This window comes from Serratia sp. JKS000199 (assembly GCF_900215455.1).
Taxonomy (GTDB): Bacteria; Pseudomonadota; Gammaproteobacteria; order Enterobacterales; family Enterobacteriaceae; genus Serratia; species Serratia ureilytica.
The window spans coordinates 1,246,001-1,300,554 of sequence record NZ_LT907843.1; the positions used below are offsets into that span (position 1 = coordinate 1,246,001).

The 54,554-nt window shown below is 59.2% G+C and carries 62 protein-coding genes, 2 tRNA genes and 2 other RNA genes (2 of these 66 running past the window's edge); 46 read left to right on the forward strand and 20 right to left on the reverse strand.

The window, feature by feature from the left end; genetic code table 11:
* From rpmF to ptsG, 13 genes are all read left to right on the forward strand, one after another.
* On the forward strand, positions 1 to 96 hold the 3' portion of the coding sequence (gene rpmF, locus CPH57_RS06000) for a 50S ribosomal protein L32 (protein WP_004927778.1). The gene continues 72 nt to the left of window position 1, outside the view; 96 of the gene's 168 nt are visible here — the last part of the coding sequence; its start codon lies off the left edge, out of view; the stop codon is at positions 94 to 96.
* A gap of 11 nt (positions 97 to 107) precedes the next feature.
* Positions 108 to 1,142, forward strand: coding sequence for a phosphate acyltransferase PlsX (gene plsX / locus CPH57_RS06005; RefSeq protein WP_071841648.1), 1,035 nt, complete (start codon positions 108 to 110; stop codon positions 1,140 to 1,142).
* Positions 1,143 to 1,148: 6 nt separating this feature from the next.
* Positions 1,149 to 2,102: a beta-ketoacyl-ACP synthase III gene (locus CPH57_RS06010; RefSeq protein WP_033642683.1), complete on the forward strand. Its 954-nt coding sequence runs from the start codon at positions 1,149 to 1,151 to the stop codon at positions 2,100 to 2,102.
* 18 nt (positions 2,103 to 2,120) lie between these two features.
* Positions 2,121 to 3,050, forward strand: coding sequence for an ACP S-malonyltransferase (gene fabD, locus CPH57_RS06015; protein WP_033642684.1), 930 nt, complete (start codon positions 2,121 to 2,123; stop codon positions 3,048 to 3,050).
* A gap of 11 nt (positions 3,051 to 3,061) precedes the next feature.
* Positions 3,062 to 3,796, forward strand: a complete 735-nt coding sequence (gene fabG, locus CPH57_RS06020; RefSeq protein WP_004928729.1) for a 3-oxoacyl-ACP reductase FabG — start codon at positions 3,062 to 3,064, stop codon at positions 3,794 to 3,796.
* Positions 3,797 to 3,950: 154 nt separating this feature from the next.
* Positions 3,951 to 4,187 (forward strand): acyl carrier protein, encoded by a 237-nt coding sequence (acpP, locus tag CPH57_RS06025; RefSeq protein WP_004719003.1) that lies wholly within the window; start codon positions 3,951 to 3,953, stop codon positions 4,185 to 4,187.
* A gap of 82 nt (positions 4,188 to 4,269) precedes the next feature.
* Positions 4,270 to 5,511, forward strand: coding sequence for a beta-ketoacyl-ACP synthase II (gene fabF / locus CPH57_RS06030; RefSeq protein WP_033642685.1), 1,242 nt, complete (start codon positions 4,270 to 4,272; stop codon positions 5,509 to 5,511).
* A gap of 144 nt (positions 5,512 to 5,655) precedes the next feature.
* Positions 5,656 to 6,453, forward strand: coding sequence for an aminodeoxychorismate lyase (pabC, locus tag CPH57_RS06035; RefSeq protein ID WP_033642686.1), 798 nt, complete (start codon positions 5,656 to 5,658; stop codon positions 6,451 to 6,453).
* Between the two features lie 13 nt (positions 6,454 to 6,466).
* Positions 6,467 to 7,492 (forward strand): endolytic transglycosylase MltG, encoded by a 1,026-nt coding sequence (gene mltG, locus CPH57_RS06040; protein WP_033642687.1) that lies wholly within the window; start codon positions 6,467 to 6,469, stop codon positions 7,490 to 7,492.
* On the forward strand, positions 7,482 to 8,120 hold the full coding sequence (tmk, locus tag CPH57_RS06045) for a dTMP kinase (protein WP_069100839.1): 639 nt from the start codon (positions 7,482 to 7,484) through the stop codon (positions 8,118 to 8,120). Before mltG ends, tmk begins: the two co-directional genes overlap by 11 nt.
* On the forward strand, positions 8,120 to 9,127 hold the full coding sequence (gene holB / locus CPH57_RS06050; RefSeq protein ID WP_033642689.1) for a DNA polymerase III subunit delta': 1,008 nt from the start codon (positions 8,120 to 8,122) through the stop codon (positions 9,125 to 9,127). The genes tmk and holB overlap by 1 nt, the downstream gene beginning before the upstream one ends.
* Before the next feature lie 19 nt (positions 9,128 to 9,146).
* A complete protein-coding gene (locus CPH57_RS06055) occupies positions 9,147 to 9,923 on the forward strand; it encodes a metal-dependent hydrolase (protein WP_033642690.1) in 777 nt (258 codons plus the stop codon).
* Between the two features lie 343 nt (positions 9,924 to 10,266).
* Positions 10,267 to 11,700 carry a PTS glucose transporter subunit IIBC gene (ptsG, locus tag CPH57_RS06060; RefSeq protein WP_019455831.1) on the forward strand — a complete coding sequence of 478 codons (1,434 nt, stop codon included), beginning with the start codon at positions 10,267 to 10,269 and terminating at the stop codon, positions 11,698 to 11,700.
* A gap of 56 nt (positions 11,701 to 11,756) precedes the next feature.
* On the opposite strand, the gene CPH57_RS06065 is transcribed toward ptsG, so the two are convergent.
* Together CPH57_RS06065 and mntR are read right to left on the reverse strand one after the other, a co-directional pair.
* Positions 11,757 to 12,122: a DUF4180 domain-containing protein gene (locus CPH57_RS06065; protein WP_046686859.1), complete on the reverse strand. Its 366-nt coding sequence runs from the start codon at positions 12,120 to 12,122 to the stop codon at positions 11,757 to 11,759.
* Between the two features lie 14 nt (positions 12,123 to 12,136).
* Entirely contained in the window at positions 12,137 to 12,607 is a 471-nt protein-coding gene (gene mntR, locus CPH57_RS06070) for a manganese-binding transcriptional regulator MntR (protein WP_089196924.1), read from the reverse strand.
* A 230-nt stretch (positions 12,608 to 12,837) separates the two neighbouring features.
* On the opposite strand from mntR, the gene CPH57_RS06075 reads away from it, so the two are divergent.
* Positions 12,838 to 14,142, forward strand: coding sequence for an Nramp family divalent metal transporter (locus CPH57_RS06075; RefSeq protein ID WP_033642695.1), 1,305 nt, complete (start codon positions 12,838 to 12,840; stop codon positions 14,140 to 14,142).
* 9 nt (positions 14,143 to 14,151) lie between these two features.
* Here the strand turns inward: CPH57_RS06075 and CPH57_RS06080 are convergent, their stop codons facing one another.
* Positions 14,152 to 15,057: a LysR family transcriptional regulator gene (locus CPH57_RS06080; protein WP_096242138.1), complete on the reverse strand. Its 906-nt coding sequence runs from the start codon at positions 15,055 to 15,057 to the stop codon at positions 14,152 to 14,154.
* A 158-nt stretch (positions 15,058 to 15,215) separates the two neighbouring features.
* On the opposite strand from CPH57_RS06080, the gene CPH57_RS06085 reads away from it, so the two are divergent.
* Positions 15,216 to 15,734, forward strand: a complete 519-nt coding sequence (locus CPH57_RS06085) for a DUF4440 domain-containing protein (protein WP_042784212.1) — start codon at positions 15,216 to 15,218, stop codon at positions 15,732 to 15,734.
* A gap of 49 nt (positions 15,735 to 15,783) precedes the next feature.
* Here CPH57_RS06085 and CPH57_RS06090 read toward each other — a convergent pair whose 3' ends face one another.
* Positions 15,784 to 16,533, reverse strand: a complete 750-nt coding sequence (locus tag CPH57_RS06090) for an SDR family oxidoreductase (RefSeq protein WP_096242139.1) — start codon at positions 16,531 to 16,533, stop codon at positions 15,784 to 15,786.
* Between the two features lie 99 nt (positions 16,534 to 16,632).
* On the opposite strand from CPH57_RS06090, the gene CPH57_RS06095 reads away from it, so the two are divergent.
* Entirely contained in the window at positions 16,633 to 17,010 is a 378-nt protein-coding gene (locus tag CPH57_RS06095) for a helix-turn-helix domain-containing protein (RefSeq protein WP_080273385.1), read from the forward strand.
* Here the strand turns inward: CPH57_RS06095 and CPH57_RS06100 are convergent.
* Positions 17,007 to 17,912 (reverse strand): transporter substrate-binding domain-containing protein, encoded by a 906-nt coding sequence (locus CPH57_RS06100; RefSeq protein ID WP_060659655.1) that lies wholly within the window; start codon positions 17,910 to 17,912, stop codon positions 17,007 to 17,009. The genes CPH57_RS06095 and CPH57_RS06100 overlap by 4 nt on opposite strands.
* 221 nt (positions 17,913 to 18,133) lie before the next feature.
* Here CPH57_RS06100 and hinT point away from each other — a divergent pair, with 221 nt between their 5' ends.
* From hinT to CPH57_RS06145, 9 genes are all read left to right on the forward strand, one after another.
* Positions 18,134 to 18,484 (forward strand): purine nucleoside phosphoramidase, encoded by a 351-nt coding sequence (hinT, locus tag CPH57_RS06105; RefSeq protein ID WP_004928776.1) that lies wholly within the window; start codon positions 18,134 to 18,136, stop codon positions 18,482 to 18,484.
* An 11-nt stretch (positions 18,485 to 18,495) separates the two neighbouring features.
* Positions 18,496 to 18,885: a YcfL family protein gene (locus CPH57_RS06110; protein WP_025302428.1), complete on the forward strand. Its 390-nt coding sequence runs from the start codon at positions 18,496 to 18,498 to the stop codon at positions 18,883 to 18,885.
* A gap of 26 nt (positions 18,886 to 18,911) precedes the next feature.
* Positions 18,912 to 19,502, forward strand: a complete 591-nt coding sequence (gene lpoB / locus CPH57_RS06115; protein WP_025302429.1) for a penicillin-binding protein activator LpoB — start codon at positions 18,912 to 18,914, stop codon at positions 19,500 to 19,502.
* Positions 19,483 to 20,349, forward strand: coding sequence for a thiamine kinase (gene thiK / locus CPH57_RS06120; protein WP_096242140.1), 867 nt, complete (start codon positions 19,483 to 19,485; stop codon positions 20,347 to 20,349). The genes lpoB and thiK overlap by 20 nt, the downstream gene beginning before the upstream one ends.
* Positions 20,350 to 20,386: 37 nt before the next feature.
* On the forward strand, positions 20,387 to 21,406 hold the full coding sequence (gene nagZ / locus CPH57_RS06125) for a beta-N-acetylhexosaminidase (RefSeq protein WP_046686865.1): 1,020 nt from the start codon (positions 20,387 to 20,389) through the stop codon (positions 21,404 to 21,406).
* Positions 21,407 to 21,485: 79 nt separating this feature from the next.
* Positions 21,486 to 22,028, forward strand: coding sequence for an alpha/beta hydrolase YcfP (gene ycfP / locus CPH57_RS06130; protein WP_015377468.1), 543 nt, complete (start codon positions 21,486 to 21,488; stop codon positions 22,026 to 22,028).
* 332 nt (positions 22,029 to 22,360) lie between these two features.
* Positions 22,361 to 23,665 (forward strand): NAD(P)/FAD-dependent oxidoreductase, encoded by a 1,305-nt coding sequence (locus CPH57_RS06135; protein WP_004928794.1) that lies wholly within the window; start codon positions 22,361 to 22,363, stop codon positions 23,663 to 23,665.
* Positions 23,666 to 24,021: 356 nt separating this feature from the next.
* Complete coding sequence (locus CPH57_RS06140; protein WP_004928798.1) at positions 24,022 to 24,558, forward strand: glycine zipper 2TM domain-containing protein; 537 nt, start codon at positions 24,022 to 24,024, stop codon at positions 24,556 to 24,558.
* A gap of 265 nt (positions 24,559 to 24,823) precedes the next feature.
* Positions 24,824 to 25,303: an Rrf2 family transcriptional regulator gene (locus tag CPH57_RS06145; RefSeq protein WP_033642703.1), complete on the forward strand. Its 480-nt coding sequence runs from the start codon at positions 24,824 to 24,826 to the stop codon at positions 25,301 to 25,303.
* 65 nt (positions 25,304 to 25,368) lie between these two features.
* Here the strand turns inward: CPH57_RS06145 and sdeB are convergent, their stop codons facing one another.
* Positions 25,369 to 28,512 (reverse strand): multidrug efflux RND transporter permease subunit SdeB, encoded by a 3,144-nt coding sequence (sdeB, locus tag CPH57_RS06150; RefSeq protein WP_046686866.1) that lies wholly within the window; start codon positions 28,510 to 28,512, stop codon positions 25,369 to 25,371.
* A gap of 24 nt (positions 28,513 to 28,536) precedes the next feature.
* The gene (gene sdeA / locus CPH57_RS06155) at positions 28,537 to 29,724 is read right to left on the reverse strand and encodes a multidrug efflux RND transporter periplasmic adaptor subunit SdeA (RefSeq protein WP_096242141.1); all 1,188 of its coding nucleotides are present in this window, start codon (positions 29,722 to 29,724) and stop codon (positions 28,537 to 28,539) included.
* A gap of 297 nt (positions 29,725 to 30,021) precedes the next feature.
* On the opposite strand from sdeA, the gene CPH57_RS06160 reads away from it, so the two are divergent.
* Complete coding sequence (locus tag CPH57_RS06160) at positions 30,022 to 30,378, forward strand: helix-turn-helix domain-containing protein (RefSeq protein WP_033642706.1); 357 nt, start codon at positions 30,022 to 30,024, stop codon at positions 30,376 to 30,378.
* A 54-nt stretch (positions 30,379 to 30,432) separates the two neighbouring features.
* Here the strand turns inward: CPH57_RS06160 and CPH57_RS06165 are convergent.
* The 4 genes from CPH57_RS06165 to CPH57_RS06180 form a co-directional block, all read right to left on the reverse strand.
* Positions 30,433 to 30,552: non-coding RNA, RtT sRNA (locus CPH57_RS06165), on the reverse strand.
* A gap of 46 nt (positions 30,553 to 30,598) precedes the next feature.
* Positions 30,599 to 30,718: non-coding RNA, RtT sRNA (locus tag CPH57_RS06170), on the reverse strand.
* 47 nt (positions 30,719 to 30,765) lie between these two features.
* A tRNA-Ser gene (locus CPH57_RS06175) sits at positions 30,766 to 30,855 on the reverse strand.
* 452 nt (positions 30,856 to 31,307) lie between these two features.
* Positions 31,308 to 31,397 (reverse strand) — tRNA-Ser (locus tag CPH57_RS06180).
* Positions 31,398 to 31,843: 446 nt separating this feature from the next.
* Between CPH57_RS06180 and CPH57_RS06185 the strand changes: the two genes are divergently transcribed.
* The 6 genes from CPH57_RS06185 (at position 31,844) to CPH57_RS06210 (ending at position 38,733) form a co-directional block, all read left to right on the forward strand.
* A complete protein-coding gene (locus CPH57_RS06185) occupies positions 31,844 to 33,310 on the forward strand; it encodes a peptide MFS transporter (protein ID WP_096242142.1) in 1,467 nt (488 codons plus the stop codon).
* 127 nt (positions 33,311 to 33,437) lie between these two features.
* Positions 33,438 to 34,379 carry a glyoxylate/hydroxypyruvate reductase GhrA gene (gene ghrA / locus CPH57_RS06190; RefSeq protein WP_046686868.1) on the forward strand — a complete coding sequence of 314 codons (942 nt, stop codon included), beginning with the start codon at positions 33,438 to 33,440 and terminating at the stop codon, positions 34,377 to 34,379.
* 90 nt (positions 34,380 to 34,469) lie between these two features.
* Positions 34,470 to 35,207 (forward strand): phosphatase, encoded by a 738-nt coding sequence (locus CPH57_RS06195; protein ID WP_033642709.1) that lies wholly within the window; start codon positions 34,470 to 34,472, stop codon positions 35,205 to 35,207.
* Between the two features lie 42 nt (positions 35,208 to 35,249).
* Positions 35,250 to 35,828 (forward strand): molecular chaperone, encoded by a 579-nt coding sequence (locus CPH57_RS06200; protein ID WP_033642710.1) that lies wholly within the window; start codon positions 35,250 to 35,252, stop codon positions 35,826 to 35,828.
* Positions 35,829 to 35,977: 149 nt separating this feature from the next.
* Positions 35,978 to 36,631, forward strand: coding sequence for a tellurite resistance TerB family protein (locus tag CPH57_RS06205; protein ID WP_033642711.1), 654 nt, complete (start codon positions 35,978 to 35,980; stop codon positions 36,629 to 36,631).
* A 68-nt stretch (positions 36,632 to 36,699) separates the two neighbouring features.
* Positions 36,700 to 38,733, forward strand: a complete 2,034-nt coding sequence (locus CPH57_RS06210) for a S9 family peptidase (protein WP_089191551.1) — start codon at positions 36,700 to 36,702, stop codon at positions 38,731 to 38,733.
* A 35-nt stretch (positions 38,734 to 38,768) separates the two neighbouring features.
* Here the strand turns inward: CPH57_RS06210 and exoX are convergent, their stop codons facing one another.
* Entirely contained in the window at positions 38,769 to 39,437 is a 669-nt protein-coding gene (exoX, locus tag CPH57_RS06215; protein ID WP_004928833.1) for an exodeoxyribonuclease X, read from the reverse strand.
* A 26-nt stretch (positions 39,438 to 39,463) separates the two neighbouring features.
* On the reverse strand, positions 39,464 to 40,210 hold the full coding sequence (locus tag CPH57_RS06220) for a carbon-nitrogen hydrolase family protein (RefSeq protein WP_096242143.1): 747 nt from the start codon (positions 40,208 to 40,210) through the stop codon (positions 39,464 to 39,466).
* 369 nt (positions 40,211 to 40,579) lie between these two features.
* Here CPH57_RS06220 and dksA point away from each other — a divergent pair, with 369 nt between their 5' ends.
* Positions 40,580 to 41,005: an RNA polymerase-binding protein DksA gene (gene dksA / locus CPH57_RS06225; protein WP_033642714.1), complete on the forward strand. Its 426-nt coding sequence runs from the start codon at positions 40,580 to 40,582 to the stop codon at positions 41,003 to 41,005.
* Between the two features lie 177 nt (positions 41,006 to 41,182).
* On the forward strand, positions 41,183 to 42,136 hold the full coding sequence (pip, locus tag CPH57_RS06230) for a prolyl aminopeptidase (RefSeq protein WP_033644252.1): 954 nt from the start codon (positions 41,183 to 41,185) through the stop codon (positions 42,134 to 42,136).
* A gap of 31 nt (positions 42,137 to 42,167) precedes the next feature.
* On the opposite strand, the gene CPH57_RS06235 is transcribed toward pip, so the two are convergent.
* Entirely contained in the window at positions 42,168 to 42,398 is a 231-nt protein-coding gene (locus CPH57_RS06235; RefSeq protein ID WP_033642715.1) for a DNA polymerase III subunit theta, read from the reverse strand.
* 340 nt (positions 42,399 to 42,738) lie between these two features.
* On the opposite strand from CPH57_RS06235, the gene ftnA reads away from it, so the two are divergent.
* From ftnA to CPH57_RS06260, 5 genes are all read left to right on the forward strand, one after another.
* Positions 42,739 to 43,257: a non-heme ferritin gene (gene ftnA, locus CPH57_RS06240; RefSeq protein WP_033642716.1), complete on the forward strand. Its 519-nt coding sequence runs from the start codon at positions 42,739 to 42,741 to the stop codon at positions 43,255 to 43,257.
* A 292-nt stretch (positions 43,258 to 43,549) separates the two neighbouring features.
* Positions 43,550 to 43,966, forward strand: coding sequence for a CopC domain-containing protein YobA (yobA, locus tag CPH57_RS06245; RefSeq protein ID WP_046686875.1), 417 nt, complete (start codon positions 43,550 to 43,552; stop codon positions 43,964 to 43,966).
* Between the two features lie 2 nt (positions 43,967 to 43,968).
* On the forward strand, positions 43,969 to 44,850 hold the full coding sequence (copD, locus tag CPH57_RS06250) for a copper homeostasis membrane protein CopD (RefSeq protein WP_072627805.1): 882 nt from the start codon (positions 43,969 to 43,971) through the stop codon (positions 44,848 to 44,850).
* A gap of 69 nt (positions 44,851 to 44,919) precedes the next feature.
* Positions 44,920 to 45,261 carry a YebY family protein gene (locus CPH57_RS06255; protein ID WP_096242144.1) on the forward strand — a complete coding sequence of 114 codons (342 nt, stop codon included), beginning with the start codon at positions 44,920 to 44,922 and terminating at the stop codon, positions 45,259 to 45,261.
* A 489-nt stretch (positions 45,262 to 45,750) separates the two neighbouring features.
* Positions 45,751 to 46,155 (forward strand): hypothetical protein, encoded by a 405-nt coding sequence (locus tag CPH57_RS06260; RefSeq protein WP_072627801.1) that lies wholly within the window; start codon positions 45,751 to 45,753, stop codon positions 46,153 to 46,155.
* On the opposite strand, the gene CPH57_RS06265 is transcribed toward CPH57_RS06260, so the two are convergent.
* Together CPH57_RS06265 and CPH57_RS06270 are read right to left on the reverse strand one after the other, a co-directional pair.
* Entirely contained in the window at positions 46,152 to 46,370 is a 219-nt protein-coding gene (locus CPH57_RS06265) for a hypothetical protein (protein WP_004940942.1), read from the reverse strand. The two genes, CPH57_RS06260 and CPH57_RS06265, sit on opposite strands and share 4 nt — an antisense overlap.
* Before the next feature lie 74 nt (positions 46,371 to 46,444).
* Positions 46,445 to 46,789 (reverse strand): hypothetical protein, encoded by a 345-nt coding sequence (locus CPH57_RS06270; RefSeq protein WP_033642719.1) that lies wholly within the window; start codon positions 46,787 to 46,789, stop codon positions 46,445 to 46,447.
* Between the two features lie 248 nt (positions 46,790 to 47,037).
* On the opposite strand from CPH57_RS06270, the gene CPH57_RS06275 reads away from it, so the two are divergent.
* Complete coding sequence (locus tag CPH57_RS06275; RefSeq protein ID WP_004940949.1) at positions 47,038 to 47,388, forward strand: DUF4377 domain-containing protein; 351 nt, start codon at positions 47,038 to 47,040, stop codon at positions 47,386 to 47,388.
* 50 nt (positions 47,389 to 47,438) lie between these two features.
* Here CPH57_RS06275 and CPH57_RS06280 read toward each other — a convergent pair whose 3' ends face one another.
* Positions 47,439 to 47,741 (reverse strand): hypothetical protein, encoded by a 303-nt coding sequence (locus tag CPH57_RS06280; RefSeq protein WP_016928136.1) that lies wholly within the window; start codon positions 47,739 to 47,741, stop codon positions 47,439 to 47,441.
* Complete coding sequence (locus CPH57_RS06285) at positions 47,741 to 48,517, reverse strand: DUF4225 domain-containing protein (RefSeq protein WP_157993238.1); 777 nt, start codon at positions 48,515 to 48,517, stop codon at positions 47,741 to 47,743. The genes CPH57_RS06280 and CPH57_RS06285 overlap by 1 nt, the downstream gene beginning before the upstream one ends.
* Before the next feature lie 276 nt (positions 48,518 to 48,793).
* Here CPH57_RS06285 and fabV point away from each other — a divergent pair, with 276 nt between their 5' ends.
* The 6 genes from fabV to CPH57_RS06320 all read left to right on the forward strand — a co-directional run bounded on the left by fabV (position 48,794) and on the right by CPH57_RS06320 (position 52,730).
* Positions 48,794 to 49,993 (forward strand): enoyl-ACP reductase FabV, encoded by a 1,200-nt coding sequence (fabV, locus tag CPH57_RS06290; protein ID WP_033642722.1) that lies wholly within the window; start codon positions 48,794 to 48,796, stop codon positions 49,991 to 49,993.
* 157 nt (positions 49,994 to 50,150) lie between these two features.
* The gene (locus tag CPH57_RS06295; RefSeq protein WP_033642723.1) at positions 50,151 to 50,714 is read left to right on the forward strand and encodes a DUF2975 domain-containing protein; all 564 of its coding nucleotides are present in this window, start codon (positions 50,151 to 50,153) and stop codon (positions 50,712 to 50,714) included.
* Between the two features lie 7 nt (positions 50,715 to 50,721).
* Positions 50,722 to 50,937: a helix-turn-helix transcriptional regulator gene (locus CPH57_RS06300; RefSeq protein WP_025302459.1), complete on the forward strand. Its 216-nt coding sequence runs from the start codon at positions 50,722 to 50,724 to the stop codon at positions 50,935 to 50,937.
* Positions 50,938 to 51,574: 637 nt separating this feature from the next.
* A complete protein-coding gene (locus CPH57_RS06310) occupies positions 51,575 to 51,874 on the forward strand; it encodes a hypothetical protein (protein ID WP_033642724.1) in 300 nt (99 codons plus the stop codon).
* Between the two features lie 61 nt (positions 51,875 to 51,935).
* On the forward strand, positions 51,936 to 52,361 hold the full coding sequence (locus CPH57_RS06315; protein ID WP_050440156.1) for a hypothetical protein: 426 nt from the start codon (positions 51,936 to 51,938) through the stop codon (positions 52,359 to 52,361).
* Between the two features lie 33 nt (positions 52,362 to 52,394).
* Positions 52,395 to 52,730: a hypothetical protein gene (locus CPH57_RS06320; protein WP_033642725.1), complete on the forward strand. Its 336-nt coding sequence runs from the start codon at positions 52,395 to 52,397 to the stop codon at positions 52,728 to 52,730.
* 37 nt (positions 52,731 to 52,767) lie between these two features.
* Here CPH57_RS06320 and dcuR read toward each other — a convergent pair whose 3' ends face one another.
* Positions 52,768 to 53,487: a two-component system response regulator DcuR gene (gene dcuR / locus CPH57_RS06325; protein WP_033642727.1), complete on the reverse strand. Its 720-nt coding sequence runs from the start codon at positions 53,485 to 53,487 to the stop codon at positions 52,768 to 52,770.
* Positions 53,480 to 54,554 carry the 3' portion of a sensor histidine kinase gene (locus CPH57_RS06330; RefSeq protein ID WP_033652021.1) on the reverse strand. 539 nt of this gene lie beyond the right edge of the window, so only the last 1,075 of its 1,614 coding nucleotides appear in the window; the start codon falls outside the window, past its right edge — the gene reads right to left on this strand; it ends in the stop codon at positions 53,480 to 53,482. Before CPH57_RS06330 ends, dcuR begins: the two co-directional genes overlap by 8 nt.

Sequence of the window (54,554 nt, forward strand, 5' to 3'; positions counted from 1 at the left end):
ACTACTCTGTCTGTAGACAAAGTATCCGGTGAAACTCACCGTCGTCACCACATCACTGCCGACGGTTTCTACCGCGGTCGCAAGGTTATCGGCTAAGTAGCGATACCTTGACTCGTCTAACCCTGGCGTTAGATGCAATGGGCGGGGACTTCGGTCCCTGCGTCACAGTGCCTGCTTCGTTGCAGGCACTGGCCTCTAATTTACAGCTTCATCTCTTGCTGGTCGGTAATCCCGACGCCATCTCCCCTTTGCTTGCCCACGCCGATCCGGTTCTTCTGGAGCGTCTGCAAGTCGTGCCCGCCGAGTCTGTGATCGCCGGCGACGCCAAACCTTCACAAGCGATACGCGCCAGCCGCGGCACGTCGATGCGCATTGCGCTCGAACAGCTCAGCAGCGGCAACGCGCAGGGCTGCGTCAGCGCCGGCAATACCGGCGCGCTGATGGGATTGGCGAAGCTGTTGGTCAAGCCGTTGGAGGGCATTGAGCGCCCGGCGCTGATGACGGTGATCCCGAACCAGCAGCGCAGCAAAACCGTGGTGCTGGATCTGGGTGCTAACGTCGAGTGCGACAGCACCATGCTGGTGCAGTTTGCCGTGATGGGCGCGGTGATGGCGGAAGAGGTGATCGGCATTGCGCAACCGCGGGTGGCGCTGCTGAATATCGGCGAAGAAGAGACCAAAGGCCTGGATAATATCCGCGAAGCGGCCGCTGTGCTAAAAAATACTCCGGCAATCAACTATATTGGTTACCTGGAAGGAAACGAACTGCTCACCGGCAAGACCGATGTGTTGGTCTGCGACGGCTTCGTGGGCAACGTCACGCTGAAAACCATGGAAGGGGTGGTCAGGGTGTTCTTATCGCTGCTGAAATCGTCCGGCGATGGAAACAAGCGAGCCTGGTGGCTGAAATTGTTGGGCCGTTGGTTGCAAAAACGGGTGGTCAAGCGGTTCGGCCACCTGAACCCCGACCAGTATAATGGCGCATGTCTGTTAGGATTGCGCAGCACCGTAGTCAAGAGCCACGGCGCTGCGAACCCTCACGCGTTTGCAGTCGCAATCGAACAGGCTGTGCAGGCGGTGCAGCGGCAAGTCCCGGAAAGGATTGCTGCGCGCCTTGAGGCTGTATTACCTAAGAGTGACTGATCGTACATGTATACAAAGATTCTCGGTACGGGGAGTTATTTGCCCGTACAAGTGCGCACCAATGCTGATTTGGAAAAAATGGTGGATACCTCTGACGAGTGGATCGTCACGCGTACCGGTATTCGCGAACGTCGCATCGCCGCTGCGGATGAAACCGTCGCGACGATGAGCTTCCAGGCCGCTGAGAAAGCGCTGGAAATGGCAGGTGTGGCTAAAGAAGACATTGGGCTTATCGTCGTGGCGACCACCACGACGACTCACGCGTTCCCGAGTGCGGCGTGCCTGGTGCAGCAAATGTTGGGCATCAAAGACTGCGCGGCGTTCGATCTGGCTGCGGCCTGCGCCGGCTTTACTTATGCGCTCAGCGTGGCCGATCAGTACGTGAAAAACGGCGCGGTCAAACATGCGCTGGTTATCGGCGCGGACGTCTTGTCGCGCACGCTGGATCCTGAAGATCGCGGCACCATCATTCTGTTTGGTGATGGCGCAGGGGCGGTGGTGCTGGGGGCTTCTGAAGAGCAGGGCATTCTGTCTACCCACCTGCATGCCGACGGCAGCTACGGCAGCCTGCTGACGCTGCCTTACAAGGATCGTCAGAATCAAGACAAGCCGGCCTATGTCACCATGGCGGGCAATGAAGTCTTCAAGGTTGCGGTCACCGAACTGGCGCGCATCGTCGATGAGACGTTGCAGGCCAACAACATGGACCGCAGCGAGCTGGATTGGCTGGTGCCGCACCAGGCCAACCTGCGCATCATCAGCGCAACGGCGAAAAAACTGGGCATGGGGATGGACAAAGTGGTGGTGACGCTCGATCGTCACGGCAACACCTCTGCCGCCTCGGTGCCTTCCGCACTGGACGAAGCCGTGCGAGACGGGCGAATTCAGCGTGGCCAGCTGGTGCTGCTGGAAGCCTTCGGCGGCGGCTTTACCTGGGGCTCGGCGCTGGTTCGTTTCTGATTTGAACAGGAATAAAAAATGACGCAATTTGCTTTTGTTTTCCCGGGCCAGGGGTCACAGGCCGTTGGCATGCTGGCCGAATTGGCCGCACAGTTCCCGATCGTCGAAGAGACTTTCGGCGAGGCCTCTTCCGCGCTGGGTTACGATCTGTGGCAGCTGGTGCAGCAAGGCCCGGCGGAAGAGCTGAACAAGACCTGGCAGACCCAACCGGCTCTGCTGGCGGCTTCCGTGGCGATTTTCCGCGTGTGGCAGCAGCAGGGCGGTAAAGCGCCCGCATTGATGGCTGGCCACAGCCTGGGCGAATACTCGGCGCTGGTCTGCGCCGGCGTGCTGGACTTCAAGGCGGCGATCCGCCTGGTCGAGCTGCGCGGCAAGCTGATGCAGGAAGCGGTGCCGGAAGGCACCGGCGCTATGTACGCCATCATCGGCCTGGACAACGACGCGATCGCCAAGGCGTGCGAAGAGTCCGCGCAGGGACAGGTGGTTTCTCCGGTCAACTTCAACTCGCCGGGCCAGGTGGTTATCGCCGGCAATAAAGAAGCGGTTGAACGTGCAGGCGCCGCCTGTAAAGCGGCGGGCGCCAAACGTGCACTGCCGCTGCCGGTGAGCGTGCCTTCGCACTGCGCGCTGATGAAACCGGCCGCCGACAAGTTGGCCGTGGCGCTGAAGGACATCACCTTTAACGCGCCGCAGGTGCCGGTGGTGAACAACGTCGACGTACGCACCGAAAACGATCCTGAAGCGATCCGCAGTGCGCTGGTGCGTCAGCTGTACAGCCCGGTGCGTTGGACCGAGAGCGTAGAATTTATCGCAGCACAGGGAGTGACGTCGCTGCTGGAAGTGGGGCCGGGCAAAGTGCTGACCGGTCTCACTAAACGTATTGTTGACACCCTGACGGCTGCGGCGGTGAACGACACCGCCAGCCTGTCGGCGGCGCTTGAACAATAAAGAGGAAAATGATGAGCTTCGAAGGTAAAATCGTTCTGGTCACCGGCGCGAGCCGCGGTATTGGCCGAGCTATTGCAGAAACGTTTGTGGCCCGCGGCGCCAAAGTGATCGGCACCGCGACCAGCGAGAGCGGCGCTGAAGCGATCAGCGGCTACCTGGGCGCAAACGGCAAAGGGTTTATGTTGAACGTTGTTGATGCGCAATCTATCGACAGCGTGCTGGCATCGATTCGCGCCGAATTTGGCGAAATCGACATTTTAGTGAATAATGCCGGCATTACGCGTGATAACCTGCTGATGCGTATGAAGGATGATGAGTGGGAGGATATCCTCGACACTAACCTGACTTCCGTATTCCGCCTGTCAAAAGCGGTAATGCGCGCTATGATGAAAAAGCGGTTTGGCCGTATCATCACCATCGGTTCCGTTGTCGGCACCATGGGGAACGCAGGGCAGGCGAACTACGCGGCGGCTAAAGCCGGTCTGATTGGTTTTAGCAAATCTTTGGCACGTGAAGTTGCTTCTCGTGGCATTACGGTCAACGTCGTGGCACCTGGCTTTATTGAGACGGACATGACACGGGCGTTGACAGATGATCAACGCGCAGGCATTTTGTCATCAGTTCCAGCCAACCGGCTGGGCGATGCTAAAGAAATCGCCAGCGCTGTTGCATTTTTGGCCTCTGATGAGGCCGGCTATATCACCGGTGAAACGTTACATGTCAATGGCGGCATGTACATGATTTAAAAAATGTGAAAACCATTTGCGTTATTTGAGGCAAAAACCGCAAAATAGCGTAAAATCGTGGTTTGACCAGCCGGGATTTAGTTGCATCTTTTTCAGCATTTTATACACTACGAAAACCATCGCGAAAGCGAGTTTTGATAGGAAATTTAAGAGTATGAGCACTATCGAAGAACGCGTTAAGAAAATCATTGTTGAGCAACTGGGTGTTAAACAGGAAGAAGTTTTGAACAACGCTTCTTTCGTTGAAGATCTGGGCGCTGATTCTCTTGACACCGTTGAGCTGGTAATGGCACTGGAAGAAGAATTCGACACCGAGATTCCAGACGAAGAAGCTGAGAAGATCACTACTGTTCAGGCAGCTATTGATTTCATCAACGCTAGCCAGCAGTAAGAGAACATATCTAGGCGGTCGTTCGACCGCCTAAGTTTTTTCTATCCCTAGTGTCATATTTTTCCCTCCCTGGAGGACAAACGTGTCTAAGCGTCGAGTAGTTGTGACCGGACTGGGCATGTTGTCTCCTGTCGGCAATACGGTAGAGTCCACGTGGAACGCTCTTCTTGCCGGTCAGAGTGGCATCAGCCTGATCGACCATTTCGATACCACTGCCTATGCGACCAAGTTTGCTGGCCTGGTAAAGAATTTTAATTCTGAGGATTTCATCTCTCGCAAAGATGCGCGCAAGATGGACGCCTTTATCCAGTACGGTATCGCTGCCGGCATGCAAGCCATGCAGGATGCAGGTCTGGACATCACCGAGGCTAACGCCAGCCGCATTGGAGCCGCGATCGGTTCCGGCATCGGCGGCCTGGGTTTGATTGAAGAAAACCACAGTTCACTGGTTAACGGTGGCCCACGGAAAATCAGTCCGTTCTTCGTGCCTTCCACCATTGTGAATATGATTGCAGGTCACCTGACAATCATGTACGGCATGCGTGGCCCAAGCATTTCCATCGCCACCGCCTGTACTTCAGGTGTACACAACATCGGCCATGCCGCGCGTATCATTGCTTACAATGATGCGGATGTGATGCTAGCCGGTGGGGCAGAGAAAGCCAGCACCCCATTGGGCGTCGGCGGCTTTGGCGCAGCGCGCGCCCTGTCCACCCGTAATGACAACCCGCAGGCGGCGAGCCGTCCGTGGGATAAAGACCGCGACGGCTTCGTGCTGGGCGACGGCGCCGGCATGATGGTGCTGGAAGAGTACGAACACGCGAAAAAACGCGGCGCGAAAATCTACGCCGAAGTGGTTGGCTTTGGGATGAGCAGCGATGCTTATCACATGACGTCACCACCGGAAAACGGCGCTGGCGCTGCGTTGGCGATGGAAAATGCCCTGCTTGACGCCGGTGTGACCCCGTCACAAATCGGTTACATCAACGCACACGGCACCTCTACGCCGGCGGGCGACCAGGCGGAAGCGCAGGCGGTGAAATCCGTGTTCGGCGCTGATGCCCAGCGCGTGCTGGTGAGCTCGACCAAATCGATGACCGGCCACCTGTTGGGTGCGGCGGGCGCGATCGAGTCCATCTTTACCGTGCTGGCGCTGCGCGATCAGGCGGTACCGCCGACCATCAACCTGGATAACCCGGATGAAGGTTGCGATCTGGACTTCGTGCCTCACGAAGCGCGCCAGGTCAGCGATATGGAGTACACCCTGTGTAACTCCTTCGGCTTCGGCGGCACCAACGGCTCGCTGATCTTCCGCCGAGTGTAACTCGCGAGGTTGTTCGCTGATGAAAAGCCCGGTTTTTAACCGGGCTTTTTTACGCCTGGCGTCCGGCCGTCAGCAGGGCTGCGTATTGCCTCGCCGCCTGCTATTCTGCGAGCCTAATGAAATCACCCGGCAACAGGAGAAAGCATGTACTGGATTAACGGACAACGCCACGATGCGCTGGCGCCGAGCGATCGTGGCCTGCAGTTCGGCGACGGCTGCTTTACTACCGCCCGGGTTATCGACGGTAAAATCGAGCTGCTGCCCTGGCATCTGGAGCGGCTGCAGCAGGCGGCCCAACGGCTGATGCTGCCCGCCACCGATTGGCCGGCTTTCGAGCGCGAGATGGCGCAGGCGGCAGAATCAATTTCGCTCGGCGTGGTCAAAGCGATACTGACGCGCGGCAGCGGTGGACGAGGCTATAGCCCGACGGGGTGCGAAAACCCGACGCGCATCGTCGCCCGCAGCAGCTACCCTGCGCACTATTTGCAGTGGCGCGAGCAGGGTATCACGCTTGCGCTCAGCCCGGTGGCGCTGGCGCGCAATCCGCTGCTGGCGGGGTTGAAGCATTTGAACCGCCTGGAGCAGGTGCTGATCCGCGCGCATCTTGACCAGACGGCCGCCGACGAGGCGCTGGTGCTTGACACTGCCGGTATGCTGGTGGAATGCTGTGCGGCTAATTTGTTCTGGCGTAAGGGAAAAGCGGTGTTTACTCCTGACCTGAGCCAGGCGGGCGTCGCGGGCTTGATGCGGCGACGGGTGATCGCGCTGCTGGCGGGATCGGAATACCGTCTGCACTGCGTCAGCGAGCCGCTGGAGACGCTGGCCGATGCCGACGAAGTCCTGGTGAGCAACGCGCTGATGCCGCTGCTGCCGGTAAACGTTGCTCAATCATGGCGTTATCATTCGCGCCAGCTGTATGATTTTTTGCGTCCACACTGTTAACCATGGCTGATTGATGAAGAAAAGAAAGCTGAAGGTCCTGTCTGTTATTGTTGTTCTGGCATTGGCGCTGCTGTTTTGGGGCTACCAGAAGATCGAACGCTTTGCCGATACGCCGCTGGCTATCCAGCAAGAGACTATCTTCAAACTGCCTGCCGGCACTGGCCGGGTGGCGCTGGAAGGGTTACTGGTGCGCGATAAACTGGTGCGCAGCGGCCACTGGTTCCAGTGGCTGCTGAAACTGGAACCGGAGCTGGCGGAGTTCAAGGCCGGAACCTACCGGTTCACGCCGGGCATGACGGTGCGCCAGATGCTGAAACTGTTGGCCAGCGGCAAAGAGGCGCAGTTCACCGCGCGCTTTATCGAAGGCTCACGCCTGCGTGACTGGCAGCAGGTGCTCCAGCAGTCCAAATACCTGAAACACACCCTGGCGGGCAAAAGTGACGCGGAGATCGCCACCGCGCTCGGCATTGCTGCAGGAGAAACTCCGGAAGGGCGGCTGTATCCGGATACCTACCAGTATACCGCCGGCATGAGCGACATCGCGCTGCTCAAACGCGCCCACGTCCGCATGAACAAAGCGCTGCAGGCCGCCTGGGACGGCCGCGACACCAGTCTGCCGTACAAAACGCCGGAAGAGCTGCTGACCATGGCATCGATCGTCGAGAAAGAGACCGCCGTGCCGGAAGAGCGCAGCAAGGTGGCGTCGGTGTTCGTCAACCGTTTGCGTCTCGGCATGCGTCTGCAGACCGATCCGACGGTGATCTACGGCATGGGCGAGAGCTATAATGGCAACATCACGCGCAAGGATCTGGAGACGCCGACGCCTTACAACACCTATGTGATCGCCGGCCTGCCGCCAACGCCGATCGCCATGCCGGGTGAGGCCTCGCTGCAAGCGGCTGCCAATCCGGCCAAAACGCCTTATCTCTATTTTGTCGCCGACGGCAAGGGTGGGCATACCTTCACCACCAATCTGGCGAGCCATAACCAGGCGGTGCGCGTGTACCGTCAGGCGTTAAAGGAAAAGAATGAAAAGTAAATTCGTTGTAATCGAAGGGCTGGAAGGCGCGGGCAAAACCACCGCGCGCGACACGGTAGTCAATGTGCTGCGTGAACATGGCATCAACGACATCGTCTTCACCCGTGAACCCGGCGGCACGCCGTTGGCGGAGAAGCTGCGCGACCTGTTCAAGCGCGGCATAGACGGCGAATTGCCGACCATCAAGGCCGAAGTCTTGATGCTGTACGCTGCGCGCGTGCAGTTGGTGGAAACCGTGATCAAACCCGCCCTGGCGCGTGGCGCCTGGGTGGTGGGCGATCGCCACGATCTCTCTTCACAAGCCTATCAGGGCGGCGGCCGTGGCGTGGATCCGCAGCTGATGACCTCGCTGCGCGACACCGTGCTGGGGGATTTTCACCCGGATCTGACGGTCTATCTCGATCTGCCTCCGCTGGTCGGCCTGCAACGCGCGCAGGCGCGCGGTCAGCTGGATCGCATCGAGCAGGAGGCGCTGCCGTTCTTCGAACGCACCCGCGCTCGCTATCTCGAACTGGCGGCGCAGGACGAAACGATCGTCACCGTCGACGCCGCCCAGCCGCTGGAGCAGGTGACTGCGGCGATCCGCGGCTGCGTCAGCCACTGGCTGCGGCAGCAGGAAGGCGCATAATGAACTGGTACCCGTGGCTGAATGGCCCTTATCGCCAGCTGATTGGGCAGTACGCCGACGGCCGTGGCCATCATGCGCTGCTGCTGCATGCGGCGGCAGGCAATGGTGACGATGCGTTGGCCTACGGCCTGAGCCGTTGGTTGATCTGCCAACAGCGCAACGGCGAAAAAAGCTGCGGCGAGTGCCACAGCTGCCGGTTGATGCTGGCGGGCAATCACCCGGATTATCACGTGTTGGCGCCGGAAAAGGGCAAGAGCAGCCTGGGCATCGAACCGATCCGCCAGGTGATTGAAACGCTGTACGCCCACGCGCAACAGGGCGGCGCCAAGGTGATTTGGCTGCCGCAGGCCGAACAGCTGACCGAGGCGGCGGCCAACGCGCTGTTGAAAACGCTGGAGGAGCCGCCGGAGAAAACCTATTTTCTGTTGGGTTGCCGTGAGCCGTCGCGGCTGATGGCGACGCTGCGCAGCCGCTGCCTGTACTGGCATTTGGCCAGCCCGGATGAGCAGCTCAGCCTGCAGTGGTTGGGCCGGCAGGCGGCGGGCTCTCAGACAGACCGAGTCACGGCGCTGCGCCTGCACGACGGCGCGCCCCTGGCCGCCGAGCAGTTGTTGCAACCGCAGCAGTGGCAACAGCGCGGCGCCCTGTGCGCCGCATTGAGCGCCGCGCTGCCGCAACGCGATATGCTGTCGCTGTTGCCGGTGCTAAACCATGAAGACGTCGCCGAACGCCTGCATTGGCTGTGCGCGTTATTGGTGGACGCAATGAAGTGGCAACAGGGCGCGCATCACTATGTATTGAATCAGGATCAGCAGCCGCTGGTGCATCAGCTGGCCAGCCTGCTGAGCAGCTCCTCGCTGCAACAGATTGTGCAGCAGTGGCTGAACTGCCGTCATCAGCTGCTCAGCGTAGTGGGCGTCAACCGCGAGCTGCTGCTGACCGAACAGTTACTTCGCTGGGAACAGATGCTTGGCGCCGCCGGCTATTCCCAACCTCATTCGCTGTAAAGTAAAAGAGTTAAAAATTATGTTGTTAGTCGATTCTCATTGCCACCTTGACGGCCTGGATTACCAAACGCTGCACCAGAATGTGGACGACGCGCTGGCCAAGGCCAAGGCGCGCGACGTCGGCTATGTGCTGGCGGTCGCCACCACGTTGCCGGGTTACCGTTCCATGACCGAACTGATCGGCGAGCGCAACGATGTGGCTTTCTCCTGCGGGGTGCATCCGCTTAATCTGGAAGAGGGCTATGATTACGCCGAGCTGCGTCGCCTGGCGGCGGCGGAGCGGGTAGTGGCGCTGGGAGAGACCGGGCTCGATTACTTCTACCAGAAAGACAACCTTGAGCTGCAGCAGGACTCTTTCCGCGAACATATCCGCATTGGCCGTGATCTGAACAAGCCGGTGATCGTCCACACCCGCGAGGCGCGCGCGGACACGCTGGCGATCTTGCGTGAAGAGAACGCGCAAGACTGCGGCGGCGTGCTGCACTGCTTCACCGAAGATCTGGCCACGGCCGAAGCCTTGCTGGATCTGGGCTTCTACATCTCCTTCTCCGGCATCGTCACCTTCCGCAATGCCGAACAGCTGCGCGAAGTGGCACGCTACGTGCCGCTGGATCGCATGCTGGTGGAAACCGACTCGCCTTATCTGGCGCCGGTGCCGCATCGCGGCAAAGAAAACCAACCCGCCTATGTGCGTGATGTGGCTGAATACATGGCGGTATTGAAGGGCGTCAGCCTGGAACAACTGGCCGAAGCGACCACCGCCAACTTTTCACGCTTATTTCACCTCGAACTGTGATCTTTGACCTAGGCTATAGCGGTAGGTCATTGTCTGCGTAATTTTTTTTAAGCTCGTAATTAATCACTGAAACGGGTAAGGTTCGCTCCCGTTTCAGGGTGATTGGTGCGCGTTTTTTGCTCTGTTTTGCCAAAAAAACGCCGGTTTATGCAAAGTTGCCGCGGCTCGATCATCGAAACGTGATTGTCATCAAACATTGCGCAGACTATTTATTTTACTCTGCGTAATAAATTCAAGGGGTGCTCAGACACCCTGAATTGCAGGGGTTTTTCTCCCCCCCTTGCAGCGCGACCAATCGCGACAAGAAGTAGCAAAGCATTATTACTCAGGAGCACACTCAACTATGTTCAAGAACGCATTTGCAAACCTGCAAAAAGTAGGTAAATCGCTAATGCTGCCGGTGTCCGTGTTGCCTATCGCAGGTATCCTGCTGGGCGTCGGTTCCGCCAACTTTAGCTGGCTACCTGCGGTAGTCTCCCACGTGATGGCGGAAGCGGGCGGTTCGGTCTTCGCCAACATGCCGCTGATTTTCGCCATCGGCGTCGCCTTGGGCTTTACCAACAACGACGGCGTTTCCGCGCTGGCGGCGGTGGTGGCTTACGGCATCATGGTGAAAACCATGGCGGTGGTTGCGCCGCTGGTGCTGCACTTGCCGGCTGAAGAAATTGCGGCCAAACACCTGGCGGATACCGGTGTGCTCGGGGGGATTATCTCCGGCGCCATCGCGGCCTATATGTTTAACCGCTTCTTCCGCATTCAACTGCCGGAATACCTGGGCTTCTTTGCCGGTAAGCGTTTCGTGCCGATCATTTCCGGTCTGGCGGCGATCGTTCTGGGCGTAGTGCTGTCCTTCATCTGGCCGCCGATCGGTACGGCTATCCAGACCTTCTCGCAGTGGGCGGCTTATCAGAACCCGGTCGTGGCCTTCGGCATCTACGGCGTGGTTGAGCGTGCACTGGTGCCGTTCGGTCTGCACCACATCTGGAACGTCCCGTTCCAAATGCAAATTGGCGAGTTCACCAACGCGGCGGGCCAGGTATTCCACGGTGATATCCCTCGCTATATGGCGGGCGACCCGACCGCGGGCAAACTGTCCGGCGGCTTCCTGTTCAAAATGTACGGTCTGCCTGCTGCGGCCATCGCCATCTGGCACTCGGCCAAGCCGGAAAACCGCGCGAAAGTCGGCGGCATCATGATCTCCGCCGCGCTGACCTCGTTCCTGACCGGTATCACCGAGCCGATCGAGTTCTCCTTCATGTTCGTCGCGCCGATTCTGTACGTGATCCACGCTATCCTGGCCGGCCTGGCGTTCCCAATCTGCATCCTGTTGGGCATGCGTGACGGCACCAGCTTCTCGCACGGCCTGATCGACTTTATCGTACTGAGCGGCAACAGCAGCAAAATCTGGCTGTTCCCAATCGTCGGCATCATCTACGGTCTGGTGTACTACACCATCTTCCGCGTGCTGATCGCCAAGCTGGATCTGAAAACGCCGGGCCGTGAAGACACCGCTGCCGAGCAGACTGCGCAGGGCGGTTCCGAAATGTCCGCCGCGCTGGTTCAGGCCTTCGGCGGTAAAGAAAACATCACTAACCTGGATGCTTGCATCACCCGTCTGCGCGTCAGCGTGGCCGACGTGTCCAAAGTCGACCAGGCGGGCCTGAAGAAACTGGGCGCAGCCGGCGTAGTCGTCGCTGGCTCCGGTGTGCAGGCCATCTTCGGCACCAAGTCCGACAACCTGAAAACCGATATGGACGAATACATCCGTAATCACTGATTCAGGCAGGGGAGTTATCAAGGGAGGCGAAAGCCTCCCTTTTTTGTTGCCTGTCGTCAGGCGCTAAGGCGCTGTTCGAGTTCGGCGAGAGAAGGAAGGAACCAGACCTGTTCGCCGCGGTTGGCTTCGCGCACGAAATCTTGCAGCGCGTTGCTTTTCGCCAGCCAGGGGGTGATATCGCCTAGCAGCGCCACGCGCAGGCGGTAGTTGATGAATTTCTGCAATACGGCGCCGGCAATGCCGCTTCTGAGCTGGAAAAAGGTGGCGTCCAGGCGGTTGACGGGGAGGGCAATCATCCCTGCCTCATGTTCAAAGGCGGGCGCGATAAACAGGCTGACGTCGTTTTCGTCTTTCAACATCGGCCCGGCTTCGGCGAAAACCACCAGGCACAGATCATGGATTTGCTGCACGGCGTAGCTCATCGGTGCTCCGGGATTCAGGGGTTGGCATGTTTTTGCAGGTAATGCTCGAACACCGCCAGCGTTTCGTCCGAGATATGGTGTTCAATCCCTTCGCTGTCCAGCTCGGCGGTTTCGCTCGGCACCCCGAGGCACATCAGCAGATCGACCACGATGCGGTGACGGCGGCGCACCTTCTGCGCCAGCTGTTCGCCTTCCTCGGTTAAAAACACCCCGCGATAAGGGCGCGACTCCACCAGCCCGGCGCTTTTGAGCCGTGCGATATTTTTGATCGCCGTCGGGTGAGAGACGCCGAAGCGGCGCGCGATATCGGTGGTTCTGGCTTCGCGGGTGCTTTGCAGCAAATCGGCGATCAGCTCAACGTAATCTTCGATCAGCGCATTGGACTGCGCTTCGCGGGCGCGGCTAAAACGCATGGCGTGCTCGGCCTCGTCCGGCATGTCGGTCTGGGCGTGGCGGTCGGCGTTATCTGGCGCGCGGGTAACCATAGCGTAGGGCGTCCTGTAAGAATAAAAAAGGCGTCTCCCGGCAATAGCGGGAGGGTTGCCCTAAGTTAGTCCAAATAGCACACATTATCAATTCGATGCCATGCATTGTGGTAGTTAGAAATATCTCTACACAAAGCCCATTAATTTCGCCTGTTGCATAAAGTGTAGCCGATGCTACATTGTCAGCATGATCGGTGGAAAAATAACCAGTAAAAGATTAAGGGTACTTCATGCGAGACGCGGCAACCCCCTCATCGTTAACCGAACGGACCAACATCGCGATTGGCGCCGCCCTTGCCGGGCGCAAGCGCGGCGCCTTTACGCCGCTGCTGTTCGCCGGCCCGGCGGTGATTGCCTCGATCGCCTATATGGACCCCGGTAACTTCGCCACCAACATCCAGGCCGGGGCGAAATACGGCTATAGCCTGCTGTGGGTGGTGGTGATGGCCAACCTGATCGCCATGCTGTTCCAGGCGCTGTCGGCCAAGCTGGGTATCGTCACCAACCGCAATCTGGCGGAGATGTGCCGCGATCAGTTTTCACGGCCGGTAGTGATCGGCATGTGGCTACTCAGCGAAGTGGCGGCGATGGCCACCGATCTGGCGGAGTTTCTCGGCGGGGCGATCGCGCTGGCGCTGCTGTTCCACATGCCGCTGCTGGCGGGCATGGGGGTGACGGCGGTGATCACCTATGCGCTGCTGATGGTGGAGAAAAAAGGTTTTCGTCCGGTTGAGCTGATGATCGGCGGCCTGGTGGGCATCATCGCGCTGTGCTACCTGGTGGAAATGTTCATCGTGCCGGTGGATTGGCAGGCGGCCGGCATCGGTATGGTGACGCCGCAGTTGCCGGATGCGCAGGCGCTGACCATCGCCGTCGGCATTATCGGCGCCACCGTAATGCCGCACGCCATTTTCCTGCACTCGGGGCTGACCCAGCACCGCAGCCCGGCCAGCGACAACGGCGAGCGGCGCAAGCTGCTGCGTTTTTCCAATATTGAAGTGGTGATCGCGCTGGCGCTGGCCGGGCTGGTGAATATTGCGATGGTGATCATGGCCTCGAGCGCCTTCCACGCCGGTAACAGCGACGTGGCCGAAATTGGCACCGCCTACCATACGCTGACGCCGCTGTTCGGCGCGGCGGCGGCCGGCATCTTCCTGGCTTCGCTGATCGCCTCCGGCATTTCCAGCTCGGTGGTGGGCACCATGGCCGGGCAAATGATCATGCAGGGCTTCGTCGGTTTCCGTATCCCGGTGTGGGTGCGCCGTCTGGTCACCATGGTGCCGGCGTTCATCGTGGTGGCGATGGGCGTCAACGCCACCGACGCGCTGGTCTACAGCCAGGTGGTGCTGAGCCTGGCGCTGCCGGCGCCGATGATTGCGCTGGTAATGTTCACTCGCCGCCGTGACATCATGGGCGAGTTCGCCAACGGCCGCTGGACCAGCCTGGCGGCGGTGGTCGGCACGGTGGTGATTGTGCTGCTCAACGTGGTGTTGCTGCTGCAGACTTTCGGTGTCGATATCCCCGGGTTGGGATGAGCTGCGCGGTCAGTGCCCGGCGGATTTACCGGCGAACAGTTCGCTGATGAAGTCGACGAAAACCCGAATTTTATGGCTGCGATCCCGCAGGCGCGGATAGAGAATATTGATCGGCGCCCCAGGGGGCGCCCACTCCTGCAGTATCGGTTCCAGTTCGCCCGCCTTCAGATAGTTTTCCAGCGTGCAGTCCAGCAAGTAAACCAGGCCGAGATGGTTCCTGGCCACCTCACACAGCGATTGTGAATGGTTGAAGCTCAACAGCGGGCTGGGCGCCAGACGGTAGCGCTCGTCATCACGAATGAACTGCCAGTCGTCCGCCGCCGCCGCGCCTGAACGGATAAATCCCAGCCGCTGATGGCGTTGCAACTGCTCCGGGTGTTCCGGCCGGCCGTGGCGCGCAAAATAATCGGGAGACGCACAGCACAGATAACGGGGTTGCAGCAATGGGCGGCTGACCATCTCGGGGATGTTGCCGGCGCCGATGCGAATAAACACGTCGGCGCGATCTTCCGCCGGATTGACCAAGCGATCGCTGACCGACACGCTGAGCTGCAACTCTGGGTATTGCGCCAAAAAAGCCGGGAGCGCCGGGGCGATATGCATGCTGCTGAGCATCGAGGCTATCTCGACCCGCAGCGGTCCTCGTGGTTGTTCAAAATCGCACGACATGTCGTTTTTCAGCCGGTCAAACTGCTGCAAAATTTCTTGCGCGGTGCGATAGCAACGCTCCCCGGCGCTGGTCAGCGAGAAGCGCCGGGTTGAACGCTTGAACAGGCGTTGCCCGAACTGTTTTTCAAGCTGATTGATGCTGTATGTGACGCTGGCCGGAGAGAGCCCCATTTTGGTTGCCGCTTGGCTGAACCCCTCCATTTCCACCACCTGGCAGAATACGCGCAGCGCGTGCAGTTCATTCATGTTAACGGCTTCCATTATTTAAATTATTAAAAGAGTATTTTTAAATATGTCGGCTGTCAATTTAACGCGGTATTGGATAATTTATTTCCAGCGTTTTTATTTATCTGAAATCGCATCCTGTATTGCCATTATGAAATAACGCCTGAGAGGATATTTATATGAAAAAATTAACTGCCGTATTGTTATTGGCGGGCGTGGGCTTGTGCGGCCAAAGTTATGCCGCAAGCAGCGAGGCCGCATCGCAAAGTTACAGGGTTTCCGCTGAGGCGGGCGTCGCGGCCGAGCAGAAGGCGGTGTATAACCTGATAAGCCGCTACCAGGCAGCGCTTAACGCCGGCGATACGCAAACAATTTTGTCACTTTTTGCCCCGGAAAGTTACTCGCAATGGAACGAAAAACCGACGGCGGACAGCAATGAAAAACGCCGACAACAGTATGACAATTTATTTAAAAACGAGAAATTTGAAACCGAGTTTGCTTATGACAGCATCAGTGTGAACGGGAATATGGCCTATGTGCGCACGCACCATCATCGCGGCGCGACGGTAACCCGAATAAGCGACGGAGCCACCTTGATCGATTTAAACCGTGAAGTATTTGTATTGGAGAAACAGCAGGGCCAGTGGAAGATCGTGGTCTACACCTTTAATACCAACCCGATTCAAGGGGTGAGTTGAGTGACACTGACAAAGGCCGCGCAAGCGGCCTTATTGTGTCGCGCGACGGCTAAAGATTCCCCACGCCGCCGTCCATCTGCAGCTCCGCGCCGACCATAAAGGCCGACTCATCCGCCGCCAGAAACACCGCCGCTTTGGCCAGCTCCAACGCGCAGCCCATGCGGCCGATCGGCACCAGCGCGCGGATATCGTCGCGCAAGGCCCGCTCATCCGCTTCCGCCAGCCCCAGCTTACCCAGCGCCGGGGTTTCGGTCGGGCCGGGGCTGAGGCCGTTGACGCGAATGCCGCGCGCGTGCAGCTCGCCGGAGAGCGTTCTGGCCAAAGACAACAAACCGGCTTTGCTGGCGGCGTAGGCGCTGCTCTGCGGCAGGCCGATATGGGCGCTGACCGAACCGCACAGGATCACTGAAGAAGGGTTGGCCAGCAGCGGCAGCAGCGCCTGGATCAGAAAGAACGGCCCCTTCAGGTTGATGTCCATCAGCCGCTGGTAGCTCTGCTCATCCCACTCCTGCAGCGGGCGATGCGTGACGTCGCCGGCGTTAACGTACAGCACGTCCAGCCGCGGCCACCGTTGCTCCAACTGCTGCGCCAGCGCGCGCTGCTGTGGGATGTCGCCGGCGTCGCTCAGCAGCAGCAGCGCGTTGCCTGCCAATGCCTGGCCCGCCGCGTCCAAGGCGCGTTGGCTGCGGCCGGTGATCGCCACCGTTGCGCCCTCGGCGATGAATTGGCGGGCGGTTTCCAGCCCGATGCCGCTGGTGCCGCCGGTAATCAATGCGTATTTGCCTTGCAGTCGTGACATAACCGATTCCTCTTTAGCGTCTGTTGCGGCATTATTTGCGCTATAGTTCCTTTTGCATAGTAGGCACCTTTTGGATACTAAAGGACGAGGTGGGATGAAATGACGACGCAAGCGCCCTTAACGGCGGAAAATAATTTGTCGGCGCTGCCGACGGCGGGCGAACCCTGCCCGATGGTGGACTTCGTCAATCTGGTGTCGGGCAAATGGGCGATACCCATCCTGTACCGGCTGATCATAATCGATGGCCCGGTGCGATTCAGCGAGCTGCAGCGGGCGGTGGCGCCCATCGCGCAAAAAGAGCTGACGCGCCAGCTGCGGCTGTTCGAACAACGCGGTCTGGTGACGCGGCAGGTGTATCCCGAAGTGCCGCCGCGGGTGGAGTATCAGGTCACCGCGCTGGGCAAATCGCTGCGGCCGACGCTGGACTCGCTGGCCGAGTGGATGCGTCGGCATGCCCCGCAGCTGATCGGCGGTTAGTCGCCGATGCCCGGCGGGTTGATGGTTGAACGCTCGACCTTTTCGTCGCCTTCGCCCCAGCGTTCCAGCACCTGCGCGTATTCGCCGCTGACGATCGCGCCATTGATCGCGGCGTTGACGGCGTTCACCAATCCGTTGCCTTTTTTGGTGGTGACCGCGACGTAGGCCACGTTGGGGCCGATGCCGACCATTTTGGTTTTGCCGGTCAGCGCCGCCTTGTAGGCGCCGGTGGAGTGGGGGCCGAAGAACGCATCGGCGCGCCCGGACTGAATGCTGAGGTTGGTGGCGGCGTCGTCGGTCACGTAGATCGGCTGTACCGGCGGCAGCCCGGCGGCGCGATTCTGCTTATCCCATCCCAGCAGAATGTTTTCCTGATTGGTGCCGGATCCGACGATGATCCGCAGCCCGGCCACGTCCTGCGGGCGGTTGATCGAGGTGATGTGGCTGGTGGATTTGACGTAAAAGCCCAGCGTGTCCACCCGGTAGGTGGCGAAATCGAATTTGGTTTTACGCTGTTTGGTGACGGCGATGTTGAAGATCGCCGCATCGTATTTGCCCGCGCTGATGCCCAGCGGCCAATCTTCCCAGGAGGTGGGCACCAGATTCAGCTCCAGCCCGAGGCTGTCGGCCACCAGGCGGGCGATGTCCGGATCGCTGCCGATCAGCGTTTTATTGTCTTCGGCGAACAGCGCCAGCGGCGGAGAGTTCTCGAATGCTACCGCCACCGTCAGCTTGCCGGGCACCGCGAAGTGAAAGTTCGCCGGGATCAGCGCGATAGCCGCCGGGTTTTTCTCCGCGCGTATCGGCTCTCGGTTAGCCTGCAGGTCGATACCGCCCGTCGTGGCCGCCTGCACGGCGGCGCTCAGCAACAGCGCGCACAGCGCCGCAATCTTCAGTGGCATAGTGCCCTCTATCCTTTGTTAATCATGGGGTTACTATTGGCGGCGGCGCGGGGCAAGTAAAGCAACAATAGTGAATAACCAAAGTGAAAAGATGCACAAGCGGGGCGACGGCCTGCGCGAATCTGCAGCACTCGACGTGGAAAGTGCGCAATCAGGTTGAAAGCAGTAGAATTTGTCACTCATACTGCGTACAGCTAATTGTGTAAAACAAGGAACGCCAGATGGCCGAAGAAACGATTTTCAGTAAAATTATCCGCCGCGAAATCCCTGCTGATGTGGTTTACCAGGATGAACTGGTCACCGCTTTCCGTGACATCTCCCCCCAGGCGCCCACCCATGTGCTGATCGTTCCCAACGTGCTGATCCCAACCGTCAACGACGTGACCGTGGAGCATGAGGCCGCATTGGGCCGGATGATCACCGCCGCGGCAAAAATCGCCGAACAGGAAGGCATCGCCGAAGACGGCTACCGCCTGATCGTCAACTGCAACCGCCACGCCGGTCAGGAGGTCTATCATATTCATATGCACCTGGTCGGTGGCCGCTCGCTGGGGCCGCTGCTGTCACGTTAAGCGAGGAAATCATGCGCGGTAAAAAAACTCTGCGTTGTCTGATGGCGTTGGCGCTGCCCGCCGCGTTGCTGATGGGGTGCAGTTCGCCATCCGGCATTGCGGTTAACCGGGGGCAAACGGTGGTGATGGATCCTTCGGTGCTGACCGCCGGCATTTTTGCCGATACGCCCTCTGTCTCGAACGCTTCCGGGCGGGTGATGGCGACTTCGGTGCTCAATAACAGCCAACCGACGCCGGTCACCGTGCATTATCGTTTCTATTGGTACGACGCGCAGGGGCTGGATATTCGCCCCTTCGAGAAACCGCGTGAGATCGTCGTGGCGCCTAACTCGGACGCCAAAATCTACTCGATTAACGGTAATCTGGAAGCTAAAAGCGCGCGTCTGTATCTGTACCTGTAAGCGCTTGCCAGGTTTGGAGAAAAAGCATGAAAAAGTACGTCTTAGTGGCGCTGGCCGCATTCACCCTGAGCGGCTGTCTGTCGCGCCCGCCTGAGCCGGATCAGCCGTTGCCGCCGGTCACCGTCGAACCGGAACAGCCGACGCCGCCGGTCGAGCAGCCGCAGCCGCCAACCACCGAGCCGGTGCCGCAGCCGCCGAAAATCCAGCAGCTCGACTGGCTGGGCAGCGTTCAGCCGCTGGTGAATCAGATGCTGAAGGCCGATGGCGTTACGGCCGGCAGCGTGCTGCTGCTGGACAGCGTCAAGAACAACACCAACGGCTCGCTGCAGATGGGCAAAGCCACCGCGGCGCTGTATAAGGCGCTGGCGTCGAACTCCACCTTCAGCGTGGTGCCGGAAGCGAAGCTGACGAGCGCCAGACAAACGCTGGGCCTGTCGGCGGATGACAGCTTCGGCTCGCGCAGCAAGGCGATTGGCCTGGCGCGCATCGTCGGCGCGCAGTACGTGTTGTACAGCGACGTCAGCGGCGACGTGAAGTCGCCGGCGTTGGATATGCAGCTGATGCTGGTGCAAACCGGCGAGATCGTCTGGTCGGGCAATGGCGCCGTTAAACGCTGAGGCCGCGCTGCGACAATTGATGGAAACCAGACTGCCGGCGGTGAATACCGCCGGTTGTCATTTCAGCCCGGTGCAGGGGCTGACCGGCGAGAGCTGGCGCATCGACGGATCGGGCATTACGCTGCTGGCGCGGCAAAACAGCGCGGAGAAACGCGCGCTGGGCGTGAGCAGACGGCGGGAAACGCAGGTCTTGCGTCGCTGCGCGTCGGGGCTGGGGCCACGGGTTTTCGCGCAGAATAATCAGTGGCTTGTCCTCGAATGGCTCGAAGGTGACATCGTCACAGAAGCTGAGTTTGACATGCTGAATCAACGCGGCGAGCTGGCGGCGATGGCGACGACGCTGCATCGGCGGCCGCTCAGCGGTTACCGGCTGGATCTGCGGCGGCAGTTCCTCCGCTACTGGCAGCAGCTGGATACGCGGCGTTTAACCCCCGCCTGGCTGCGTTGGCAGCGTCATTTCTTACGCTGCGCGCCGCCGCGGCCATTACGCCTGGCGCCGCTGCACATGGACATCCACCCGGGCAATTTGCTCGCGACCGGCGAGGGGCTGCGGCTTATCGACTGGGAGTATGCCGCCGACGGCGATGTGGCGTTGGATATCGCCGCGCTGTTTCGCGGCAACGGCTGGGCGGCTGAGCCGCAGCAGCGCTTTTTGCAGCACTATGCGCGTCAGGGCTATCACGATGTCGCCCGGCTGCAGGCGCAGGTGCAGCGCTGGCTGCCGTGGGTGGATTATCTGATGCTGCTGTGGTTTGAAGTGCGCTGGCAGCAGAGCGGCGACGTTGAATTTTTGCGCTGGGGCGCGGCGCTGCGCCGGCAATTCTGTTTATCATCATCCGAATTCTGAACGAACAATATGAAGTGAGGTGCCCGTGGGCCCAGTAATGCTAGATGTCGCCGGCTACGAGCTGGATGCAGAAGAACGCGAGATTCTGAAACACCCGCTGGTTGGCGGATTGATCCTGTTTACCCGCAATTTCCACGATGCGGAGCAGCTGCGTGAGCTGGTGCGCCAGATCCGCGCCGCTTCGCACGATCGGCTGGTGGTGGCCGTGGATCAGGAGGGCGGGCGCGTGCAGCGCTTCCGCGAGGGCTTCACCCGCTTGCCGGCGGCGCAATCGTTCGCCGCCTTGAACGATGCGCAAGAAGGTGGCCGCCTGGCGCAGGAGGCCGGCTGGCTGATGGCGGCGGAGATGATCGCGCAGGATATCGACATCAGCTTTGCGCCGGTGCTGGACATCGGCCATGCCAGCGCGGCGATCGGCGAGCGTTCGTTCCACAGCGATCCGCAGCAGGCGTTGGCGATGGCGGAGCGCTTTATCCTCGGCATGCACAGCGCCGGCATGAAAACCACCGGTAAGCACTTCCCGGGGCACGGCGCCGTCAGCGCCGATTCGCACAAGGAAACCCCGCGCGATCCGCGGCCGCTGGCGCAGATCCGCGAGCATGACATGGCGATCTTCCGCGAGCTGATCAATCGTCAATTGCTGGACGCCGTCATGCCGGCTCACGTCATCTATACTGAAGCGGACCCGCGTCCGGCCAGCGGCTCGCCGTACTGGCTGCAGCAGATCCTGCGTCAGGAACTGGGCTTCGACGGCGTGATTTTCTCCGACGATCTGTCGATGGAAGGCGCCGCCATCATGGGCAGCTATGCCGAACGCGGCCAGGCGGCGCTGGATGCCGGTTGCGATATGATCCTGGTGTGCAACCACCGCGCAGGCGCGGTCAGCGTGTTGGATAACCTGTCCCCGGTCAAAGCAGAGAAGGTGAAGCGGTTATATCATCGCGGTCAGTTCACCCGTCAGGAACTGCGCGACTCCGAGCGCTGGCAGCAGGCGCACAAGGCGCTCAGCGCGCTGAGCGAACGCTGGGAGGAGCACAAGCAGCGTTCGCAAGGGTGAATCCAGGCGCCGCATCGCGGCGCAGAGCGGAAATGATGAGGGCCGCGCCCGCGGCCCTTGGCTTGTTGCGAGGATCCACATGATTATCTATTTGCACGGCTTCGATTCCACCAGCCCCGGCAATCATGAAAAGGTGTTACAGCTGCAGTTTATCGATCCGGATGTGCGCTTTATCAGCTACAGCACGCTGCACCCGCGTCACGACATGCAGCATCTGTTGAAAGAGGTGGACAAGGCGGTGCAGCAGGGCGGCGATGCGCACCCGTTGATCTGCGGGGTCGGCCTCGGCGGCTTCTGGGCGGAGCGCATCGGCTTCCTGTGCGGCATTCGCCAGGCGATGTTCAATCCCAACCTGTACCCGGAAGAGCACATGCACGGCAAGATAGACCGGCCGGAAGAGTATCGCGATATCGCCACCAAGTGCGTGGAGGATTTCCGCGAGAAAAACCGCGATCGCTGTCTGGTGGTGCTGTCGCGCCACGACGAGGTGCTGGATAACCGGCGCAGCGCCGAATTGCTGCATCACTACTACGAGATCGTGTGGGATGAACAGCAGACGCACAAGTTCAAAAACATCTCGCCGCATCTGCAGCGGCTCAAGGCGTTCAAGGCGCTGGGTTAACAGTTTCATAACGCTGCCGCGAGCCGCGCTCCCCGTTTTTCACCGACGGAAAGTGCGGCTTTTTTGTGCGCCAAAGCCAGATTTTGCGTGGCAATCGGCAAAATTTAAAACTGTGACTCAGCGCTAACTATTTGAATCGCAATCCCCAAAAAATGCCCTCGTCCAGCCTTTAACCAAAAAAAATTGATGTACGTCAATTTTGGTATGACCAAATAACCTCACATGCTATTCTGGCTGCAGAGAGCCGATTTATTTTACGCGAACCCTATGTATTCTAAGGATATTATTTATTTACCCTGGGATAACAAATGGTTCACATTTAGGGGGTTATTTTGACAACGCCAAAGAAGAAAATCGTTATTGTCGGCGGCGGCGCCGGTGGTCTGGAGCTGGCGACCAGCCTGGGCCATAAACTTGGCCGTAAGAACAAAGCCGAGATCACGCTGGTGGATCGCAACCACAGCCATTTGTGGAAACCGCTGTTGCACGAAGTGGCGACCGGCTCCCTCGATGACGGCGTGGATGCGCTCAGCTACCTGGCGCACGCGCGCAATCACCATTTCAGTTTCCAGCTGGGGTCGTTGACCAACATCAACCGCGAGACGCAAACGCTGCAGCTGGCGCAGATCTGCGACGAGCAGGGCGGCGAGCTGGTGCCGGCGCGTGAACTGCCGTACGACATCCTGGTGATGGCGCTGGGCAGCACCTCAAACGATTTCGGTACGCCGGGCGTGAAAGAGCACTGCATCTTCCTGGATAACCCGCATCAGGCACGTCGTTTCCACAACGAAATGCTTAACCTGTTCCTGAAGTTCTCGGCGCAGCCGGGGCAAAAAGAGCGGGTCAACATCGCCATCGTCGGCGGCGGCGCCACCGGCGTTGAACTGTCCGCCGAACTGCACAACGCGGTGAAACAGCTGCACAGCTACGGTTTTGAAGGCCTGGACAACAGCGCGCTCAACGTGACGCTGGTCGAAGCCGGCGAGCGCATTCTGCCGGCGCTGCCGCCGCGCATTTCCGCTGCGGCGCACCAGGAGCTGATCAAGCTGGGCGTGCGCGTGCTGACCAACACCATGGTGACCAGCGCGGACGCCAAAGGCCTGAATACCAAGGGCGGCGAGTTCATCGACGCCGATCTGATGGTGTGGGCGGCGGGCATCAAAGCGCCGGACTTTATGAAGGACATCGGCGGCCTGGAAACCAACCGCATCAACCAGTTGGTGGTGGAGCCGACGCTGCAGACCACGCGCGATCCGAACATCTTCGCCATCGGCGACTGCGCCTCTTGCCCGAAAGAGGGCGGCGGTTTCGTGCCGCCACGCGCCCAGTCGGCGCACCAGATGGCCTCACGCTGCGCCACCAATATCCTGGCGCTGATGAACGGTCAGACGCTGAAGCCTTACGTGTACAAAGACCACGGTTCGCTGGTGTCGTTGTCGCGCTTCAGCACCGTCGGCAGCCTGATGGGCAACCTGATGCGCGGCTCGATGATGGTGGAAGGGCGCATTGCGCGTTTCGTCTATATCTCGCTGTACCGCATGCACCAGGTGGCGCTGCACGGCTACATCAAAACCGGCCTGATGATGCTGGTGGGCGGCATTAACCGGGTGATCCGCCCGCGCCTGAAGATGCACTGATCCCGCCGTTGTCGATCAACCCGCGCCGGTTCGCCCGCGCGGGTTTTTTTATGGCGGCGCGAGGCTAACGGCGGCGGTTGCTTGATTCTTCAGCATAAGCTGTCGCCGACATGGGTAAAATTCTTAAGATTCCTCCTAAACAACGGCAAAACGGCCGTTTTCCCGCATTTTTGGTCCCCTTGTCTTATTGCGAGCCCTCAAATCATTGTGCAGACTTTACCTCGTTTACAGACGGCGCGTCGCGCACGCCGTAAACCGGGATACCGCAAGCCGCCCATGCGCAAAATAATAAGCGCGGTGCCATGCCGGTAACAGACCCGGAAAAAATGCGTGGTAACACTTTCAGGAGGTTTCCTGTGAACAAGTCAATGTTAGCCGGTGTTGGGATTGGCATCGCTGCCGCTCTGGGGATTGCCGCGGTAGCCAGCCTGGACGTCTTTTCTGCCGGTCCGCAATATGCGCAGGTGCTCGCCGCAACGCCGATTAAAGAAACCATCAAAACGCCGCGTCAGGAATGCCGCAACGTCACCGTCACGCACCGTGCACCGGTGCAGGATGAAAACCGCATCGCCGGTTCTGTGCTGGGCGCAGTGGCGGGCGGCGTGATCGGCCACCAGTTCGGCGGCGGTCGCGGACGCGACGTGGCGACCGTGGTGGGCGCTCTGGGCGGCGGCTACGCCGGTAACCAGGTGCAAGGGGCGATGCAGAATAACGACGTCACCACCAGCGTTCAGCAGCGTTGCAAAACGGTCTACGACAAGTCTCAGAAAATGCTGGGCTATGACGTGACCTACAAGATCGGGAATCAGCAGGGCAAGATCCGCATGGATCACGATCCGGGCACCCAAATCCCGTTGGACAAAAACGGCCAGCTGGTGCTGAACAGAGCCTGATCGACGCATTCTAATTAAACCCGCGGGCAGTGTTAGTTCTGATCGTTTAACTCGGTTAAGCGAGCGGCGTTAACATTGACGCGGGTTTCTGCTTTTTGTCTGCCCGCGAATTCGACGATCGTTCTAATGTCTGCGTGCGATATCACTGGGCAAAACTTCAAAAAAGCCCCCGCGTTTGTTATATTATTGTGCGATTAAGCGGTGTGTTCGGCGCTAATCGCCGCACCGGCCAAACCCGAGTATTTCGTCTCGCAGAGATAACGACATGTTAGATTTTCGCTTTCCGACAGCGTTGCAAATGGTCCTTAGCGTCGCCGTAGCTGAGAAGCAGGGCATGCGTTCGACGAGCGCCACGCTCGCCGCCACTCTGGAAGCTAACCCGAGCTTTATCCGCAAACTGATGGTGCCGCTGACCAAAGACGGCATCATCGTTTCCACCCTGGGCCGAAACGGCTCTATCCACCTTGGCCGCCCGGCGGAAGAGATTACCCTGCGGGATATCTACCTGGCGGTGATCGACGACAAGCGCATCTGGGCCTCACGCCCTGAAGTGCCGGCCCGTTGCCTGGTGAGCGCCAACGCCTGTTGGTATTTCAAATCGGTGGTGAACGAGGCCGAGCAGGCTTCGCTCGCGGTGCTGGCGCGCCACACCGTGGCTGACTCGCTGGCCGAACTGGAGCGGGGTGACAAGCGCGCCTGTGCGGAATATGCCGCTGCGCAAGAGGCTGAAACCGCCGATAAATAATCGCGGTTCGCATGCATAAAAAAAGGTCGGGCAATGCCCGACCTTTTTGCATGTTAAGACGAGGATTACGCCGTCTGCGTCTGCGTTTTGCGTGCCACCAGGCGACGCAGGGTGACGTAGAACACCGGCGTCAGGAACAGCCCGAACAGCGTGACCCCCAGCATGCCGGAGAACACCGTGATGCCGGTGACGCCGCGCACTTCGGCGCCGGCGCCGTGGCCGAGGATCAGCGGGATGGTGCCGGCGATGAAGGCGATGGAGGTCATCACGATCGGTCGCAACCGCAGGCGACAGGCTTCCAGTGCCGCCTCGACGATGCCTTTGCCCTGCATTTCCAGCTCGCGGGCGAACTCGACGATCAGAATAGCGTTCTTGCAGGCCAGCCCCATCAGAACGACCAACCCGACCTGCACGAACACGTTGTTGTCGCCGCCGGTCAACCACACGCCGAACAGCGCCGATAGCATGGTCATCGGCACGATCAGGATCACCGCCAGCGGCAGCGTCCAGCTTTCATACAGCGCCGCCAGCGCGAGGAACGCCAGCAGCACCGCGACCGGGAACACCACCAGCGCGGCGTTGCCCTGGGTCGATTGCTGGTAGCTCAGATCGGTCCACTGGATGTTCATGCCGTTCGGCAACAGCTTGTCGGCCATTTGCGTCAGTGCGCTCATCGCCTGGGTAGAGGAGAGGACGCGCGGATCGGCGTCGCCGATCAGGTCCGCCGCCGGGAAACCGTTGTAGCGGATCACCGGATCCGGGCCGTAGGTCGTGCCGATGCTGACCATACTGCCGATCGGCACCATTTCGCCTTTGTCGTTGCGGGTACGCAGGTTGGCGATGTCTTCCACGCTGTCGCGGAACTGGCCGTCGGCCTGCGCCATCACCTTCCAGGTGCGGCCGTAACGGTTAAAGTCGTTGATGTAAGACGAACCGAGGTAGGTCTGCAGCGTGCTGAACAGCGCATTGAGCGGCACCCCCTGAGCCTTGGCCTTGTCGCGATCGATTTTGGCGTCCAGCTGCGGCACATTGGCCTGATAAGAGGAGATCGGGAACCCCATGCCTGGCGTTTGCATAATGGCGCCGGACATCGTGTTGATCGCGGTCTGCAGTGCGCCGTAACCCAGCCCGCCGCGATCCTGCACGTACAGCGAATAGCCGGAACCCTGGCCGATGCCGAGGATCGGCGGCGGCATGATCGAGAAGGCGAAACCTTCCTGGATCTGCGAAATGCGCGCGTTGATCTCGGCGTTGATCTGCGCTGCGGTGCGGGTACGGGTGCTCAATGACTCCAGCGCGAAGAATACCGTGCCGGTATTCGGCGTATTGGTGAACTGCAGCGCGTTCAGGCCGGGGAAGGCCACCGCATCGGTGACGCCGTCCACGCTCAGGCCGATGGCGCTCATCTTGCGGATCACCGCATCGGTGCGCTCCAGCGAGGCGCCTTCCGGCATCTTAACGCCGCCAATCAGATACAGCTTGTCCTGCGTCGGGATAAAGCCGCCGGGCACGGTCTTGAACATCACCCCGGCGGCGACCAGCAGCAGCAGGTAGACGACGAACACTGCGCCGCGTCGGCCCAGCACGCGGGATACCCCGTGCTGATAACGCTGCGAGCCGCTGGCGAAGAAGCGGTTGAACGGCCGGAACAACCAGCCGAACAGCCGGTCGATCAGGCGCGACGGCAGATCTTTCGGCGCGCCGTGCGGCTTCAGCAAGCGCGCCGCCAACGCCGGCGACAGGGTCAGCGAGTTGATGGCGGAGATCACCGTCGAGATGGCGATGGTGACGGCGAACTGTTTGTAGAACTGGCCGGTGACGCCCGAAAGGAAAGCCATCGGTACGAACACCGCGCACAGCACCACGGCGATGGCGATGATCGGGCCGGAGACCTCGCGCATCGCCTGGTGCGCCGCCGCCAGCGGCGACAACCCCTCTTCGATATTGCGCTCGACGTTCTCCACCACCACGATGGCGTCATCCACCACGATGCCGATCGCCAGCACCAGCCCGAACAGGCTGAGGGTGTTGAGCGAGAAGCCGAGCAGATACAGTGCGGCGAAGGTACCGACCACGGAGATCGGGACCGCCAACAGCGGAATGATCGAAGCGCGCCAGGTCTGCAGGAACAGAATGACCACCAGCACCACCAGGATCACCGCTTCCAGCAGGGTATCCACCACCGCGCGGATCGAATCGCGCACGAACACCGTCGGATCGTACGGCGATTTCCAGCTCATGCCGTCCGGGAAGCGGGTCGCCAGCTCGGCCATCTTGCCGCGCACCGCATCCGACAACTCGATGGCGTTGGCGCCCGGCGACTGGAAGATGCCGATGCCGACCGCATCCTTGTTATTGAGCTGGGCGCGCAGCGCGTAGCTGCCGGAACCCATTTCGATGCGCGCCACGTCGCGCAGCCGCACGATCTCGCCGTTATCGCCGCTCTTGAGAATGATGTTGCCGAACTCTTCTTCGGTTTGCAGGCGGCCCTGGGCGTTGATCGACAGCAGATAGTCGCTGCGCGTCGGCATCGGCTCCGCGCCGAGCTGGCCGGCGGAGACCTGCACGTTCTGCTCCTGCATGGCGCTCACCACGTCGGAGGCGGTCAGCCCGCGCGCGGCGACCTTGTTCGGATCGAGCCAGATGCGCATTGCGTATTCGCCGGCGCCGAAGATCTGCACCTGGCCGACGCCCGGCAGGCGAGCCAGTTCATCCTTGACCTTCAGGGTGGCGTAGTTGCGCAGGTACAGCGAGTCGTACTTGCCGGAAGGCGATACCAGATGCACCACCAGCGTCAGCGCCGGAGACTGTTTCTGGGTAGTGATGCCCTGGCGGCGCACATCTTCCGGCAGGCGCGCTTCGGCCTGCGCCACGCGGTTTTGCACCTGTACCTGCGCCTGATCGGGATCGGTGCCCGGGCGGAAGGTGACGGTGGTCACCAGCACGCCGTCGGAGCCGGCGACCGATTTCATGTACATCATGTTTTCGACGCCGTTGATCGCTTCTTCCAGCGGCGTCGCCACCGTTTCAGCAATCTCTTTCGGGTTGGCGCCCGGGTATTCGGCGCGCACCTGTACGCTGGGCGGCACCACGTCCGGGTACTCGCTGATCGGCAGCAGCGGAATGGCGATCACCCCGGCGACAAAAATCAGTATCGACAGCACCGCGGCGAAGATCGGCCGGTCGATGAAAAAACGGGAAAAGTCCATGGGTCAGAATTCTCTGCTGGGAGCTTAGTTAAGGGCGGAGGCGGTGGTGGTCATGGCGACGCTTTTCGCGTCGACCGGCATGCCCGGCATAAACACTTTCTGCATGCCGTCGACGATCACCCGATCGCCGTTCACCAGGCCTTTTTGCACAATGCGCAATCCTTCGGCCATCCGGCCCACGTCGATGTCGCGGCGCTGCGCCTTACCGTCTTTATCGACGATGTAAACGAACTTGCGGTTTTGGTCGGTCATGACCGCTTTATCGTCGATCAGCATGGCGTTGAACTCGGCGCTGCCGGGCATCTGCACGCGTGCGAACAGCCCCGGCGTGAAGCGGCGATCGCGGTTGTCGAGCAGGGCGCGCATGCGGATGGTGCCGGTACCGGCGTTCAGTTGGTTATCGGTGAAATCCACCAGCCCTTGGTGCGGGGTGCCGTCTTCGCCCACCAGGCCCACCTTCACCGGCAAGCGGGCGTCATGCCGACCCTGCTGCTGATAGCGCAGGAAGGTCGCCTCATCCACGTCGAAATAGACGTAAACCTTATCGAGCGATACCAGCGTCGTCAGCACGCTGGCGCTGTCGCCGGCGGTGACCAGGTTGCCGGCGGTGATCATCGCGCGGCTGGCGCGCCCGTCGATCGGGGCGGTGACGCGGGTAAAGTCGAGATTAAGCTGCGCCATATCGAGCTGGGCCTGCGCCGCCAGCACGTTGCTTTGCGCCTGCGCGGCGGACGAACTGCGCTGTTCCCACACCTCTTGCGAGATGGCCTGAGTGCCGATCAGTTTCTCGGTTCGCGAAGATTCGCTGCGCGCGAGGGCTGCCTGATTGCGCGCCCGCACCAGCTCCGCCTGCGCCTGTTCGCGCGCGGCGCGGTAGGTGCGATCGTCAATGGTGAACAGCACCTGGCCTTTCTTCACCTCGTCGCCTTCGGTGTAGTTGACCCGCTCGATGTAGCCGGAAACCCGCGGGCGCAGCTGTACGCTTTGCACTGCTTCGACCCGGCCATTGAACGCATCCCACTGGCTGATCGGTTTGACCACCACGCTGGCGGCGCTGACCACCGGCGGCGGTGGCGGGGCGTTGTGCGCGACGCTGTTGTCACACCCGGCGAGCAGGGCGGCCAGCAGCGCCACCCCGGAGAGCCGCTGGCCCAGAGCGAAGGCGCGCGTGCGGCTGCCGGCGTTGAACGATGAGTTTGGTTGATTTGGCATTATTTTTATTCCGATAAGTAAGCGCTGTCTGGCCCCATACCCAGCCCTGTTTTCCGGGCTTTTCCCTTCATGCCGGCGTTCGGCGGAAGGGGCGCCGCGCCTTGTCATGGCGCAACGTTAGGTTTTGAAACATATTGGTGTCACATTAATGTATCAATATCGGTTACATTAATTGGGTGGAGTATAGAGGCGGCTTTCTGGTAAATGCAATAATAAAAATTGCATTTAAAGCGAAACTGTTGCAACGTATGCGCACTGGGCAGAGGGGGACCCTGCCGACATGATGGGAGCATCAGCATGAACACGACGGGTTTCATTACCGATTTGAAGACGTGGATCGACAACAATCTGGAAGAAAAACTGGATATCAACACCGTAGCGGACCGCGCGGGCTACTCCAAATGGCATCTGCAGCGCATGTTCAAGCGTCAGACCGGCTATGCGTTGGGGGAGTATATCCGCATGCAAAAACTGAAGGTGTCGGCGGAGCGCCTGGCCAACAGCGGCGAACCGATCGTCAGCGTGGCGATCTCGCTCGGCTTCGACTCACAGCAGTCATTCAACCGCAGCTTCAAACGCCAGTTCGGCCAAACTCCGGGGGACTGGCGCCGCGCACTGGCGCAGCCGACGGCGGTGAGATGCACGCACCACTGAGCGGTTTGGCAGTGGGAATAAAAAAGCCTGAATTTGCGTTCGGGCTTTTTTGTATGGCGGTAAGGGAGGGATTGATTCGCTGCGCTCACCCTACGGGCCGCCGTTGGCGGTCCAAAACGCAGGCGTTTTGTCGAACCCTGTCGAGGATTCTCACCCTCCCGCTCGGTGCACTATGCATACAAAAAAGCCTGAACGCGAGTTCAGGCTTCTTCGTAGAATATGGCGGTGAGGGAGGGATAGATTCGCTGCGCTCACCCTGCGGGCCGCCGTTGGCGGTCCAAAACGCAGGCGTTTTGTCGAACCCTGTCGAGGGTTCTCACCCTCCCTGTCAGTGCGCTATGCATACAAAAAAGCCTGAACTTTCGCTCAGGCTTTCTCGTTAGAATATGGCGGTGAGGGAGGGATTCGAACCCTCGATACACTTTCGCGTATACACACTTTCCAGGCGTGCTCCTTCAGCCACTCGGACACCTCACCATATTTTTTTGTTGCGAAATCATCGCTGCAACGGGGCGCTACTATAGGGAGTGGGGCCGATCCGGTCAAGAATAATTTCTGTGTTTTTGTTCGTCCGCTCAAGCCGTGCGCACTTTGCTGAAAACTGCGGCGAACGGCAAGGCAGATGTCATGAATGGGCGAGAAAATCAGCGGTAAGTTTCGTGGATAACCGGCGGAAATGAGAATCGCGGTCGCAGAGGGGGGAGATGCGCAGTGCACCATGCAAAAAAAAGCCTGGACGCGAATCCAGGCTTTCTTTTTAAATTTGGCGGTGAGAGAGGGCTTGATTCGCTGCGCTCACCCTACGGGCCGCCGTTGGCGGTCCAAAACGCAGGCGTTTTGTCGAACCCTGTCGAGGCTTCTCACCCCTCTCGGCGGTGCACCATGCAAAAAAAAAGCCTGGACGCGAATCCAGGCTTTCTCTTTGAATTTGGCGGTGAGAGAGGGGTTCGAACCCTCGATACACTTTCGCGTATACACACTTTCCAGGCGTGCTCCTTCAGCCACTCAGACACCTCACCGTTTTGTTGCCGATAACGCCTTGCGCTGTCGACGGGCGCTAATGTAGGAGAATCTGATCTCAGCGTCAACCCTCTTATTTCATTCTCATGACTGTTTAGCCAAACTTGCAGCAATTTGCTGATTTACCGAACGATATCCTGACTCTCGGCCGCCGGCAGACAGGGCGACAGCGAGCAAAATACGTGAAAGCCGATTGTTTGACTTTTTTCTGTACAGATAGCTCAATATCTCGCCATTGAGGTTGGGTTGTTTGCTGTTATATGCATTAATACTGGATTATTAGTCAGATGTGTCGCTAAATGGAATCATGTCGGCGCGGCGTTTTTGGCAAGGAACATCACGTCGCCGCGCAGATTGCCGGTTGACAGGCCGGCGATACCGCAGACAGGGACAGACTCATTACATAATAATGCAGTAGAGGTTCGTTTTGACTCCTTCAGATGCCATGCCGGCGCCGCAAGCGCGCCATGCCATTCCCCCCGGCGCGGGGGCGCTGTTCTTGATCCAGATCTTCGCCACGCTGGGTTTCGCCGTGCTCTATTCCACGCTGGTGCTGTACGCCACCAAGCGATTGGGTTTCAACGAAAGCAGCGCCAATGCCATGATGGGCGTGTTCGGCGCCTTCAACTATGGCCTGCACATGTTCGGCGGCTATCTCGGCGGCCGTTTCCTCAGCAACCGCAACCTGTTCGTGCTCGGTATGGTGCTGCAGGTGTTCGGCTGCGCGCTGATTGCCGTCGCGGGCGTGTGGGGGTTGTACTGGGGGCTGGCGATGTTCCTGACCGGCAGCGGTCTCAACGTGACCTGCATCAATATGATGCTCACCCAGCGTTTCAAACCGGACGATGATCGGCGCGAATCGGCGTTCCTGTGGAATTACGCCGGCATGAACCTCGGGTTCTTCGTTGGCTTTACCGTGGCCGGGTATTTCCAACTGACGGAAAATTATCGCGCGCTGTTCCTGTTCGCCACGCTGGGCAACGCGGCGGCGATCATCGTCGCCGTCTGTCGCTGGCGCATTCTGGCCGATCTCAATACGCCGCTCCACGACGCCAGCCGCAGCCAATACCGCTGGCGCATGCTGGTCGGGTTGGCGGTGCTGGTGGCGCTGGTGCCGATTATCCGCGTGATGCTGACCCATGCCGAGTTCAGCGGCCATTTCGTGATCGTGCTCGGCGCGCTGATCTTCCTGATGCTGTGCGTCGTGACACTGCGCCACCATCCGCGCGATGAGCGCCGCAGAATGGCGGCCTATCTGATCCTGGCGCTGGGGTCGCTGGTGTTCTGGGCGCTGTATCAGCTGGCGCCGATGGGGCTGATGCTGTTCTCCGAGCACAACATCAATCTGAACGTTTACGGCATTCAGGTGGCGCCGCAGTGGATCCAGAACATCAACACGCTGGTGATCGTGGTGGGCGGCCCGCTGCTGGCCTGGTGGTTCAACCGCCTGCGCGCTCGCGGCTGCAACATCGACATTCCGCTGCAGTTCTCCGGATCGCTGTTTTGCATCGGGCTCGGCATGCTGGTATTGCCGCTGGGCATCAGCATGGCGGGCGGCGACGGGCTGGTGGCGTTTAAATGGATCGTCATCAGCTATGTGCTGCAAAGCGTCGGTGAATTGATGATCTCGCCGATCGGTTACGCGATGATCGGCAAGCTGGCGCCGCCGCGCTATCAGGGCGTGATGATGGGCTGCTGGATGATGGTGACCGGCGTCGCTTCGGTGTTGGCGGGCTACGTATCCGGCCTGATGCCGGAAAACAGCGGCAGCACGCCGCTGCAAACCAATCCCGGCTACAGCGAAATCTTCAGCGCGCTGGGTTGGGGGGCGACGGGCGTCGGCGTGGCGATGCTGATTTTAATTCCGCTGTTGCGGCGTCTTATCCGGCGCGACGGCGCGTCTGCCGCCTGATTTTGCGCACATGCACAACAGCCCCACTGGTCGGGGCTGTTTTTATTTTGGGCTTTAACGCTTGCATCCGGCGATGAATCGCGGAAGGCTGAAGGAAAACCAATAAAAACAAACGGGAGCCCGCAGTATGAACATCATCTATTACCATCCCTTATTTAACGCCCAGGAATGGCTGACCGGCATCAAGCAACGCCTGCCGCAGGCCGAGATCCGCGAATGGCAGCGCGGCGACGAGCGGCCGGCGGATTACGCGCTAGTATGGCGCCCGCCGCACGAGATGTTAGCCAACCGCCGCGATCTGAAAGCGGTGTTCGCCCTCGGCGCCGGCGTCGACGCCATTCTCGATCAGGAGCGCAAACACCCCGGCACGCTGCCCGCCGGCGTGCCGCTGCTGCGGCTGGAGGATACCGGCATGGCGCAGCAGATGCAGGAATATGCGTTGAGCTATGTGCTGCGCTATTTCCGCCGTTTCGACGAGTATCAGGCGTTGCAGCAGCGGCAGGAATGGCAGCCGCTCGATCCGCACTCGCTGGATGATTTCACCATCGGCATCCTCGGCGCCGGCGTGCTGGGGCAGAGCGTGGCGCGCAAGCTGACCGAGTTTGGCTTTAGCGTGCGCTGCTGGAGCCGCAGCGCCAAACAGATTGACGGCGTGCAAAGCTTCGCCGGGGAGGCTCAGCGCGCGGCCTTCCTCGACGGCGTCAAACTGCTGATCAACCTGCTGCCCAATACGCCGGAGACCGTTGGCATCCTCAACCGCGAGCTGTTCGCACAGTTGAGCGCGGGCGCCTACCTCATCAACATCGCGCGCGGCGCGCACCTGGTGGAAGCCGATCTGCTGGCGGCGTTGGAACAGGGGCAACTGGCCGCCGCCACGCTGGACGTGTTCGCCCGCGAGCCGCTGCCGCAGGATCACCCGTTCTGGCGTCATCCGCGTGTCACCATTACCCCGCATATTGCTGCCATCACGTTGCCGCAGCAGGCGATGGATCAGATCGCCGCCAACATTCGCGCGCTGGAGGCGGGGCATACCCCTGCCGGCGTGGTCGACAGGCAACGGGGGTACTGATCCTTCAGCCGCCGTTCGGTAACTGATAAGCTGACACCGTCATCGCGCCCGCCCGCACCGCTGCGGGCTGGCCCTCTGGAAGGAGAAACAATGTATCCCGTTGATTTGCATATGCACACCGTCGCCAGCACGCACGCTTACAGCACGCTGCACGATTACATCGCCGAAGCCCGGCAGAAGGGCATCCAGCTGTTCGCCATCACCGATCACGGCCCGGACATGGCCGATGCGCCGCACTACTGGCACTTTATGAACATGCACGTTTGGCCGCGCCGGGTGAACGGCGTGGGCATTTTGCGCGGTATCGAAGCCAACATCAAAAACCTGCAGGGCGATATCGACTGCACCGGCCCGATGCTGACGGCCACCGACGTGATCATCGCCGGTTTCCATGAGCCGGTGTTTGCGCCGCAGGATAAAGCGTCCAATACTGAAGCGATGATCGCCGCGATGGCGCAGGGGGACGTGCATATCATCAGCCACCCCGGCAACCCGCGTTATCCGATCGACATTCCCGCCGTCGCGGCGGCGGCGGCCAAATACGAGGTGGCGCTGGAGCTGAATAACTCGTCGTTCACCCACTCCCGCAAGGGCAGCGAGGCCAACTGTCGGGCGATCGCCGCCGCGGTGCGCGACGCCGGCGGCTGGCTGGCGCTGGGCTCGGATTCGCACGTCGCCTTTTCGCTGGGTAACTTTGAGCACTGCGAGCGCATTATCGAAGAGGTGGGCTTCCCGCAGGAGCGCATTCTCAACGTCAGCCCGCGCCGGCTGCTGGATTTTCTCGAGCGGCGCGGCAAGCCGGCGATTGCGGAATTGGCCGATTTGTGACATCGTCCCGGCAAAATTTTCCGTATTGAATAAGGCTTTATCATGAATGAGTTTTCGATTGTCTGCCGCGTGCTGGGTACGCTGTTTTACCGCCAGCCGCAGGATCCGCTGTTGGTGCCGCTGTTCGCGCTGATTAAAGAGGGCAAGCTGCAGCAGCACTGGCCGCTGGAGCAGGATGACCTGCTGAAGCGCCTGCAGCAGGGCGGCGACGTCAACCAACTGGCGACCGACTTCAATGCGATGTTCGTCGGCAGCGAATGCAGCGTGCCGCCGTTCCGCTCCGACTATGTCGAAGGCGCAAGCGAGGCTGAAGTGCGCGCCTTCCTGCAGCAGCGCGGCATGCCGCTGGCTGAGGCGCCGGCCGACCATTTCGGCCAGCTGCTGCTGGCGGCGTCCTGGCTGGAAGATCAGTCGCAGGAAGATGAAGCGCAGGCGCAGATCGCGCTGTTCGACGAGTTCCTGCTGCCGTGGTGCGGCCGCTTCCTCGGCAAAGTGGAAGCGCACGCCACCACCGGTTTCTACCGCACGCTGGCGCTGATGACCCGCGATGCCCTCCAGGCGATGCGCGACGAGCTGGCCGAGTACGAGCAGGACGACGAAGCGGGCGACGAAGACGCGTAACGCCGCAGCCATCCAGGCGGGCCGCCCGGCCCGCTAAACACAGGTTTGCATCCCCCAGACGTAAATTGACAAAAGATCCCCTAATCTGGCGGTTTACCGTCGGTTCGGCCGCGCCTGCGCGCCGCGTTTTCTCACGCAAGGGGTAGATGATGAAAAGTAACTGGATGCAGCAGATTCAAACGTTGATCGGGCAGAAGGCTGGCGCGATGGGCGGGGCAGAAGGCATCGGCAAGCTGCTGGCGCCCACCGCGCTGGGCGGCCTGGTCGGCGTGCTGTTGGCCAACAAATCTTCGCGCAAGCTGGTGGGTAAGTTCGGCAAGAATGCGCTGATTATCGGCGGCAGCGCGGCGGTGGGCGCGGTGCTATGGAACAAGTACAAGCAGCGGGTGAAAGAGACCCATCAGGACGAACCGCAGTTCGGTTTGCAAACCACGCCGGTGGATCTGCGCGCCAAGCGTTTAGTGCAGGCGCTGGTGTTCGCCGCCAAAAGCGACGGCCATATCGATGCCGACGAGCAGCGCGCCATCGATCACAGCCTGGCGCAGCTGCAGGTGGGGGAAGAGGCGCAGGGCTGGGTGCAGGAAGCGCTCGACCAGCCGCTCAACCCGGCGTTAATCGCCCGCAGCGTGCAAAACGAAGACGAGGCGCTGGAGGTTTATTACCTGAGTTGCCTGGTAATCGACGTCGATCACTTTATGGAGCGCGGCTATCTTGATGCGCTGGCGCAGGCGCTGAAGATCCCGGCGGACGTCAAACAGGGCATCGAGAGCGACGTCAACGAGAAAAAGCGCGAGCTGGCATAGCGCCGCTTGGCAAGCCGGGGGGAATCGTGTCACTCTTGCCGCAATCTATGTAAGCGGATGATTTAGCAATGATGACCCCACCGAAAGCGGAAAAACGGCCTTATCCCATCACTATCCACGGCGATACGCGCGTGGATGACTACTACTGGCTGCGCGACGATGAGCGCGCAGATCGTCAGGTGCTGGACTACCTGCAGGCGGAGAATGCCTACACCGATGCGATGTTGAAGCCGCAGCAGGCGCTGCGCGAAGCCCTGTACGAAGAGATGGTGGCGCGCATCCCGCAGCAGGAACATTCGGTGCCTTACGTGCGCCACGGCTATCGCTATCAGACGCGCTACGAGCCGGGCAACGAATACGCGATTTATGTGCGCCAGCCGCAGGCCGAGAGCGAGCAGTGGGATGTGCTTATCGACGGCAACCAACGCGCCGAGAACCACGAGTTTTACACCCTGGGCGGGCTGGACGTCAGCCCCGACAACCAGCGTCTGGGGGTGGCGGAGGATTTCCTGTCGCGCCGCCAGTATGACATTCGTTTCAAGAACCTGGCCGACGGCAGCTGGGCCGACGAAGTGCTGGAAAACACCTCCGGCAGCTTCGAGTGGGCCAACGATTCCTCGACGGTGTACTACGTGCGCAAGCACGCCAAGACGCTGTTGCCGTATCAGGTTTATCGCCACGTGGTGGGCAGCGATCCGCAGCAGGACGAGCTGATTTACGAAGAGCAGGACGATACCTTCTACGTCGGGCTGGAGAAGACCACCTCCGAGCGCTTTATTCTGATCCACCTGAGCAGCACCACCACCTCGGAGATCCTGTTGCTGGATGCCGATCGGGCGGACGCCAAACCGCAGCTGTTCGTGCCGCGCCGCAAGGATCACGAGTACGCCATCGATCACTATCACCAGCATTTCTATATCCGCTCCAATAAGGACGGCAAGAACTTCGGCCTGTACCAAAGCGAGCAGGCGGACGAAGCGCAGTGGCAGACGCTGATCGCCCCGCGCGCCGACGTGATGCTGGAGGGCTTCAGCCTGTTCCGCGATTGGCTGGTGGTGGAAGAGCGCAATGCCGGCCTGACGCTGCTGCGCCAAATCCACTGGCAAAGCGGCGAAGAGAAGCGCATCGCCTTCGACGATCCGACTTACACCACCTGGCTGGCGTATAACCCGGATCCGGAAACCGCGCTGCTGCGCTACGGCTATTCGTCGATGACCACCCCGACCACGCTGTACGAGCTGAACATGGACAGCGGCGAGCGGACGATGCTCAAACAGCAGGAAGTGAAGAATTTCACGCCGGAAAACTACCGCAGCGAGCGGGTGTGGGTGAAGGCGCGCGACGGCGTCGAGGTGCCGGTTTCGCTGGTGTATCGCCAGGACAGCTTCCAGCGCGGCGCCAACCCGCTGATGGTGTATGGCTACGGCTCTTACGGCAGCAGCATGGATCCAGCGTTCAGCGCCAGCCGCCTGAGCCTGCTGGATCGCGGTGTCGTGTTCGCGCTGGCGCACATTCGCGGCGGCGGCGAGCTGGGGCAACTGTGGTATGAAGACGGCAAGTTGTTCAACAAGCAGAACACCTTCAACGACTTTATCGACGTGACCGAAACGCTGGTCGCCCAAGGGTACGGCGACGGCAAGCGAGTGTTCGCGATGGGCGGCAGCGCGGGCGGCCTGCTGATGGGCGCGGTGATCAACCAGGCGCCGCAGCTGTTCCACGGCGTGGTGGCGCAGGTGCCGTTCGTCGACGTGGTGACCACCATGCTGGATGAGTCCATTCCGCTGACCACCGGCGAATACGACGAGTGGGGCAACCCGAACGAGCAGGCCTATTACGACTACATCAAGCAGTACAGCCCGTACGATCAGGTGAAAGCGCAGGAGTACCCGCATCTGCTGGTGACCACAGGCCTGCACGATTCGCAGGTGCAGTATTGGGAGCCGGCCAAGTGGGTGGCCAAGCTGCGCGAGCTGAAAACCGACGATCGGCAGCTGCTGCTGTATACCGACATGGATGCCGGGCACGGCGGCAAGTCCGGCCGCTTCAAGGCCTATGAGGATATTGCGTTGGAGTACGCCTTCATTCTGGCGCTGGCGGAATAACGGCGTGCGGCGGGCGGCCTGCGCCGCCCGCTGTGTTAGCCAATCAGATAGTATTTCAGCGTGTGCTTCATGTCCGGGCTCAGATCGTCGATGGATTTCAGCATCCAGCGCAGATAGCCGGGGTCTTCCTGGGCGATGCGGTCGATCTCCTGCCCGCGATACTTGCCGAACTTGAACTTCTTCAGCAGCACCGGCTGTTCGGTGATCTGCACCATTTGCTCCGGCGTCCAGCCCGAATCCTTGATGATGCGTTGCAGCAGCGCGGCGGTGACGTAGCAGTCATACAGCGCGCGGTGCGGGTACAGCGTGGCGTCTGCCGGCAGCTGCACGTCCAGATTCAGCGCGTAGCGCAGATACTGGTTGCCGTACTTGATGTCCGGATACAGCGTGCGCGCCAGCTTGAGGGTGCAGATCCAGGCGCCGTTCATCTCCGGCAACACCCCGCGATCAAAGGCGGCGTTGTGCGCCACATAGTAGGGGCTGCCCTGATAGCGGCCGATCGCCACCGCAATGCGCGGTTTGCCTTCCACCATCTGTTCGGTGATGTGATGAATCGCCATCGCGTCGAGGCTGATGGGGCGGTCCGGGCTGACCAGATCGCTCATCGGGTTGGTCAATTGGCCGTCGAGCAGATCGAGGGAGGCCACTTCCACCACGCCGCCGTCCAGCCCGCAGGTCTCGGTATCTATTACGCGTAACGTCATGCTTTCCTCCGCGTTGCCGTCAGGCTTCAGCTTAACCGGCACAGGCGGCCGTGCCAACCGTCGCGGGTCCTGTCGGCGATGACAAGGCCAGGGGCGTCATCCGGCGCGGCAACCAAAAGCGCTCCCGTTTCATCCCAGATGGCGCTGCGGCCTGCCGGGATCCAGCCTCCGGTCGGCGCCGCATGGTTGGCCATCAGCGTGACCATGCCATAACGACGGGCATAGCCTGCCAGCGCAGCGCTGTCTTTCGCGTAACCGGCTTCAGATACCAGCACGCCGGCGGCATAAATCTGCGCACCCGCCAGCGCGGCGGCGCTTGCGTGGCCGGGTTGCGAGGTGTCGGCGCAGATAGCCAGCGCGATGCGTTGCCGATGTATTTCCAGCAGCGTGCCGCCATTACCGGGCAAGAACCGTTGTTGTTCCGCGCCGTGCAGATGTTGCTTGGTATAGGCGGCCACCGCGCCGTTGGGGTGAAAGATCAAGGCGGCGATATGCAGCGCCTGGCCGCTGCGCAAGGGCGCGCCGACGATGATCGTCATCTGATGCGATTGCGCCGCCGCAGCGAGCGGTTGCAGACGCGGATCGCCCAGCGTCAGCGCCAGTTCGGTAGCATCGGCCAGCTCATAGCCGCTTAGCGACAGTTCGGGAAAAACCAGCAGTTGCACCTGCTGTTCGGCTGCCTGCGCGACAAATTCAAGGTGACGTTCAAGGTTGCAGGCGATATTGGCCGCAGCGGCGGGGTATTGGGCTGCGGCGAGGGTAAAGCACGGCATTGGCCATCTCTCCAGTGAGGCAATAAAAAACCCGCCTTGGCGGGTTTAATGACGGATGGAAGGACGCTTACTCACCAGACGGATGCGCTTTTTTGGCGCGTTTCTCCGCACGTTTCTCGGCTGGGGTTTTCAACGGCTTCTTCTTCGCATTTTTTTTGCTATCCATTCCCTTACTCATGATGGCCTCTCGTTACCTATGATTGGGTGGCTTGCTCAGCCATTAACCGCCTAAAGCCGACAGGATGCAAGCGACAAAGTGCAAGTAGCATGTAACTGGCTGTTTGCACGTGAAATTTTGTTTTTGGATGACCGGGTGCTTAAAATATTTATTATGTTATAATATTACACCTTTAGGGTTCGGAGAACGCAATGACAGTGATGACATTACCGGATGCGCAGCAACTGCTGGCCATGCCGGATTCTGATTACATGAACTCGGTTCAACGGGCTTTTTTCCGCCAGCTGCTGCAGGATGAGCGGCAAAAACTGCTGCTGCACATCGATGAGCTGAAGAAGGCGATCGACAGCGGCGAAGCGACGGGCGATGAAGCTGACAAGGCGGCGCGCGAAGAAGAGCTGCGCCTGTTGTTCCGCCAGTTGGATCGCGAAAGCCGCCTGCTGCCGAAAATCGATGCGGCGCTGGCGCGGTTGCAGAACGGCGAATACGGCTACTGCCGGGAAACCGGCGAACCCATCGGCTTGGCACGCCTGCTGCTGCGCCCGACGGCGGAACTGAGCATCGAGGCGAAAACCGCACAGGAGATGCGCGAGCCGCATATGCGTAAAGGCGTGTAGGCGTAACAAGGCGTGAACTGATCGGGCCTGTGGGTGTTTTGCAGGCGGGTCGTTGCGATTTTGAGCAAACGCGCGCCGAGTTCCCGGCGCGCGTTCGAGTTTTCAGGTTTTACCGTTGACCTGCCGGGCGGCTTCCGCTTTGATGAAAGCATGACTCACAGAGAGACGGAAAGCGCCATGGAACAATTACGAGGTTTGTACCCGCCGTTAGCGGCATACGACAGCGGTTGGCTGGACACTGGGGATGGCCACCGGATCTACTGGGAGCTGAGCGGCAACCCGAACGGTAAACCGGCGGTCTTCATTCATGGCGGGCCGGGCGGCGGCATCTCTGCGCATCATCGCCAGCTGTTCGATCCCGAGCGCTACAAGGTATTGCTGTTCGATCAGCGCGGCTGTGGCCGCTCCCGTCCGCACGCCAGCCTGGACAACAACACCACCTGGCATTTGGTGGCCGATATCGAGCGGCTGCGCGAAATGGCCGGCGTCGAGCAGTGGCTGGTGTTCGGCGGCTCCTGGGGATCTACGCTGGCGCTCGCCTATGCGCAGACCCACCCGGAGCGCGTCAGTGAAATGGTGCTGCGCGGCATCTTTACCCTGCGCAAGCAGGAGCTGCATTGGTATTACCAGGACGGCGCTTCGCGCTTCTTCCCGGACAAGTGGGAGCGCGTGCTGTCCATTCTGTCGGATGACGAGCGCAAAGACGTGATTGCTGCCTATCGGCAGCGGCTGACTTCAGCCGATCCGCAGGTGCAGCTCGAAGCGGCCAAACTGTGGAGCGTGTGGGAAGGGGAAACGGTGACGCTGTTGCCAAGCCGTGAATCCGCTTCGTTCGGCGAGGATGATTTCGCGCTGGCGTTCGCCCGCATTGAAAACCACTACTTTACGCATTTGGGGTTCCTGGAGAGCGATGACCAACTGCTGCGCAACGTGCCGCTGATCCGCCATATCCCGGCGGTGATCGTCCACGGCCGCTATGACATGGCCTGCCAGGTGCAGAACGCCTGGGATCTGGCCAAGGCCTGGCCGGAGGCGGAGCTGCATATCGTGGAAGGGGCGGGGCATTCGTTTGATGAACCGGGCATTTTGCACCAGCTGATGATCGCCACCGACCGGTTCGCCGGCAAGTGACACGAAAAACCCGCCGTAACGGCGGGTTTTGTTATTTGGCCTTCGGTTCGTAAGGCAGACGCGAAAACTTGTGGGATTCCGCGCGGTAGTGCGCCACGCGCTCGCGAAAATAGTCGCGTAGCGGCTCCGGCTGCTCGCGCTCCACCACTTCCGGGATCACCGGCATGTTGTAACGCTCTTTGTACGCCACGCCTGAGGCGGCGAGATCCACATTCACCCTGTCCATTTCTTCTTTGGACAACTCGGCCAGATTGTAACCCACCTTATGCTCCTTACTTTGCCGCATTGAATCTGCGCAGAAGGTAATCCACCCGGCGGCGCTTGGCAAGCCCGTTGCGCCGCGGCGGTGGGCGATATTTATCCAAGAGTAATGCAATCTATTTATTCTTTTAAATAAGAATGATTCGCTTTATGATTAAAATAAAAGATCTAAATAATTCTCATGTTAATTCTCAATGTATTGGTGGTATTTTAATTTATTGATATTTATGATTTTTGTAATTAATATGATTTGAGTGTAAATAAGGTGTTTTTATTTTTACGGCGACAGGGCATAATGCGCGGAAATTAAATTCATGACCTGCAAAATAAAAGGAATCATTATGCTGACGCAAGAAATGACTCAAAAGCTGAATGAGCAACTGAATCTGGAGTTCTACTCCGCCAACCTGTATCTGCAGATGAGCGCATGGTGCAGCGACAAAGGCTTTGAAGGCGCCGCCGCATTTCTTAAAGAGCACTCTCAGGAAGAGATGCAGCATATGCAACGTCTGTTCGACTACCTGAGCGACACCGGCTCTCTGCCGCTGCTGGGCACCATCGCGGCCCCGCCGGTGGCGTTTGAGTCGCTGGCGGACGTGTTCGAACAGACCTACGAACACGAGAAGCTGATCACCCGTCAGATCAACGAGCTGGCGCACGCGGCAATGTCCTCTCACGATTACTCCACCTTCAACTTCCTGCAATGGTACGTGGCGGAGCAGCACGAAGAAGAGAAACTGTTCAAATCCGTGCTGGATAAGCTGGCGCTGGTGGGCACCAGCGGCAAAGGCCTGTTCTTCATCGACAAAGACCTGAAGAAAATGGGCGCGATGGGCCAGGGCGGCAACGGCCAGGCCTGATCCCTGACTGAACATTGAAAAACCGCGCGCGGGCGAGCCTGACGCGTGGTTTTTTTTACCCTGCGTTTATCGCGGTTATGCGGCGATACGTGCTGCCGGATCGCAAAATGCCAGTGATGCGCTCGACTTGCTGAGGCGTGCTCGTTATGATTTACCGCGATACGCTACAGGGATGGTAGAGTCAAAACAGCGGGTTAGCCGATACAACCCGTTTTTCTGTTTACCCGTGGCGCAATCATTTGCGGTGGGTTGGGGCCGCTGATACATCGCCTTGGCTGTGGCCTTAACCCTTATGACCCTCTTTATATTGTTAAGGGATACCACTGTGATCGGTAAAATTCGTTCCTCCTGTCGCCTGCTTTCCACCGTTTTCGTCCTGTTCGTTGGCTTGTCTTCACAGCAAGCGTTGGCGCACGCTCACCTGAAAGTGGAAACGCCGAAGGCCGACGCCAGCGTCAGCCCGGCGCCGAAGGCGCTGACTCTCAGCTTCTCCGAAGGCATCGAGCCGAACTTCAGCGGCGTGAAAATCACCGGCCCGGATAACGCCGTGGTGAAAACCGGCAAGCTGCAGCTCGATCCGAACAACAACACCCAGGTCAACGTGCCGATCGAAGGCGAGCTGAGCGCGGGCAAATACAACGTCAGCTGGCATGTGGTGTCGGTCGACGGGCATAAAACCAAAGGCCAGTACAGCTTCACCGTAAACTGATCGTGAGTTTGGCGACCCTGTTCGTTCTGTGTCGCTTGGTGCACTTTGCGGCGGTGATGCTGATGTTTGGCATCAGTCTGTTCACCGCCTTATTGGCACCGCAGCGCCTTTCCCCGATCCTCTCCCGCGATGTGCGTCCGCTGCTGCTTGCCGGCACCTGGATTGCCGGGCTTTCCGCCGTGGCGCTGCTGGCCATTCAGGCCGGGCAGATGGGCGACGGTTGGCAAGACGCCTGGCGGCTGGAGGTTTGGTGGGCGGTGCTCGGCACCACCTTCGGCGAAGTGTGGCGCTGGCATCTGGGCCTGTCGCTGCTGGCGATCCTGAGCCTGCTGCTGCCAAAACGGCCGCGCGCGCAGGCGTTGGCGCTGTGCTCAGCGCTGCTGCTGGTGAGCCTGGCGTTCATCGGCCACGCGGCGATGCACGAAGGCGCGCTGGGCGCGCTGCACCGCGCCAACCATGCGGCGCACCTGCTGGCCGCCGGTTACTGGTTCGGCAGTCTGGCGCCGCTGCTGGTTTGCCTGCGCTACCTGCAGCCGCCGCAGTGGCGCAGCGACGCCATCACCACGCTGATCCGTTTCTCGCGCTGGGGGCACCTGGCGGTGGCGGCGGTGATTGTTACCGGCATCGTCAACAGCCTGATCATACTCGGCGGTTGGCCGCTTAATCTCAGCTCGCCTTATCAGCGCCTACTGCTGATCAAAACCGCGCTGGTGGCGCTGATGGTGATGGTGGCGCTGGCCAATCGCTACGCCATCGTGCCGGCGATGAGCCGCGTACCGGCGCTGGCGCAGCGCGGGGTGGTGCTGGCCTGCTGGCTCGAAGTCGGGCTGGGGATGGCGGTGCTGCTGCTGGTCAGTTTATTTGCAACCTATGCGCCGGTTTGACATTTCAGCTTGCCGCAGGCCGGCAAGCTGCGGGAAAATCGACGCGAATAGCAACCTTAAGGCCATCACATGAAATCGGTATTACTCAGCATTACGCTGCTGGCAACCGCGACCGGCGCGCTGGCGGCAGACAAACTGGTTAACATCACCAAACTGGAGTACGGCAAACAGTGGGCGTTCACCAAGGAAGAGGTGACGCTGCAGTGCCGCAGCGGCGGCGCGCTGTTCGTGCTGAATAACAGCACCCTGATGCAATACCCGCTCAACGACGCGGCGGAGCAGCAGGTGAAGAAGGGCCATCAGCGCGCGCAACCGCTGGACGTGATCCTGCTGGACGATCCCGCTGAACCGGGGAAAAAAATGAGCATGGCGCCGTTTATCGAACGCGCCGAGAAGCTGTGCGCTGACTAACCGCTTGTTTGCCAACGCCTTGCCCAGCGCGCGCAGATTGATGCGCATTTGCCGCATAGTTATTTCGTCACGAAACTATCACGCGGCCGCCGGGCGGCTGGCAAAACTGGCGCGGTAGGCTACTCTTAAAGTGCACGGCTGAACAAGCCCTGCATTAAATGCCAACTTTTAGCGCACGGCTCTCTCCCAAGAGCCATTTCCCTAGACCGAATATAGGAATCGTATTCGGTCTTTTTTTGTGTGATTGATTTATAAGTAAATTTCACCTAAGACGCCAGCAACAATCCCCGTTTCTCTTTTCGCGTCACAGCCATCAGCCCGAGCTCCCGTCTCACTCCCCAACCGCACACATCGCTAATTTGGCCGCACCAAAAGTCATTACGTCATCTATGGCGCTGATAAGCTTCGGCCATTGCTCCCATCAACGGTTTAACGAGAGTGTCATTATGGGAAATATCCCGGCATCAGGCGCTATAAAGGTAACCCGCAGTGAACGAGCAACTGAGTCAATTAAAGATGATGTTGCCCGGCTATCTCGAGGCGTGGCGTGAGGGGGTCTTACCCTCTGACTGGGAGCAGGTGGCTAATCCTGAAGTGATCGCCGCCCTGTTGGCGGAGTGGGAGGCGCTCAGCGAGTTGGCCTCTCGGTTCGACACCGCCACTGAAACACGCGCCGATGCCACCGCGTTTTGGCATGCGCGCGCCGAGCTGATGGCGCAGCGCAATCGTGAGCTGATGGCCCAACTGGCGACGCCAATCCGTTTGCCCAGCGCACGGGTGGCCTTTTTTGGCTATGTGAAAACGGCCGTGATGGACGCCAGGCAGGTTAAGGCGGCGATTCGCGATGCCGGTTTTATCGTTGCGGGCGGCGCTCCCAATAAGAACACGGCTTAACGCGGTTTCTTCTCAAATTTCTCGGCAAAAAAGAACCGCAGCAATTTATGGGTCCACAACAGGATGGCGCCGACCACCACCAGGGAGACGACGAAATGCGACAGATTTTTAGGCGCGGCGTAGCCGTGGGTAAAGGAGACCCCCGCGCCGCTGAGCAGCAGGGTGGCGATCCAGAAGCCGAGCAGCAGGCATAAGGTACGAAACAGTTTAAACATGGTTATCACCAAAAATACGGAAAGCACCGACCGAACGGAGAGGCTCAGCCGGGGCTTTGATTAATTAAAACCGCTTAGCGCGAACAGGTATTACCGCCTTTATTGCTATTGCAGTTGCTGCCGCTGTTTTTGTTGCCGCCTTTCCCCATGCCGACGTTGCCGCCGCCTTTGCTGCCTTCCTTGAAGCAGCCGCCGTTGAGCGCGCCCACCGCCAGGCCGCCAAGGCCGCCCAGAGAACCGGTGATCACGCCGTTAACGCAATCCGGCGAGGTGTGCTTGCCGTAGAATCCCTGATTGGATGACCCGCCCCCGTTCTTGTTGCCGCCGTTGTTGTTGACGCGGCCATTGCTGCCGCGGTTGTCGGCAAAGTTACCGGCGCCGGCGATCAGGTGAAAGTGTTTAGCATCGATCTCTTGCATAAAATTCCCTCTTTATCGATTCAGTTAAATTCAGTAAAGCTTGCGCAAGCCAGCTGTTTTTAACAGAAAAAATAGCGGGGGTAATTACCGGTTCGGATAAGAACAGGGGGTTTATTTTGCGATATTTTCCAGACTGATAGAGCACCGAGGAATGATATTTTGGGCGTGTGGATCCGTATCGCTATCCGTTCTCTTGAGCCGGTTAATTTGTTAGCATGGCGCCCCTGGATGACTATTGGTGCAGTACATTGAAAATTAAAGCGTTGTTATTTGTTGCGTTGGCCGCGCTGGCCGGCTGCAGCCAGGAGGGAACCTCGATGAATCAGCCCGCAAACGAGAAAGGCGGCCAAACGGAAGTGTTGTTGGTCAACAGCGCGCTGGTGGACTGCGTGGGCGTCGGCCCGATGAAGTGCATGCAGGTGCGCCGCTCCGCGCAGCAGCCGTGGGAGTTGTTCTATACCGGCATCGAGGGTTTCACCTTCGAACCGGGCTATCAGTATCGGCTGAAAGTGCGCGTCACCCCGGTGGAGAACGTACCGGCCGACGCCTCATCGCTGCGTTACACGCTGATCGAGCAGTTGGAAAAGAACAAGGCGTAATGGATCTACCTTGTCACCACCAAATGGCGTTTCATTTGGTGGTGACGACTTCAGGAAAGTTTGTCTTTTTTCTTTCTTCTGGAGGATTCGAAAGTGGCGAAGGCATGTGCAAGAGCAAACCCCAACGCACAGTAGCGTAGAGGCCAATTTTCTTTGGTCCATGTTTCAGAGTCAGCAATAAACATCGCGTTGCCGTTGGCAAAAAGGGTAAATTGCCAGCAAAGGATTAAAAAACATATCGTAACCAGAACGACATAACCCTTGGAACCCAGAGGCGGTCTGAAGCCGTATTTCACGGCCAGACAGGCCGCGGCAGCGAGAGTAGAAAGAATATAATATAAAGTTGGTTCCATCACTGTTCCTGGCTGCCTTTATAAATGGAATTAAGGGTTGAGACATCTGCGCCACCTTCAAGCATCAAGCTGGTTCTTCCCATGTTTCTCCAACCGCGAATATAGTCTGTATTGATGTAGCGAAATAATCGCCAGGCTTCTGGTTTCAGCGACAGTTTTAGTAAACCATAGCCTGATAACAGTAAGTCTACGCCACCTAACGCCATGTCTGCTGCTGAATGGGAATAGCCTAGCGTTGAAGCCGCAGAACGGTACATCATTCGGCCTGGACCAATAGTATTCTTGCCAAATAACAGCGTATAACCGTTTTCGTAGACATTATTGATGCCATTGATTAAAAGTAACGTTCCTGGAATGGCTCCGACGCCAGTCCAATCCAAGCCCACGCCGAGTAAAATTTGTGCTATTCCCGAGAGGAAGCCAACGCCGGCTAACACGTAGGTCACTACGGCGTCATGACTGACTTTCTTTCTCATTACGGCATAAGGTGTCACGGCGTCAGTTCGCAATAAGCGCTCTTGCTCAGAAAGCGATTGATATTCTTGCTTCATTTCTCTCATTGCAACATTCGCCGCTTCACCTACTTGTTGGCATTTTTGCAATTTATCATTCACAAAGCAGTGCATCTCATGTCTGAAGGCATTACCGACTGTCCGATCTTTTAAAAAGTCCCTATTAACGCGCTCTGAGAGTTCTAAAAGCATACGTCCTTGTTGACGAGCCATCGTTTGCGAGTAGGTATTTAAACGTTCCTTTAGTAACAGTGGATTATCCATTTTTCTTTGTTCCTCCCTGGATTTCGACCGAAAAACAGCCACACCATAACGCAACGCCAGAAGCATGATCAACTTTTGCTGATTTTAAGAGGGAAGGCTTGAACGCGCTGAGGGTGCGAAGCGTGGCGCGTGGAGGCATCACGATGCGGAGTTGGGCAACCCTGATCCCTCGACTAAACTGGTCTGTTCACTGCGCTTGTTTTCGCACTTTCTTAAGTATATCGAGAAAATCAGGTATATTGTCCTTCGGTTTTTAGCTACCAAGAAAAAATTACTATGATTATCAAACCTAAAATTCGTGGTTTTATCTGCACCACCGCTCACCCGGCAGGCTGTGAAGCCAACGTCCGTGAGCAAATCGCCTACGTTAAGTCGCGCGGCGAACTGAAAAACGGGCCTAAAAAGGTGCTGGTCATTGGTGCATCCACCGGTTACGGTCTGGCCTCGCGCATCAATGCCGCTTTCGGCAGCGGTGCGGCCACCATCGGCGTATTTTTCGAGAAGCCTGGCAGCGAAGGCAAAACCGGTTCCGCCGGTTGGTACAACTCCGCCGGTTTCGACAAGGCAGCTAAAGAAGAAGGCCTGTACGCGAAAAGCATCAACGGTGACGCATTTTCCAACGAGTGCCGTCAGACCGTTATCGATCTGATCAAGAAAGACCTGGGTCAGGTTGACCTGGTGGTTTACTCGCTGGCTTCGCCGGTGCGTAAGATGCCGGAAACCGGCGAAGTGGTGCGTTCCGCACTGAAGCCGATCGGCGAGCCGTACAAATCCGTCGCGCTGGACACCAACAAAGACGTGCTGGTTGAGGCCGTGGTCGAGCCGGCCAACGAGCAAGAAATCGCCGACACCGTGAAGGTGATGGGCGGCCAGGACTGGCAGCTGTGGATGGACGCGCTGGACGAAGCGGGCGTGCTGGCGGATAACGCGCAGTCTGTCGCTTACTCCTACATTGGTACCGATCTGACCTGGCCAATCTATTGGCACGGTACGCTGGGCAAGGCGAAAGAAGATCTGGATCGCGCGGCGCACGCCATCAACCAGAAGCTGCAGGCCAAAGGCGGCGCGGCTTACGTTGCGGTGCTCAAGTCGGTGGTGACGCAGGCTTCTTCCGCCATTCCGGTGATGCCGCTGTATATCTCCATCGTGTTCAAGATCATGAAGGAGCAGGGCATTCACGAAGGCTGCATCGAGCAGATCCAGCGTCTGTTCGCTACCAAGCTGTACAGCGGTGCGGCGCCGGATACCGACGAGAAACACCGTCTGCGCCTGGATGACTGGGAACTGCGTGACGAAGTGCAGGAAACCTGCCGTGAAATCTGGAAGCAGCTGAACGACAGCAACATCAACGAACTGACGGATTACCAGGGCTACAAGGCGGAATTCCTGCGCCTGTTCGGCTTCGGTCTGCAGGGCGTTGATTACGATGCCGATCTGAGCGGCGAAGCCAACTTCGATGTGATCGAACTGGTCTAAGCGCGTCGAGCGGTCAAACAAGGTCGGGTTAGCCCGGCCTTTTTTATTGTCCGCGCGTTGGCGACCACCGCCTGACTCATCAGTCCACTTGATCATTGACAGCAATAAATTATCGTTTTACGATAATTTATTGCTGTTGATTAAGGGATAGAAAATTATGGGCGCTGCGCCAAGGATCCATCTGCCGCTGTATGTGCGTTGTCTGTGTTTGCTCATTATGGCGATGCTGATCGTCAGCACCGGCGTTGAGATGTTCATCATCGTGCGGGACTGGCTGCAGGGCGTAGCCTATCGCGATATCGTCGCCTCTTACCGGGAATATTACCCGGAGCTGCTCGCCTACGCGATCCCGCAGCAACGCTGGGCGCTGTTCGCCACGCTGGTTATCGACATGCTCGGTTATTTGCCCTATTACAGCGCGCTGCTGTGCGGCGCCGGGCTGTTTTATCAATTCTTCCGCGGCAACGTATGGCATCGCAACAATATGGTGCTGTTGCAGATCATTGGCATCTTGCTGATCGTCGATGTGTTGTTCCCGTCGTTAGCCGGTCTGCTGCAGGTGATGGTATTGACCGCCGATGAAAAAATGCTGTTTATCCTTTATTATGGCGTCAATAGCGAGTCGGTGCGCTCGCTGATCGTAGGCTGCGCAATCCTGGTATTTAGCCGGGTATTTCTGGAAGCGTTGCGGCTGAATGAAGAACAGCTTTCTTTCGTGTGAGAATAGAGTGGCAATAATCGTAAGTCTTGATGTCATGTTGGCCAAAAGGAAGATGCGTTCAAAGGAGCTGGCGGAGCAGGTGGGGATCACCGAGCAAAACCTGTCTCTGTTGAAAAACGGCAAGGTCAAGGGAGTCAGGCTGGAAACGCTGGACAAGATCTGCCGCATTCTCGACTGCCAGCCTGGCGATCTGCTGGCCTGGCAGCCGGACGGCGAAGAGTAAGATCCCAGCGCACTCGGAAGTGCGCTGAGCCTGCTGGCCCATTTCTGCGATTAGCGTTGTCTTATTGAACGATATTTGTTTGATTCAGGTTAATTAAAATAACGGGTGATTAACACTTGCTTATTCTTTTTGTCGCAGGCGATTGCATGCGGCGAAAGTTATTAAACTAAATAAACTCGTTTTTCATTTACCGTCACTACCAATAGCGTTATTTTAAGGGAAATAGTATGACATGGCGTAATTCTCTTCTGGCATTGTGTCTTGTATTAAACGGATGCAGTGCCATTCACCCCACTGTTTCATCCTCATCCTCCTCCACTCACTGGGGGAATTGGGGGACACCGCAGCCCGCAACGCGAGAACAGAAACAGCGCATTATCGCCGGCGAATCCGCCGCTGCCGTACTGAATGAAGGCCGGGTCGGTATCGGCGGTACGCTGGACTGGTCGAAAATAGGGGGGCGCTAACCGCCGCTCTTTATTCGGCGGGGCGGCAGACGTTATCTCAAAGATATTGTGGAACGGTTTATTATTAATTCGTTACTCTGTTTTTCCGATGCGTTATTTATCTTTAAACGATGAATCTCTGCTTGTTGAATATATATCAACATACCCAGACATCCTTACAGGAGTTTTCAATGGCAAAGCGTATTGTCGCCATGTTGATAATGTCGTTGTTGAGTCTGCAAGCAAATGCGGCCCGTTACGATCGGCAATGCGAGGGAATTTCTCCCGTGCTGTTTCAGAAGAAATTGAAAGAGCTGGCGCATGGCCTGCGACAAGAGATGGCTGAGCCGACCCCGCCCACGGAGAATGAGGCCGAAACCCTGGCGCGTCTGGCGGAATGCGATGCCGAAAACGCGAAAGCGCCGGCGACGGGAGGGCAACATGCGCCCGATCCCGCGGAGCCTCAGGTGTCTTCACTCAACGGCTGTTGAACGGTTCTCTGCGTCGTTTTTCGCGGCGCGCCCCAGTCGGCTTATTCATGGAGCTTGTGTATTGAAACTACCTTCGTTAATCGCTGCGGCGCTGGCGCTGCTGGCCTCATTTTGCAGTCAGGCGTTCATCGATCGCCATTCCTCGCCCGGCGCCTCGACGGAAAGTCCCTCTGCGGCGGGGTGTCCGGCGCGGCTGGATGGCTTGTTGCAGCATATTTGGTTGGCTGAACAGATTCAGGCGGAGCGCATGCAGCTGGCGCTGCTGCGTGCGGAGCGGGAAGCGTTGGAAATCCGGTTGCAAACGCAGGAAGCGGCGAGACCTTCCGCACAGGGGCATCAGAGCGCCCGATCGGCCTGTGAACAGGGTGCCGATATCGTCCGTTGCCTGTCGCTGCGTCTGCGGCGGACGTCTCTGACGGGGCCGCATCGGCCGTTTGTCGGCGTTTATTGCCGCGCCTGGCTGAATGGCCGGCCGCTGAATTGCTAAAGATGAGAACAGGGATTTGTCAGGAGTTTATCGATGAAAAGGCTAGTGTTGGTCGGCGTGGCCCTGTGTTGCGCCTGCTTTGCGCAGGCGCGGGTGGATTTGGAATACCACGCGGCGCCGCCGAAGGACAATAAAGTCCCCGAGGAGTACCAGAAAAAACGCAGCGCGCTGCGCCACAAGGTGTGGAATGTCGACAGCCTGACGCAGGCCAATGAGCAGGCGATTGCACGCGAACAGCAGCGCGAGGCCGCAGAAGCCGCCAAGCGGCAGCAGCGACACCTGGAGCAACAGCAGAAAAAGCAGCGCTGCCTGCGGATACACTCGAAAGATCCTCACCGCGAGGCGAGGTGTTACATGTACAACTTCTAGCTTTCAACGTCCGGGCGCTTGCAGCGCCCGGCGTCGTTTATGCCGGGCGGCAATGCTCTTTCAGCATGGCGATCGCGTCCGGCTTCAGCTGATATAGATAAACCGGGCGGCCCGTCGCGCCGTACAGAATGCGGGTGCCGAGAATGCCGCTTTCCGCCAGATAGATGAGGTACTTGCGGCAGGACACCCGCGAAATGCCGATGGCGTTGGCCAGGTTGTCGGTGGAGAATTCGCTGTCGTGCTGCTGTTCTATCCACTCGCAGACCGTGCTCAGGGTGATGCTGGTCAGGCCCTTCGGCAGCTTTTTGCTCTCCTGGCCGCCGGGCTGGCGGCGCAGCAGACTGTCGACGTCAGCCTGCGAAAACTCGCGCTGCGCCAGCAGCTGCGACTGTTGTCGATAGTGGCTGAGCGCCTCTTTGAAGCGGCTGAACTGGAACGGCTTGATCAGGTAATCCACCACGCCGTAGTGCAGCGCCTTTTGCACTGTGTTTACATCGCTGGCGGAAGAGATGATGATCACATCGGTCTTCTCGCCGAGCTCGCGCAGGCCGGGCAGCAGATCCAGCCCGTTCTCCTGCTGCATGTAGATATCCAGCAGCACCAGATCGATGCTGACGCTGGCGTCGGCCAGCAGGGCGCGCGCCTGGCCCAGGGTGGCGACCGTCGCCTGGCAGTGAAAACCGCCGATCTGGCTCAGGTAATATTTGTTCAGCTCCGCCACCATCGGGTCGTCGTCGACAATCAGTACGTTAATCATGGGTTTCGCTCTTGGCCTGATAGGGAAGGTGCACGAAAAATTGGGTCAGCTCGCCCGGTTCGGACTCGACATCGATGCCGCCGCCCAGTTTCTCCAGATGGCTGCGGATCAGCGCCAGGCCGATGCCGCGTCCCGTTCCCTTGGTGGAAAATCCGTGTTCAAAGATGTGCGCGGCGATCGCCGGATCGATGCCGGGGCCGTCGTCGCTGACGATACAGTGTAATTGATCGTCGTGGTGATGGAAGCTCAGGCCGATCTCGTGGCCTTCAACGCCGTCGATGGCGTCGATGGCGTTTTCGATCAGGTTACCGAGCACGCTGATCAGCACGTGCGTGGTTTCCGCGTCGTCGGTTTCCGGCAGCAGGCTGGTTTCCTCGATGGTCAGTTCGATGCCGGCTTCGTGAGCGCGGCTGATCTTGCCGATGAAGAAGCCCGCCACTTCCGGCGAGTGGATCTTGCGCAGCAGCGCGCCGATCTCTTCCTGGTAGTTGCTGGCGGTATTGATGATGTAGTTTTCCAACTGCTGATAAGCCTTCATGTGCAGCATGCCGAGTATCACGTGCAGCTTGTTCATAAATTCGTGCGACTGCACCCGCAGGGCATCGGCGTAGTGCGCCATGCCGCTCAGGCGCTGCAGCAGCCGGCTGACCTCGGTCTTGTCGCGGAAGGTGGCGATGGCGCCGGTCACCTGGCCGTTGACGATCACCGGCACGGTATTGGTCAGCAGTTCGCTGCCGTTGAAGCTGATCTGTCGATCGCGCAGCGGCTTGCCGCTGGCCAGCACTTCCGCCAGATGCAGCTGCGCCGGCCAATGCTTGCTGGCGGCGTCCAGCAGCAGGTTTTCCACCGGGCCGCTCTGGCGCAGCAGGCGCTTGGCCTCGTCGTTGACGATGGTGATGCGGGAATCATTATCGACCGCGATCACGCCTTCTTTAATCGACTGCAGCATGGCGTTGCGCTGCTCGAACAGGTTGGATATTTCGTAAGGCTCGAAACCCAGCATGATGCGTTTGAGCGCGGAGACCAGGAAAAAAGTGCCCAGGCTGCCGACCAGCGCGGCGAAGGCG

Excerpts from the sequence above, each read along its gene's own strand:
- CPH57_RS06010 (WP_033642683.1), top strand. The coding sequence starts at position 1,149 with ATGTATACAAAGATTCTCGGTACGGGGAGTTATTTGCCCGTACAAGTG.
- fabD (WP_033642684.1), top strand. The coding sequence starts at position 2,121 with ATGACGCAATTTGCTTTTGTTTTCCCGGGCCAGGGGTCACAGGCCGTT.
- fabG (WP_004928729.1), top strand. The coding sequence starts at position 3,062 with ATGAGCTTCGAAGGTAAAATCGTTCTGGTCACCGGCGCGAGCCGCGGT.
- acpP (WP_004719003.1), top strand. The coding sequence starts at position 3,951 with ATGAGCACTATCGAAGAACGCGTTAAGAAAATCATTGTTGAGCAACTG.
- pabC (WP_033642686.1), top strand. The coding sequence starts at position 5,656 with ATGTACTGGATTAACGGACAACGCCACGATGCGCTGGCGCCGAGCGAT.
- mltG (WP_033642687.1), top strand. The coding sequence starts at position 6,467 with ATGAAGAAAAGAAAGCTGAAGGTCCTGTCTGTTATTGTTGTTCTGGCA.
- tmk (WP_069100839.1), top strand. The coding sequence starts at position 7,482 with ATGAAAAGTAAATTCGTTGTAATCGAAGGGCTGGAAGGCGCGGGCAAA.
- holB (WP_033642689.1), top strand. The coding sequence starts at position 8,120 with ATGAACTGGTACCCGTGGCTGAATGGCCCTTATCGCCAGCTGATTGGG.
- CPH57_RS06055 (WP_033642690.1), top strand. The coding sequence starts at position 9,147 with ATGTTGTTAGTCGATTCTCATTGCCACCTTGACGGCCTGGATTACCAA.
- ptsG (WP_019455831.1), top strand. The coding sequence starts at position 10,267 with ATGTTCAAGAACGCATTTGCAAACCTGCAAAAAGTAGGTAAATCGCTA.
- CPH57_RS06065 (WP_046686859.1), bottom strand. The coding sequence starts at position 12,122 with ATGAGCTACGCCGTGCAGCAAATCCATGATCTGTGCCTGGTGGTTTTC.
- mntR (WP_089196924.1), bottom strand. The coding sequence starts at position 12,607 with ATGGTTACCCGCGCGCCAGATAACGCCGACCGCCACGCCCAGACCGAC.
- CPH57_RS06075 (WP_033642695.1), top strand. The coding sequence starts at position 12,838 with ATGCGAGACGCGGCAACCCCCTCATCGTTAACCGAACGGACCAACATC.
- CPH57_RS06080 (WP_096242138.1), bottom strand. The coding sequence starts at position 15,057 with ATGAATGAACTGCACGCGCTGCGCGTATTCTGCCAGGTGGTGGAAATG.
- CPH57_RS06085 (WP_042784212.1), top strand. The coding sequence starts at position 15,216 with ATGAAAAAATTAACTGCCGTATTGTTATTGGCGGGCGTGGGCTTGTGC.
- CPH57_RS06090 (WP_096242139.1), bottom strand. The coding sequence starts at position 16,533 with ATGTCACGACTGCAAGGCAAATACGCATTGATTACCGGCGGCACCAGC.
- CPH57_RS06095 (WP_080273385.1), top strand. The coding sequence starts at position 16,633 with ATGACGACGCAAGCGCCCTTAACGGCGGAAAATAATTTGTCGGCGCTG.
- CPH57_RS06100 (WP_060659655.1), bottom strand. The coding sequence starts at position 17,912 with ATGCCACTGAAGATTGCGGCGCTGTGCGCGCTGTTGCTGAGCGCCGCC.
- hinT (WP_004928776.1), top strand. The coding sequence starts at position 18,134 with ATGGCCGAAGAAACGATTTTCAGTAAAATTATCCGCCGCGAAATCCCT.
- CPH57_RS06110 (WP_025302428.1), top strand. The coding sequence starts at position 18,496 with ATGCGCGGTAAAAAAACTCTGCGTTGTCTGATGGCGTTGGCGCTGCCC.
- lpoB (WP_025302429.1), top strand. The coding sequence starts at position 18,912 with ATGAAAAAGTACGTCTTAGTGGCGCTGGCCGCATTCACCCTGAGCGGC.
- thiK (WP_096242140.1), top strand. The coding sequence starts at position 19,483 with ATGGCGCCGTTAAACGCTGAGGCCGCGCTGCGACAATTGATGGAAACC.
- nagZ (WP_046686865.1), top strand. The coding sequence starts at position 20,387 with ATGCTAGATGTCGCCGGCTACGAGCTGGATGCAGAAGAACGCGAGATT.
- ycfP (WP_015377468.1), top strand. The coding sequence starts at position 21,486 with ATGATTATCTATTTGCACGGCTTCGATTCCACCAGCCCCGGCAATCAT.
- CPH57_RS06145 (WP_033642703.1), top strand. The coding sequence starts at position 24,824 with ATGTTAGATTTTCGCTTTCCGACAGCGTTGCAAATGGTCCTTAGCGTC.
- sdeB (WP_046686866.1), bottom strand. The coding sequence starts at position 28,512 with ATGGACTTTTCCCGTTTTTTCATCGACCGGCCGATCTTCGCCGCGGTG.
- sdeA (WP_096242141.1), bottom strand. The coding sequence starts at position 29,724 with ATGCCAAATCAACCAAACTCATCGTTCAACGCCGGCAGCCGCACGCGC.
- CPH57_RS06160 (WP_033642706.1), top strand. The coding sequence starts at position 30,022 with ATGAACACGACGGGTTTCATTACCGATTTGAAGACGTGGATCGACAAC.
- CPH57_RS06185 (WP_096242142.1), top strand. The coding sequence starts at position 31,844 with ATGCCGGCGCCGCAAGCGCGCCATGCCATTCCCCCCGGCGCGGGGGCG.
- ghrA (WP_046686868.1), top strand. The coding sequence starts at position 33,438 with ATGAACATCATCTATTACCATCCCTTATTTAACGCCCAGGAATGGCTG.
- CPH57_RS06195 (WP_033642709.1), top strand. The coding sequence starts at position 34,470 with ATGTATCCCGTTGATTTGCATATGCACACCGTCGCCAGCACGCACGCT.
- CPH57_RS06200 (WP_033642710.1), top strand. The coding sequence starts at position 35,250 with ATGAATGAGTTTTCGATTGTCTGCCGCGTGCTGGGTACGCTGTTTTAC.
- CPH57_RS06205 (WP_033642711.1), top strand. The coding sequence starts at position 35,978 with ATGAAAAGTAACTGGATGCAGCAGATTCAAACGTTGATCGGGCAGAAG.
- CPH57_RS06210 (WP_089191551.1), top strand. The coding sequence starts at position 36,700 with ATGATGACCCCACCGAAAGCGGAAAAACGGCCTTATCCCATCACTATC.
- exoX (WP_004928833.1), bottom strand. The coding sequence starts at position 39,437 with ATGACGTTACGCGTAATAGATACCGAGACCTGCGGGCTGGACGGCGGC.
- CPH57_RS06220 (WP_096242143.1), bottom strand. The coding sequence starts at position 40,210 with ATGCCGTGCTTTACCCTCGCCGCAGCCCAATACCCCGCCGCTGCGGCC.
- dksA (WP_033642714.1), top strand. The coding sequence starts at position 40,580 with ATGACAGTGATGACATTACCGGATGCGCAGCAACTGCTGGCCATGCCG.
- pip (WP_033644252.1), top strand. The coding sequence starts at position 41,183 with ATGGAACAATTACGAGGTTTGTACCCGCCGTTAGCGGCATACGACAGC.
- ftnA (WP_033642716.1), top strand. The coding sequence starts at position 42,739 with ATGCTGACGCAAGAAATGACTCAAAAGCTGAATGAGCAACTGAATCTG.
- yobA (WP_046686875.1), top strand. The coding sequence starts at position 43,550 with ATGACCCTCTTTATATTGTTAAGGGATACCACTGTGATCGGTAAAATT.
- CPH57_RS06255 (WP_096242144.1), top strand. The coding sequence starts at position 44,920 with ATGAAATCGGTATTACTCAGCATTACGCTGCTGGCAACCGCGACCGGC.
- CPH57_RS06265 (WP_004940942.1), bottom strand. The coding sequence starts at position 46,370 with ATGTTTAAACTGTTTCGTACCTTATGCCTGCTGCTCGGCTTCTGGATC.
- CPH57_RS06270 (WP_033642719.1), bottom strand. The coding sequence starts at position 46,789 with ATGCAAGAGATCGATGCTAAACACTTTCACCTGATCGCCGGCGCCGGT.
- CPH57_RS06280 (WP_016928136.1), bottom strand. The coding sequence starts at position 47,741 with ATGGAACCAACTTTATATTATATTCTTTCTACTCTCGCTGCCGCGGCC.
- CPH57_RS06285 (WP_157993238.1), bottom strand. The coding sequence starts at position 48,517 with ATGGATAATCCACTGTTACTAAAGGAACGTTTAAATACCTACTCGCAA.
- fabV (WP_033642722.1), top strand. The coding sequence starts at position 48,794 with ATGATTATCAAACCTAAAATTCGTGGTTTTATCTGCACCACCGCTCAC.
- CPH57_RS06295 (WP_033642723.1), top strand. The coding sequence starts at position 50,151 with ATGGGCGCTGCGCCAAGGATCCATCTGCCGCTGTATGTGCGTTGTCTG.
- CPH57_RS06310 (WP_033642724.1), top strand. The coding sequence starts at position 51,575 with ATGGCAAAGCGTATTGTCGCCATGTTGATAATGTCGTTGTTGAGTCTG.
- CPH57_RS06320 (WP_033642725.1), top strand. The coding sequence starts at position 52,395 with ATGAAAAGGCTAGTGTTGGTCGGCGTGGCCCTGTGTTGCGCCTGCTTT.
- dcuR (WP_033642727.1), bottom strand. The coding sequence starts at position 53,487 with ATGATTAACGTACTGATTGTCGACGACGACCCGATGGTGGCGGAGCTG.